43 protein-coding genes, 1 tRNA gene, 5 pseudogenes and 2 riboswitches (1 of these 51 running past the window's edge) are annotated in these 57,671 nt (G+C 68.6%); of the genes and pseudogenes, 23 read left to right on the top strand and 26 right to left on the bottom strand.

The window, feature by feature from the left end; all coding sequences use genetic code 11:
• A partial coding sequence (locus ACLQ27_RS30080) for a glycoside hydrolase family 2 TIM barrel-domain containing protein (RefSeq protein WP_425869890.1) occupies positions 1 to 2,047 on the bottom strand: 2,047 nt, incomplete at its 3' end.
• A 564-nt stretch (positions 2,048 to 2,611) separates the two neighbouring features.
• On the opposite strand from ACLQ27_RS30080, the gene ACLQ27_RS30085 reads away from it, so the two are divergent.
• Positions 2,612 to 3,742 (top strand): LacI family DNA-binding transcriptional regulator, encoded by a 1,131-nt coding sequence (locus tag ACLQ27_RS30085; RefSeq protein ID WP_357493157.1) that lies wholly within the window; start codon positions 2,612 to 2,614, stop codon positions 3,740 to 3,742.
• A gap of 433 nt (positions 3,743 to 4,175) precedes the next feature.
• On the opposite strand, the gene ACLQ27_RS30090 is transcribed toward ACLQ27_RS30085, so the two are convergent.
• Positions 4,176 to 5,321 carry a hypothetical protein gene (locus ACLQ27_RS30090; RefSeq protein ID WP_357574301.1) on the bottom strand — a complete coding sequence of 382 codons (1,146 nt, stop codon included), beginning with the start codon at positions 5,319 to 5,321 and terminating at the stop codon, positions 4,176 to 4,178.
• Positions 5,318 to 5,890 carry an RNA polymerase sigma factor gene (locus ACLQ27_RS30095; protein WP_357574302.1) on the bottom strand — a complete coding sequence of 191 codons (573 nt, stop codon included), beginning with the start codon at positions 5,888 to 5,890 and terminating at the stop codon, positions 5,318 to 5,320. Before ACLQ27_RS30095 ends, ACLQ27_RS30090 begins: the two co-directional genes overlap by 4 nt.
• 516 nt (positions 5,891 to 6,406) lie before the next feature.
• Between ACLQ27_RS30095 and ACLQ27_RS30100 the strand changes: the two genes are divergently transcribed.
• The 3 genes from ACLQ27_RS30100 to ACLQ27_RS30110 all read left to right on the top strand — a co-directional run bounded on the left by ACLQ27_RS30100 (position 6,407) and on the right by ACLQ27_RS30110 (position 11,505).
• A complete protein-coding gene (locus ACLQ27_RS30100) occupies positions 6,407 to 6,847 on the top strand; it encodes a hypothetical protein (protein ID WP_357493161.1) in 441 nt (146 codons plus the stop codon).
• Positions 6,848 to 7,405: 558 nt separating this feature from the next.
• Positions 7,406 to 8,965: a carboxypeptidase regulatory-like domain-containing protein gene (locus ACLQ27_RS30105; protein ID WP_425869893.1), complete on the top strand. Its 1,560-nt coding sequence runs from the start codon at positions 7,406 to 7,408 to the stop codon at positions 8,963 to 8,965.
• Between the two features lie 2,021 nt (positions 8,966 to 10,986).
• Complete coding sequence (locus ACLQ27_RS30110; protein WP_357493165.1) at positions 10,987 to 11,505, top strand: hypothetical protein; 519 nt, start codon at positions 10,987 to 10,989, stop codon at positions 11,503 to 11,505.
• Between the two features lie 284 nt (positions 11,506 to 11,789).
• Here the strand turns inward: ACLQ27_RS30110 and ACLQ27_RS30115 are convergent.
• Positions 11,790 to 12,010: pseudogene (locus ACLQ27_RS30115) on the bottom strand (HalD/BesD family halogenase); the annotation flags it as partial.
• 224 nt (positions 12,011 to 12,234) lie between these two features.
• Here ACLQ27_RS30115 and ACLQ27_RS30120 point away from each other — a divergent pair.
• Positions 12,235 to 12,828 carry a hypothetical protein gene (locus tag ACLQ27_RS30120; protein WP_357493169.1) on the top strand — a complete coding sequence of 198 codons (594 nt, stop codon included), beginning with the start codon at positions 12,235 to 12,237 and terminating at the stop codon, positions 12,826 to 12,828.
• A 251-nt stretch (positions 12,829 to 13,079) separates the two neighbouring features.
• Positions 13,080 to 13,194 (top strand): annotated as a pseudogene (locus ACLQ27_RS30125) (IS6 family transposase); the annotation flags it as partial.
• A gap of 420 nt (positions 13,195 to 13,614) precedes the next feature.
• Here ACLQ27_RS30125 and ACLQ27_RS30130 read toward each other — a convergent pair.
• From ACLQ27_RS30130 to ACLQ27_RS30145, 4 genes are all read right to left on the bottom strand, one after another.
• Positions 13,615 to 14,910, bottom strand: coding sequence for a hypothetical protein (locus tag ACLQ27_RS30130; RefSeq protein ID WP_357574306.1), 1,296 nt, complete (start codon positions 14,908 to 14,910; stop codon positions 13,615 to 13,617).
• Positions 14,907 to 15,566 carry a hypothetical protein gene (locus ACLQ27_RS30135; RefSeq protein ID WP_425869895.1) on the bottom strand — a complete coding sequence of 220 codons (660 nt, stop codon included), beginning with the start codon at positions 15,564 to 15,566 and terminating at the stop codon, positions 14,907 to 14,909. Before ACLQ27_RS30135 ends, ACLQ27_RS30130 begins: the two co-directional genes overlap by 4 nt.
• Positions 15,567 to 15,586: 20 nt before the next feature.
• Complete coding sequence (locus tag ACLQ27_RS30140; protein ID WP_357493174.1) at positions 15,587 to 15,862, bottom strand: hypothetical protein; 276 nt, start codon at positions 15,860 to 15,862, stop codon at positions 15,587 to 15,589.
• 354 nt (positions 15,863 to 16,216) lie between these two features.
• Positions 16,217 to 16,282 (bottom strand) — tRNA-Trp (locus ACLQ27_RS30145).
• 312 nt (positions 16,283 to 16,594) lie between these two features.
• Between ACLQ27_RS30145 and ACLQ27_RS30150 the strand changes: the two genes are divergently transcribed.
• Both ACLQ27_RS30150 and ACLQ27_RS30155 read left to right on the top strand, forming a co-directional pair.
• Positions 16,595 to 17,374, top strand: coding sequence for an FkbM family methyltransferase (locus tag ACLQ27_RS30150; protein WP_357493176.1), 780 nt, complete (start codon positions 16,595 to 16,597; stop codon positions 17,372 to 17,374).
• Between the two features lie 419 nt (positions 17,375 to 17,793).
• Positions 17,794 to 18,291 (top strand): LURP-one-related/scramblase family protein, encoded by a 498-nt coding sequence (locus ACLQ27_RS30155; RefSeq protein WP_357574308.1) that lies wholly within the window; start codon positions 17,794 to 17,796, stop codon positions 18,289 to 18,291.
• A 155-nt stretch (positions 18,292 to 18,446) separates the two neighbouring features.
• On the opposite strand, the gene ACLQ27_RS30160 is transcribed toward ACLQ27_RS30155, so the two are convergent.
• Complete coding sequence (locus ACLQ27_RS30160) at positions 18,447 to 18,602, bottom strand: response regulator transcription factor (RefSeq protein ID WP_357493434.1); 156 nt, start codon at positions 18,600 to 18,602, stop codon at positions 18,447 to 18,449.
• 500 nt (positions 18,603 to 19,102) lie between these two features.
• On the opposite strand from ACLQ27_RS30160, the gene ACLQ27_RS30165 reads away from it, so the two are divergent.
• The gene (locus tag ACLQ27_RS30165; RefSeq protein ID WP_357493180.1) at positions 19,103 to 19,537 is read left to right on the top strand and encodes a hypothetical protein; all 435 of its coding nucleotides are present in this window, start codon (positions 19,103 to 19,105) and stop codon (positions 19,535 to 19,537) included.
• Between the two features lie 152 nt (positions 19,538 to 19,689).
• Here the strand turns inward: ACLQ27_RS30165 and ACLQ27_RS30170 are convergent.
• A pseudogene (locus tag ACLQ27_RS30170) lies at positions 19,690 to 20,138 on the bottom strand (IS3 family transposase); the annotation flags it as partial.
• 315 nt (positions 20,139 to 20,453) lie between these two features.
• On the opposite strand from ACLQ27_RS30170, the gene ACLQ27_RS30175 reads away from it, so the two are divergent.
• Together ACLQ27_RS30175 and ACLQ27_RS30180 are read left to right on the top strand one after the other, a co-directional pair.
• Positions 20,454 to 20,717, top strand: coding sequence for a hypothetical protein (locus ACLQ27_RS30175; RefSeq protein WP_425869898.1), 264 nt, complete (start codon positions 20,454 to 20,456; stop codon positions 20,715 to 20,717).
• A 613-nt stretch (positions 20,718 to 21,330) separates the two neighbouring features.
• Positions 21,331 to 22,428 carry a hypothetical protein gene (locus tag ACLQ27_RS30180; protein WP_425869900.1) on the top strand — a complete coding sequence of 366 codons (1,098 nt, stop codon included), beginning with the start codon at positions 21,331 to 21,333 and terminating at the stop codon, positions 22,426 to 22,428.
• Between the two features lie 591 nt (positions 22,429 to 23,019).
• On the opposite strand, the gene ACLQ27_RS30185 is transcribed toward ACLQ27_RS30180, so the two are convergent.
• The 4 genes from ACLQ27_RS30185 to ACLQ27_RS30200 all read right to left on the bottom strand — a co-directional run bounded on the left by ACLQ27_RS30185 (position 23,020) and on the right by ACLQ27_RS30200 (position 29,437).
• Entirely contained in the window at positions 23,020 to 26,589 is a 3,570-nt protein-coding gene (locus ACLQ27_RS30185; RefSeq protein WP_425869902.1) for an AAA family ATPase, read from the bottom strand.
• Between the two features lie 201 nt (positions 26,590 to 26,790).
• Positions 26,791 to 27,792, bottom strand: a complete 1,002-nt coding sequence (locus ACLQ27_RS30190) for a hypothetical protein (protein ID WP_425869904.1) — start codon at positions 27,790 to 27,792, stop codon at positions 26,791 to 26,793.
• Positions 27,793 to 28,074: 282 nt separating this feature from the next.
• Complete coding sequence (locus ACLQ27_RS30195) at positions 28,075 to 28,929, bottom strand: tyrosine-type recombinase/integrase (RefSeq protein WP_425869906.1); 855 nt, start codon at positions 28,927 to 28,929, stop codon at positions 28,075 to 28,077.
• A gap of 205 nt (positions 28,930 to 29,134) precedes the next feature.
• On the bottom strand, positions 29,135 to 29,437 hold the full coding sequence (locus ACLQ27_RS30200; RefSeq protein ID WP_425869908.1) for a hypothetical protein: 303 nt from the start codon (positions 29,435 to 29,437) through the stop codon (positions 29,135 to 29,137).
• A 270-nt stretch (positions 29,438 to 29,707) separates the two neighbouring features.
• On the opposite strand from ACLQ27_RS30200, the gene ACLQ27_RS30205 reads away from it, so the two are divergent.
• Complete coding sequence (locus tag ACLQ27_RS30205) at positions 29,708 to 30,559, top strand: hypothetical protein (protein ID WP_425869910.1); 852 nt, start codon at positions 29,708 to 29,710, stop codon at positions 30,557 to 30,559.
• 109 nt (positions 30,560 to 30,668) lie between these two features.
• The gene (locus tag ACLQ27_RS30210; RefSeq protein ID WP_425869911.1) at positions 30,669 to 31,367 is read left to right on the top strand and encodes a hypothetical protein; all 699 of its coding nucleotides are present in this window, start codon (positions 30,669 to 30,671) and stop codon (positions 31,365 to 31,367) included.
• Between the two features lie 427 nt (positions 31,368 to 31,794).
• Here ACLQ27_RS30210 and ACLQ27_RS30215 read toward each other — a convergent pair whose 3' ends face one another.
• The 8 genes and pseudogenes from ACLQ27_RS30215 to ACLQ27_RS30250 form a co-directional block, all read right to left on the bottom strand.
• Positions 31,795 to 32,949, bottom strand: coding sequence for a PIN domain-containing protein (locus ACLQ27_RS30215; protein WP_425869913.1), 1,155 nt, complete (start codon positions 32,947 to 32,949; stop codon positions 31,795 to 31,797).
• Between the two features lie 320 nt (positions 32,950 to 33,269).
• The gene (locus ACLQ27_RS30220; protein ID WP_425869914.1) at positions 33,270 to 34,367 is read right to left on the bottom strand and encodes a hypothetical protein; all 1,098 of its coding nucleotides are present in this window, start codon (positions 34,365 to 34,367) and stop codon (positions 33,270 to 33,272) included.
• A gap of 402 nt (positions 34,368 to 34,769) precedes the next feature.
• Entirely contained in the window at positions 34,770 to 36,158 is a 1,389-nt protein-coding gene (locus ACLQ27_RS30225) for a caspase, EACC1-associated type (protein WP_425869916.1), read from the bottom strand.
• On the bottom strand, positions 36,155 to 36,466 hold the full coding sequence (locus ACLQ27_RS30230) for a hypothetical protein (RefSeq protein ID WP_425869918.1): 312 nt from the start codon (positions 36,464 to 36,466) through the stop codon (positions 36,155 to 36,157). The genes ACLQ27_RS30225 and ACLQ27_RS30230 overlap by 4 nt, the downstream gene beginning before the upstream one ends.
• A 373-nt stretch (positions 36,467 to 36,839) precedes the next feature.
• The gene (locus ACLQ27_RS30235; RefSeq protein ID WP_425869920.1) at positions 36,840 to 37,697 is read right to left on the bottom strand and encodes an ECF transporter S component; all 858 of its coding nucleotides are present in this window, start codon (positions 37,695 to 37,697) and stop codon (positions 36,840 to 36,842) included.
• Positions 37,694 to 37,960, bottom strand: a pseudogene (locus tag ACLQ27_RS30240) (cobalt ABC transporter ATP-binding protein); the annotation flags it as partial. The gene ACLQ27_RS30235 and the pseudogene ACLQ27_RS30240, both read right to left, overlap by 4 nt.
• Positions 37,961 to 38,441: 481 nt before the next feature.
• Positions 38,442 to 38,702, bottom strand: a complete 261-nt coding sequence (locus tag ACLQ27_RS30245) for a superoxide dismutase (RefSeq protein ID WP_355099069.1) — start codon at positions 38,700 to 38,702, stop codon at positions 38,442 to 38,444.
• A gap of 6 nt (positions 38,703 to 38,708) precedes the next feature.
• Positions 38,709 to 39,266 carry a superoxide dismutase gene (locus tag ACLQ27_RS30250; RefSeq protein ID WP_425869922.1) on the bottom strand — a complete coding sequence of 186 codons (558 nt, stop codon included), beginning with the start codon at positions 39,264 to 39,266 and terminating at the stop codon, positions 38,709 to 38,711.
• 219 nt (positions 39,267 to 39,485) lie between these two features.
• Positions 39,486 to 39,702: riboswitch (cobalamin riboswitch) on the top strand.
• 144 nt (positions 39,703 to 39,846) lie between these two features.
• Here ACLQ27_RS30250 and metE point away from each other — a divergent pair.
• Positions 39,847 to 42,084, top strand: a pseudogene (gene metE / locus ACLQ27_RS30255) (5-methyltetrahydropteroyltriglutamate--homocysteine S-methyltransferase).
• Between the two features lie 83 nt (positions 42,085 to 42,167).
• Here the strand turns inward: metE and ACLQ27_RS30260 are convergent.
• Together ACLQ27_RS30260 and ACLQ27_RS30265 are read right to left on the bottom strand one after the other, a co-directional pair.
• A complete protein-coding gene (locus ACLQ27_RS30260) occupies positions 42,168 to 43,067 on the bottom strand; it encodes an ABC transporter substrate-binding protein (protein ID WP_425869924.1) in 900 nt (299 codons plus the stop codon).
• 113 nt (positions 43,068 to 43,180) lie between these two features.
• A complete protein-coding gene (locus ACLQ27_RS30265; RefSeq protein ID WP_425870005.1) occupies positions 43,181 to 43,678 on the bottom strand; it encodes an acyl-CoA thioesterase in 498 nt (165 codons plus the stop codon).
• A 143-nt stretch (positions 43,679 to 43,821) separates the two neighbouring features.
• Positions 43,822 to 44,035: riboswitch (cobalamin riboswitch) on the bottom strand.
• Positions 44,036 to 44,206: 171 nt separating this feature from the next.
• Between ACLQ27_RS30265 and ACLQ27_RS30270 the strand changes: the two genes are divergently transcribed.
• The 8 genes from ACLQ27_RS30270 to ACLQ27_RS30305 all read left to right on the top strand — a co-directional run bounded on the left by ACLQ27_RS30270 (position 44,207) and on the right by ACLQ27_RS30305 (position 54,229).
• Complete coding sequence (locus ACLQ27_RS30270; RefSeq protein ID WP_425869926.1) at positions 44,207 to 46,246, top strand: copper resistance protein CopC; 2,040 nt, start codon at positions 44,207 to 44,209, stop codon at positions 46,244 to 46,246.
• Positions 46,247 to 46,426: 180 nt separating this feature from the next.
• A complete protein-coding gene (locus ACLQ27_RS30275; protein WP_425869928.1) occupies positions 46,427 to 47,044 on the top strand; it encodes a sigma-70 family RNA polymerase sigma factor in 618 nt (205 codons plus the stop codon).
• A gap of 75 nt (positions 47,045 to 47,119) precedes the next feature.
• Positions 47,120 to 47,866, top strand: a complete 747-nt coding sequence (locus ACLQ27_RS30280; protein ID WP_425869930.1) for a zf-HC2 domain-containing protein — start codon at positions 47,120 to 47,122, stop codon at positions 47,864 to 47,866.
• 124 nt (positions 47,867 to 47,990) lie between these two features.
• Positions 47,991 to 48,593, top strand: coding sequence for a copper chaperone PCu(A)C (locus ACLQ27_RS30285; RefSeq protein ID WP_425869932.1), 603 nt, complete (start codon positions 47,991 to 47,993; stop codon positions 48,591 to 48,593).
• A 23-nt stretch (positions 48,594 to 48,616) separates the two neighbouring features.
• Positions 48,617 to 49,828 (top strand): Dyp-type peroxidase, encoded by a 1,212-nt coding sequence (locus ACLQ27_RS30290; protein WP_425870007.1) that lies wholly within the window; start codon positions 48,617 to 48,619, stop codon positions 49,826 to 49,828.
• Positions 49,825 to 50,412, top strand: a complete 588-nt coding sequence (locus ACLQ27_RS30295; RefSeq protein ID WP_425869934.1) for a copper resistance CopC family protein — start codon at positions 49,825 to 49,827, stop codon at positions 50,410 to 50,412. The genes ACLQ27_RS30290 and ACLQ27_RS30295 overlap by 4 nt, the downstream gene beginning before the upstream one ends.
• 192 nt (positions 50,413 to 50,604) lie before the next feature.
• Positions 50,605 to 52,593, top strand: a complete 1,989-nt coding sequence (locus ACLQ27_RS30300) for a cytochrome c oxidase assembly protein (protein WP_425870008.1) — start codon at positions 50,605 to 50,607, stop codon at positions 52,591 to 52,593.
• 160 nt (positions 52,594 to 52,753) lie between these two features.
• Complete coding sequence (locus ACLQ27_RS30305; RefSeq protein WP_425870010.1) at positions 52,754 to 54,229, top strand: PepSY-associated TM helix domain-containing protein; 1,476 nt, start codon at positions 52,754 to 52,756, stop codon at positions 54,227 to 54,229.
• Between the two features lie 594 nt (positions 54,230 to 54,823).
• Here the strand turns inward: ACLQ27_RS30305 and ACLQ27_RS30310 are convergent.
• The gene (locus ACLQ27_RS30310; protein ID WP_357489423.1) at positions 54,824 to 55,195 is read right to left on the bottom strand and encodes a hypothetical protein; all 372 of its coding nucleotides are present in this window, start codon (positions 55,193 to 55,195) and stop codon (positions 54,824 to 54,826) included.
• 451 nt (positions 55,196 to 55,646) lie between these two features.
• Here ACLQ27_RS30310 and ACLQ27_RS30315 point away from each other — a divergent pair, with 451 nt between their 5' ends.
• A complete protein-coding gene (locus tag ACLQ27_RS30315; RefSeq protein ID WP_357489421.1) occupies positions 55,647 to 57,578 on the top strand; it encodes a potassium transporter Kup in 1,932 nt (643 codons plus the stop codon).
• A gap of 42 nt (positions 57,579 to 57,620) precedes the next feature.
• On the opposite strand, the gene ACLQ27_RS30320 is transcribed toward ACLQ27_RS30315, so the two are convergent.
• Positions 57,621 to 57,671: the 3' end of a lysylphosphatidylglycerol synthase domain-containing protein gene (locus ACLQ27_RS30320; RefSeq protein ID WP_425869937.1), read on the bottom strand. It continues 2,289 nt past the right edge of the window; 51 of the gene's 2,340 nt are visible here — the last part of the coding sequence; the start codon falls outside the window, past its right edge; the stop codon is at positions 57,621 to 57,623.

Below are 57,671 nucleotides of genomic sequence, written 5' to 3' on the forward strand. Positions count from 1 at the left end.
CGTCGTTGAACACGGTGATGGTGCGGGTCACCGTGGCGTTGCGGGCGTAGCTGGGTACCGCCTGCGGTAGTGGGAAGCTGCCGTTGGAGTCCGAATTGCCGGAGGCGGACCAGTACGGGAGGTCGACCGCGGCCACCGGGTTGAACGCCGCCTGCACACGCTGGATCTGCGGGTTGCTCCACGGGTCGGGCAGGTTGTCCGCACCGTAGATGGGGTGACCACCCTCCTCCGGGGTGAAGTCGGTGCTCCGCACGCCGGGCACGACGCTGGCCCAGGCGGACAGCAGCGTGTACGGACGCAGGTCGGTGGCGCCCTTGCCGCGCTTGGCCAGGGTCGCCGTGGCGAACCACTCGAAGCCCTGCTTGTTGTTGCACGCCGGCCAGATGTACTCGCCCTCGCCGTCGGGCCGCCCGTTCACGGTGATCAGGCCCTCCCCGTACCTGCCGAAGCCGTCGACGTAGTGCGGGACCACCGCGAAGTTGGCGTACGTCATCCCGGGATACAGGCTGACATTCCCGCCGACGCCCACCTCGGCGATGATCGGCCGGGTGCCGTCGGCGCCGTTCATCGCCGCGTACAGCTCCTTCTCGAACTGTTCGGAATCCTGGCCGCTCTGGTTCGGCTCGTTGTTCTGACTCCAGCGGATGATCGCGGGGTGGTTGCGGTCGCGCAGGACCAGCGCACGGGCGTGGTTGACCATGTTGTCGTGCCCGACGGACTCCTTCCACTCCTGCGAGGACTGGGAGCCGCGAATCGCGACCTCGTCGATGATCATCAGGCCCATCTCGTCGGCGACGTCCAACATGTACGGGCTTCCGGGCTCCTGGTGGATGCGCACCACGTTGTAGTTCAGCCGCTGGTAGTTGTCCACCGCCTGCGGCCAGCCGCCGTTGCCGGACGACGGGGGCAGGAAGCCGGGCAGGGTGTGGTACGCGTCGCCCTTGCCGCCGTTGTTGATCCGGTCATAGTCGGCACCCTGGAGGTTGTCGCCGCGGAAGTTCACCCGCACGCCGTTGAGGTAGTAGTAGTCACCGTTCTGGGTGGCCTCCCGGAACCCGAATCGGTACTCGGCGTCGCTCGTCCGGCCGTCGTCGGTGGCGGCACGCACCGTCAGCCCGTGCAGCTGCGCCCGGTACCCCGACCGGTACGGCACGTTGGGCCACCAGTACGAGGTGCTGTCGAGGTTCCACGCGACCGGCCCGACGGTCACGGTCACGGTCGAGCGGGCCGCCACGGTGACCGTACGGCTGGGCAGTTCCGGGTAGCTGAAGGCCGTTCCGTTCTTGGACGCCAGCGACCCGGTCAACGTCACCGACCGGGAACTGCCCGACGTGTTGCGCACCGTCACGTCGTAGGTCAGCGTCTTGTTCGCCACCGACGTACGCACGAATGTATCGCTGACGTACACCGCCGGGTACACCCGCAGGAACGCGGACCCGAAGATCCCCTGCGGTACCGCCTCGGACCACGTGGCGGCGTCGGGCACCAGGTACCGGCCGTTGGATGCCTTCAACGCGCCGCGGCCCTTCACGTTCACGGTGATCGTGTGGGTGGTGCCGGGCGCCGCGTAGGCGCTGATGTCGAAGTTCGACGGGGTGAACGCCGTCGTCTGGGTCGCGACCACGCGGCCGTCGACCGACAGTGTCGCCTGGTGGTTGACGGCGCCGAACTCGATCCAGGTCGACTGCGGCTGCCCCGAGTCCGGCACCGTGATGCTGCGCGAGTACACCGCCTCGGTCACGTCGGTGAAGCCCTGCTTGTACCAGCCACCACCAGGCACCGCGATCGAGGTCGTTCCCCGACCCGCGGGCGTGAAGGCCCACGTCCCGGCCAGATCGACCGAGGCGATCGCGCCGTTACCGGCCGCCACACCATCAAGTCCGGCGGCCGCGACACTCTGCGTCACGACCGGCGCGGCCAGGGCCGGCCCCGGGGTCGCCAGGGTCAGGCCACCCAGCGTCAGAGGCAGGCCGAGCGCCACAGTCGCGGCCAGCCCTCTGGCCAACGCCGACAATCGGCCACCCCAGTGGACGTTCGTGTGATGCACGGTTACCTCCTGTGACTCATCCGCCAGCTCTGCAACACCGGTTCAGGGCATGGACTCAAGGCCGATGCACGAATCGATTCGACAAGTCTGCCGGCGTCGCCGACCACCCGGGAAGGATGGTTGCGGCCCGAATACATAGATATGCATTAATGGGTGCATCGAGCGTGAAGTCAAGGTTTCAGGACGGTTACTTCCTGCTCCTGACGCCTCGCAAGCTCCGAGTGGCCGCCGACGAGTACGACCCTTCCGGAGTGCTAGGGCATCGCGCTCAGACATTCCGTGTCGCCGGCCCACCGACGCTGCGCTGATCGAGTAGCGAACCGATTCGCCCCCGTGACCCCCGGCCGCGTGACACGCTGAAGGCGTGGCCGGCACTGTGGCCCTCGGCGACGTCGGCGGGCGGCGCGGCCTGACTTGTTCGGTTCGAAACGGAAGTTAGGGTGTTGGTGAGGAACGTGCTTCGCCAGCGTCACGGGCGGGTTACGGGCTCTTGATGGCGGGTGTCTGACTGCGTAGACATGACTACGCAATCATACAGGACTATGGCCGACGATGGGAGCTGCCGTGACGCGACTGGCGAGGCCGGGTGGAAGCCCTCCGACGCCGCGCAGCGTGGACGTCGCGCGGCTGGCCGGCGTTTCCCAGAAGACGGTGTCCAGGGTCCTCAACGACGAGCCGTATGTCTCGGCCGACGTGCGCCGGCGGGTCCTGGACGCCGCCGAGGAGCTCGGCTACCGGCGCAACCAGGCGGCCCGGGCGCTGGCGTCCGGGCGGACCCGGTCGATCGGCGTGGTGACGCTCGGCAGCGCCTTGTACGGGCCGGCGTCGTGGCTCATGGGCATCGAGCGGGCGGTCCGGGAGGTGGGCTACACGCTGCGGTTGGCCGACACGATCGAGGGCGACCCGGGCGGCATCGCGAGCGCCCTGGCGTCGCTGCTGGACCAGGGCGTGGACGGCGTCGTCATCTCCGAGCCGATCGACGAGGGCGTCGGCCTCATCAGCGTCGACGTGCCGGTCCTGGTCCTCGGCGCGCCGCCCACCTTCGCCGCGCCGCAGGTGGTGACCGCCAGGGTCGGCGCGGGCCGGCTCGCGCGGGCCGCGACCGAGCACCTGCTGGAGCTGGGGCACGCGACCGTCCATCACCTGGCCGGCCCGCAGCGGTGGTATTCGGCACGGGACCGTCTCGCCGGCTGGCGCGAGGCGCTGCGAGCCCATGGCGCGGACGAGCCGCCGGTCGTCGAGGGCGACTGGTCGGCCACGTCCGGCTACGCGGCGGGCCGGGAACTGGCCGGCGATGGCACCGTGACCGCGGTGTTCGCCGCGAACGACGACATGGCGATCGGTCTCATCCGCGCGCAGCTCGAGGCCGGGCGCCGCGTGCCCGAGGACATCAGCGTCGTCGGATTCGACGACATCCCGGTCGCCGCCTACGTCACTCCCCCGCTCACCACCGTGCGGCAGCGGTTCGACGAGGTCGCGCGGCAGGGCCTCGCGCTGCTGGTACAGGTCATCGAGAAGCCGGACGTCGAGCTTCCACCGGCGGCCGACCAACCGGTCGAGCTCGTCGTCCGCGCCTCGACGGCGCCACCACCGCCCCGGCCGATCCCGGGACCTGGCCGCCGGGAGATTCCCCATGCCCACGGTGGCCCGCACGGTCAGCCCGCCGGCAGCGAAGTCCCATCCACCCGGCCCTGATCAGCGTCGAACTGTCCACCTACGGCGGCACGTCACCCGAGGCCCGCACCGGCCGTCGCTGAGGAGCGGCGCCATCCAGGGTTCGAATTCGATCGAGGGCTACCAGGTGCCTCTGGACGACGCCGCCGCGGCCGTCGCCGGCGACGAACCGGTAGAGACCAACCCGCAAACCTGGGAGGTCATCACCGGCTACCGCGACGCCCTGACCTACGTGCAACAACTCGCCCGCTCACGCGAGTTCACCTGGCAGCAAACGTGTCCGAGACACGGCCCGTTGCCCCACCGCCGATAACGCTCAGTGCGATTCTGAAGCTCGCACAAGCCTAGCCGTGGTGGTGACCTCCGAAGAGGTCACCACCACGGACCCGCTGGTCACGGTGCCTGCGGCGGGATCGCACCAGGTAGTCAGCGACGGTGGATGGGAACTCCCGGCCTACAGGTCGGCCTTCGTCACGCGGGAGGACTCGTACGTCGTAGAGGCCTGAGGGAGGCCCGGCACGGTGGAGACGTCCTTGACGAGCATGCCGGTCGTGGCGTCGATGGTCAGCACCTCGCTGCCCTCGCCGCCGAACACCTCGGGGCCGGCGGTGATCGTCAGTGTGGCCTTGCCGTGGGTGGTCGAGTTCTTGACGCTGACCGCGGAGATGGTGGACAGCAGACGCAGCACACCGGCCCGGACCTGCGTGTTGCCGTCGCCAGCGGACAGTGCTTCGGTGCTGTACGTCCACAGGGCGTTGTCGAAGTGCCGCTGAACGGCCTGGGGGCTGTACGGCTTCGGCTCGGCGTTACCGCCCTTCTGCCTGATGATCACCTGGGCATCCGCCTGCTGCTTGTCCCACACCGCCTTCTGCGCTGCGGGGTCAAGGCCCACCAGCGGATCGTTGGCTGCCTTGAGCATCTGGGTCCGGCCATCGGCCGGGCTGCTGTCCGCTGCGGCGACGGCCGCCTTGAGGAGCGGAGCGTAGCCACCGTCCGTCATCTGGTCCTGGTGACGGGCGATCGCACGCTTGATGTCCTTCACGCTGTTGCCCGTATAGATCGCGTGACCGTCGGTGTACAGCGTGTAGACGACCTGCATGGTCTTGGTGCCGTTGACCTGCGTCGCCTTCACCAGCCACGCGTCGCCCCCCGACGGGGTGACCGTCTTGATGGACCCGGCCAAGATCATCAGCGGCGCGGGCTCGGCGGACCCGTTGACGGTGGTCGAGCCCGAGGCGGCGGCCGCCGAATCGTTGCCGGCCTCCGTGTCCCCGGTCGCCGACAAGTTGAGCACCACAGCGACAGCTGCCGCGGCGGCGGTAACCGCAACTCCGGCACCGATGCCCAATCGACCCGCGATACCGATCCTGCGGCGGCGCTGAAGCGCCGGGCTGGATTCGTGGTCCCGCGTGGTTGTCGTCGTTTCCATGGTTGAAGTCGCCTCCATAGTTGTGTCTTCCGCTGATATCGCGCCCAGCAGCCGCACGGTTCCGGGGTCGGCCATAGCCGCCCGCAGCACCGCCCGCGCCCGCTGATACGCCTCCGGGCGCAGTGGTTCTGCGCTGCCCAACGCACCGACCAGATCAAGCTCGTCGGTCATCGGTGTCTCTCCTTCGCGCTGTTGCGGTCCTTCAGAAGCGCGGACACCCCCGGGGCGTCGCGCAATGCCGCCCTGGCCTGGCTCAGCAACCGCCGCGCGGTGCCGGCCGGTATGCCGAGGGCCCGCGCGGCGTCGGCTGCGGTCAGGTCCTCCCAGGCGACGAGCCTCAGGACCTCCCGCTCTTCGGGTTTGAGCCGCGTCAGGGCCGACCGGAGCACCGCCCGGGCGTCCACGCCGAGGTCCACCGCCGACCACGGATCCCATCCAGTAGCCACGTCCGGCACGTCCGCCACCAGGTCCTCGGTCGGCCGGGATCGCCAGTAGCGCCGCAAGCGATTCAATGCCACGCCGTACAGCCACGGCCGCGCATCGTCGTACGACCGGTCGTACGATCGCCGCGACTCGAACGCCGCAACCCAAACCTCGCCCAGGAGGTCCTCAGCCGCATCCCGCCCAGCCCGGCGAACGAGGTACGAACCGACGGCGGCCTCATGACGCTCGACCACCTCTACGAAGGCGTCGACATCGCCATCCAGCGACCGGCCTATCAAATCCGCATCCGAAGCCATGGCCCTCCTCGGCAAAGTTCGCGCTTCACCCTGACATTGCCGATCAGGCGGGAAAGTGTTCAGGCGCCGAGGGCCGACGGCAAGCGGTCGCCCAATAGCGACCTCTCGGCGGCATGAGCGGCTGCGACGCTGTCAGCGTGGGGCCCAAGCGTGGGGCCCAGGCCAGGGCCGGGAGTCGAAGCTGGGAGGTAGCGGCAGCGAGGCTCCCAGCCCACATCGGCAGTCTCCCCGCCGTTTCAGGGCTGGATCTGGTTCTCGATGGGGCTGCCAGGGGCGCCGAGACTTGCGGCTCGCCCGATTCTGGCGCGGCGACCGGGCCAACCGATCCGAGACCGCCCGACGAGCGGCCCTACCCGCCTGGCTCTTACGCCTGCAATCACCACCGCCATCACACCGCAAGCGGCGGCCCACTCGGGACACTCGCTGCTGCCGATGCACGGCTGAGCAAGTATGCGGACACTCACGGTCAGCGGGAGAACGCTACCCTCGCAGTCCACCGAGCGGGGAGGGGCCAGCATGGCGGCGCTGGTCGAGCACACCGAGCTGTACGTCAATGTCGACTATCGACTGTTCGCGATGATCGACGACAGCAACGACCGGCGCAACGTTCCACCCGCACCGCACGAGCTCGATCAATGGGTCAGCTCGGCGCCGGGCTTCGTGGTGGTCGAGAACATCGACGACGCCGTGGTGCTGGGTAGCGACACCCGGCTGGAGACCTGGGACGGGCCGGCCGACTTCGATCCGGGCGGCTGGGACCGCAGCCACGTGCTCGAGGTGGTCTTCGAGTCGGGCATCCTCGGGTTCGCCAGCGGCACGGCCGGCGGCATCGCCGACGCCTACCGCCTACCGCCGGGCCGCCGATGGCGCGTACGGCTGGCCTGGCGCACCGAGGCACCACCCGCTCCGGACGAGCTGCCGACCGCGTCGGTCCTCATCCAGTTCAGCCCCGCCTGAGCGGCCGGGCCGACACTTCGCGGTCGGGCGTGTCTGTCCCGTGAGTTCGGCAACACCCACGGGGACGCCGACTCTCGGCGCTACTCAACGCTCGCAGCGGGCAGGCACCCACCGGCTGCGGGCCCGGGCGACCGTGGTCACGGAGATCCGGCGGCGCACGATCAGTGCCGCGACGCGCCCCTGGCCAAGGCCAGAATGCTGGCCGTCGGCACGGGGTTCAGCGGCGGCGCCTCCCGCCTGGCGCACCCGCGGCGGGGTGCTTCCCGTACCGGGGGTCCCACGCGTTCTGATCGAGTGGCGCAGGCGGGGCCAGGGTGTCTCGGCCGTACAGGTCGGGTCGTCGATGGAAACGTCCGAACCGCAGAGGCCCGCAGACACGAGTCCGTCCGGCTGCACGAGCGGCTGGCAGTGCCCGGACCGTCGGTAGCGAGTTGCAGATGCCTCGAAAACCGACGCTGTCCGTGTTCATCACATGACTTCAAGTGATGACGGCCAAAGTTACGCTGCCCTGACGTGCGCGAGCGAACGAGCTTTGCCGATTCCGGAGGTGCCACCACGATGGACAGCCGAGTAGCACGTCCCGCGACTCTCCTGTTGGCGGCGCTGTGCGCACTGTTGCTGCTCGGCGTCGACGCGGTGCTGGGTACGGTCGCGCCGGTCCGCGCCGGTAACGCCGCCGCGACAGTCAGCGGCACTCTGACCGAACGGTCCGGCCGACCGGCCGGCCAGGTCAGGGTCACCCTCGCGCCGGACTCCGGCGCCGAGCATCCGACCTACTCGACCACCACGGACCGGGCCGGCCGGTGGCGGGTGTCCGGCGTGTCGGCCGGGCGCTACCGGATCACCAACCAACTGCCCGGCGTGTTCCGGCCCCGCTACTACCCGAGCCGGCTCGGGTTCCCTTGGGGAGCTGTGACCGTGCCGACCCGTGGCCGGCTCGTCGTCGACGACGTGCTTCCTCCGGCCGGTCGGATCCGGTTCGTCGCGGCCGACGCGGCCACCGGCGCCGAGGTGCGGAACTTCTGTGTGCAGGACCCGATGGAACTCGGCCTCATCTGCACCAGCCCCACCGGGACCTTCCCGAACGGGTACGTCGACCTGGAGGTGCCGCCCGGCCACTACCGATTCACCGGCGCCGCGAACGACGGCGTACACGAGGGCGGGATGGTCGAGGCGACCGCGGTCGCCGGGCGGGTGACCCACGCGACGCTGCCGGTCCAGCCACCCGGTAACGAACTGCGCGTGACACTGCGAGACCGGGCGACCGGCACGCCGGTGCCCAACGCGGGAATCATCGCCATCTCGGTGGACAAGCGGTTCCCCGACATCTATGACGCCAACGAGATCTCCGACGAGAACGGGGTGGTGCGGTTCCACAGCCTCCACCCGGACCGGTACAACCTCTGGGCCGGCGGCTCGGCCGAGGGGCACGGCGCGCAGTGGGTCGGCCCGAGCGGTGGCACCGGCGACCGGACCAAGGCACTGACGGTCGCGCCAGGGCCCGGGATCACCACGCTGCCCGACATCCTGTTGGACCGGGCTGGGTCGATCACCGGGTCGATCACCGACGCGGTCACCGGCCAGCCGGTGTCGGTGACCGTCGCGCTGACGACCTACGATCCGTTCTGGTACGAGACCACCCGGAAGGTTCCCGGCGACGGCTCGTACACCTTCAGCGGGCTCGGCCCGTACGAGTGGTCACTGGCGTTCATCCCACCGGGCAACGGCGGCGCCAACAGCGTCTACGCCACCCAGTGGTCCGGTGGGGCGCCGAACAGCGTCAAGGCGACCCGGATCAAGGTCGTCGCAGGCGGCACCACCGTGGCGAACGAGCGGATGAGCGCCGGCACCGCCATCTCCGGCCAAGCCAACGGCCTCCCGGTGTACGGCTACGGCTACCCGGTCCACGTCTACAACGCCGACACCGGCGACATCGTCGCGGTCGACGAGAACGTCGAGGACGGCCGGTACGACGCCCGACTCGTGCCCGGCCAGCGGGTCCGGCTCTGCCTGCACCCCGACCGCTGCTACCCGGACTACGTCCGGCAGGTCGACGCGTCCGCCATCCGGGTGGGCACCTCGCCGTTCACCGTCAACTTTCCCGGCCGGCGGAGCTGAGCCGGGACGAGCACCGGCGCCGCCCGCGCACCCCGGTCCGGGCCGGGTCAGCGTTCATTGCCGACTTCCGCCAAGCGAGTGCGCAGGTCGGCAAGCTGGGACAACGTGTAGGCGCAGGTAGGGGTGGGTGCAGTTGAGGACCTCGGCCGGCGTAGGGCCGCAGGCGACCCCGATCTGCTCGTGGCACGCATCTGGGTGGAGTCCGCGCCAGCGTTGCCACCCGGCGCAACCGGGTCGGTCCGCTTGGCCCACTGTCCCCCGCCCTCTGGCGTGACCCGCGGCCGGGCATGACGATTACCATGCACGAGGGCCGGCCCGCGGTAGGAACGGCAACCGTCATCGAGGCATCGAATGCGCGTTGACATCAGCACGACCGGCGCAGGGTTGCTGGACCGTCGAAGTGCCTGGCAAGATCCGGACACGATCGGAGGAATCGAGTCCTCCGTCCGCCGGTGAGCGTGACACCCGAGCCTGGACCCGCCTCTGCTGATGTAGTCCGTTTCGCGGAACAATAGTTGACGTTGACCGTTGCCGATCTTCCGGTCGGGATCTCCGGCCTGTCGACCAGTGGCACCGCGACGGTCACCGCCACTCGCGCCCAGCTGCTTGCCTGACCTCCCGAGGCGCTCTGCCGCCCGGCAGCGCACCGCAAGCCGTTCAGCTGATTCGGCCGACTGAGGTCGGGAGGCCGGCGAACAGCCCAGCCTCTGTCCATATCGACTTCCGCCAGCGCTACCGAGGCCCCCACCTGCTTAAACGCAGGTCGGGGCCTCGGTATATATCGGGCCGCGGCAGACGATCCGAACTACGCCTTGACCCTGACCTGGTGGTTCTCGCAGGCAGAGGTCATCCGCGGAACAGCTTGAGCCAACTGGGCACGGTAGAAGTCACCACCGGGGCCGGTGTTGCGAGCATCTTGCACCCTCTCCACCAAGCCCGCCGCAGTTACGCCAGCGGACTTCAAGTCATCGTGAGCCGAGCGTTCGAACAGGGCGCCCAGCCGCTGAACCTCGTCGGCCGGCACAACCTTCCCTTGTTCTGCCCGAACCAGCACCCCAGCCGACCGACACCCCGTCAATCCCGGATCCTCATCCCCACGGTTAGCGAACTGCCAATAAGCTGCTCCGCCGCCTAGCAGGGCCAGGAGCACGACAGACCCGGCCGCCACCCAAACCCATCGACGCGAAGACGTGGAGCCAGCGGAGGAACCGGTGTCGGTTTGGGAGTCGACCACGCCAAATCTCGTTTCTCGTCAACAAAGGGGTCGGTAAGGTACCACCCGCCGAGCGCCCAAGGCCGCGACTGCCCATACGTAGTGCAGTCCGTACGAACAGGTGATCAAAGTGGGACCTCCGCGCTGGTGCCCAGTTGGTCGCCGAAGCGCAGATCAGCTCCAGGTTCAGCGATGGTGCCGATAGGGATCGCAGGCCCGACGCATTCGGGCCGCAGCAGGCCAGCAGGACGCCCCAGCCCGAAAGGAACCACTGCACACCCGCAGGCTCGGTCAACGCGGCATCGACGGCGCCGGCCGGGACCACAGCGGTCAGCGACGCGACCGCCTGCTCGCTGCGACGCCGGCTACCGATGATGTCGGCGCTGCTAACGCCTGAGGTCACCCAGGTGCTGCCGGTGACATGCTTCGACGCTGGCGTCGGCGCGCGATCTCACGCTTGCCCCGAGCCCGAGGAGCGGCACTTCCTCCATCGGTAAACCCAGCCGAGGCCATAGCTCCGCCAACCGCGCCCAATGCCCCCTCGCCAAAGGGCCCTGGCTGCTCGACGTATCCCAGGGCGACCAAGAGTCCGGCTCCTGTCGCCATGACGCCCGCAGCCATCAACGCAAGGTAGAGAAGTAGACGGGCACGCACTTTGTCAGTAGAGCAGGCCATCACAACCTGCACCGCGAGCTGCCGCCGGCCTTCAAGCAGTGGCCTTGCTGGATCTGCTTCGCCGATCCTCGATGTCGTCAAGCCGATCTCTCGCCGTGATCGGTAAGTGACCGTCGGTGCTCACGCTGATTGGATGCGACGGACAGGGCTGCTGGGAGTGATCTGCACGTTGGTGCTGGCCGGGCTGACAGGCTGCAGCCCAGCCACCGAGGGTGCGGTCGGGGTACGGCTGGACGCCGACGGCCGGCTGGTCGGGGTTTTCGACTGGTGCCACGGCGGGACCGACAAAATTGCCCTTTTTCTCGGCCAGGACGACGGCTCGGTCGGCGACGGCGTGATCGATCTCGAGCGGGGTCCTGGCCGGGCCCGCGCCGCAGAGGAAATCACGCTACTCGACCCGGGAGCCGGCTGGCAGACGACGCCGGCTCCGTCCGGTTTAGACGACCACAGGATCTACGATTTGCGCGCGTGGAACAGAGGTGGCGGCACAGTGGATGATTTCCCGTTCCGGATCAGCGAACTGCGCGGTCGGACCGGCTCCGCCGTGATCCTCAGCAAGCGGTGGGAGGGCGAGGCGCGCGGCGGCTTCGTCGCCGCGTTCTACACGCCCGAGGACTTCGCTCGCTACGCGGACGAGGTGTGCGACGGCTGACGGTGCGGCTGCTGCCCGTTCTTCGCCCGATCGCGACTGCTGTGGGCTGACGCTGAGCATCGCCGCTAGGCTGTTCGGCTCGTCGGCTGCGGTCGCTCGCTGTCTTGCACGTCGGCTCGGGTGTGGATGTACGGCTGGTTGTGCCAACGGCACGAGAGTCACGGGTGGCTGTCGATGACGACGGCGAATTCCTTTGGGTAACGCTCCAAGTCCTCAAGGTCGATCCAGTCCTCGCCTGACCGGATTTGGCGAAATCGGAACGCGGCAGTGGTGTCGTTGGCCAGGATGGAGCGCCGCCAGGTGTCGGGAGTCACCGCCGTTTGCACCTCGGCTGCAACGCAGTACTTGAAGAGGTACCGGAGGGGACGGGTGGGATGTCGGTACACGGGTCTGCGGTGACGTAGACGATGACTTCGTAATCGCGAATGTAGTCGGTGTACCCGTGATGCACGATCGCGCCGTCGAAGACGTCATCCAACGCCTGGATTAGCCGCGCGATCTCCATGCCCCGTTTTATCACCGCCGGACTCTGCCCCCGTGAGGCGGTCGGGCACCGGTCGATGGCGACCCTGGTCTTAGGAGAGCCAACGGGTACAAGTCGAACTCAGCACGCCCGCCGCCCGAAGCCGTACCAGCCCTGGGGAGTGAGAAAACCGACCAACTGCCCGCCCTCGCTCGGAGATCGACTGGGCTAGGCTTCCGCGACATCTTCTTGATCAGAGGAGCACCATGGCGACGATCCGCCGCAACGGGAGCGCCCGGATAGCCGCCGCAGCACTGTCGCTAGCCGCAGCAGCAACACTCCTGCTGTCAACCGCATGCACTGCACTAGCACCTACCGTGCCGGCACCGGCCAGCACGCCATCGCCTCGCCAGCTGCAAACACCAGAAACCCTCCTCGGGAAGCCCAAGAATATGAGCCGAGGTCTGACTAACAGACCAATCTCGCTGATCGAGAAGCTAAAGCAGGAGGTGGGAACACCCACCAGCGCGGTCGCCTGGGCGTACGGGGGTGAGACCGAAACCGCCGACGCGGTGCTCGTCACCGGCGCGTCGGGAACCGTCGATGACCCGGCAGCAACCCTCAAACGCATACTCACCCTCTACGGACGCGTCGAGACCAAGGCGGTTGACACAGGCCAATTCGGAGGAGAAGCCCGCTGCGGGAAAGGACGCGGGGAACGCGGCGGCTACATGACCATCTGCGGCTGGGCGGACAGTCAAACGGCCGGGCTCGTTGTCTTCGTCTCCGACCTCCCACAGGGCGACCCCACCGTCAACTTCCTCACCGCGCGAAGTGAGCTCGAACGCCGGACCACCTAACCTCAAGAGCCCACCCCGCGTTAACCCACAAACGGGTCTGCTGCACGAACAAATGAAAGTGTCAGTCACGCGGCCTAACTGGCTGGTCTGGTCCTGATGGTCTCGCAGCTCGATAGGGTCAACCGGAACCGGTCTGTTGCGTTGCTCGTGCCCAGGGATCGACGCAGGCTTGACGGGTGCAGCGGTCGAGTCTTCGTCGTCCCTGGTCGCCGCCGAAGTCGGCGTTCACCGGGTTCCGGTTCCCCGCGGGGGTGACCGTCGTGGCGGTCCGCTGGTACCTGCGCTACAACCTCTCCTACCGGGACGTGGAGGAACTCCTGGCTGAGCGCGGTGTCGAGGTCGACCACGTCACCATGTTCCGGTGGGCGCAACGGTTCACCCCGCTGCTGGCCGACGCTGCCCGGTTCGCCCGCCACTCCCCGGAAGGTGTCGTCCGCCCGGAAGGGCTGGTCAGGGCATTGCGCGTGGGATCGGCGTCTCAGATGACGGAACCGTGGCGGAGTCCGTCAAGCTTATTCGCGACGCTCCACATCGACCTGCTGCACGCCTGCAGACGTGGCCTCAGGCGAACCGAGACGCCTGCCGGCGCCAGCCATCCCCGGAGGCGGAAACGCCTGACCACTTCGACCTCTACTGGGAGTCACAGCGGTGAAGAAGCGGGGGGCTGGCCGGGAACGTCCCGAGCGCCGGTATCGGATCTCGCAGCTTGCAGACGGGTTCTGTCGCAACCTGCTGGTCGGCGCGCGTCGGCGCACATGTGCCGACGATCCGGTCCGGCAGCTCGGCTCAGAAACCGAAAGATCCTGGCCCGGGGATGCTTCGATGGGGAGGCTCTGGGGTCCTTGTGGACAGTTCGTCGGCTGGATTCGGCGGGTGAACCTGCGGCGGCGCTGGGCTCGGCGGTATGTACGGCTTCGGCGCCTCGCTGCGATTGACGAAGATGGGGGTGACGGCGCTCTTCGGGCCGATGGACACTCCGTCGATGTCCCGGACGATCAGGGTCTGGCCCGGCTCGGGAATCGGCAGGCGGACGCTGTGGGGATTGGTGAGGGTGATCGGCAGGTTGCGCATCGTGCGCTGCAGGTCTTCGCGGAAGGTGCTGAAATCACCGACGGTGCCGGAACGTGGGCAGAGATAGTCGGCCAGGCTCCTGGCCAGTGCGCGGTCGTTGTTCAGGAGATTTTGGGCCGCCGGGACGTCGGTCACGCAGCATTTGAAAGTGTTCCGCTGGGTGTTGCCGTTGCCGACCTGCAATCCTTCGACGGAGAAGACCCGCTCGAGGAAGCTGGGCGGTCGGCTCGTGGCCGAAAGCACCAGCGGCTTCGCCTTGACCGCCCAGCCCGAGATCCGTTGGAGCGACTCGACGAAATCGGTGCGTCGCGCCGCGTTGGTCGGGTCGGCCAGCAGCGCGGTCCGGGCGGCCTTGACTTCGAGACGAGACAGCACCCGCTCAAGGTCGAGGCTCGGCGTCGGGCCGCGGACTTCGAAGCGGTTGATCTGAACGTTGTGGTGGCCGACCTGGGCGCCCCGGGTCCGTTCAAACTTGATCGCAGGCGGAAGGCACTCCCGCAGCGCTGGCGCCGGCTCCTCGGCGGGTCTGGCCGGCGGTGGCACGTCGGTCTTCGCCAGGTTGACGCTCTGCAGCGCCGCCCGCAGCACTGGCAGCAGCGGCTGGGCGACCAGGTGGCGCCCCGGCGCGTTCAGGTGGCCACCGGCCGCCTGAAGCACGCCGTCGGTCTCCTCGAACTGCGTGGTCACGCGGGCGAACAAAGTCGCGGGAGCGGCGGTACCGGCGAGGCTCTCGAGCGCATCGGCGTCCAGGAGGCGCAGGACGAGCTGAGCTTTGGCCGTCACCACGGTGAGTTTCAGGACTGCCATGCCGGCGAGCAACCGCTGCCATTCAACCGTGGACTGTGCCGCATGATCGACGGTCGCGATCTGGATCCCGTCGACTGAACCGGACGCCCATATCTCGTCGACCGGTTCGTCGCCGCCGGACCAGGTCATCCGCCGCCGCGCCACCAGACGGCCGGTGGTGCCGGTGCGGAGCCAATAGAGGGTAACGTCGATGCGGTTGGTCATCGGTCTCCCCCTGGTCCGTACCACTCCTCCACGTCATCCGTGGTCGCCCGGCCGGCCTCGATCAACCGCACCACGTCGGCCCGAAGATCGTCGTCGCGGCTCTTCGCCGCATCGAGCGATGCGGCCACCCGGTCGAGCGCCAGGCGGGTCGCCCGTATCCACATCGCCAGGCCAAGTGCGGCGATGATCACGACGAGGGTGAGGACAAGGGCAAGCCATGCCAGCCCGCGCCCAGCGTCCCGGCCCGGCGGGCCTTTGACCAGGATGGGAACGACCGACGGGGCAAGCGCCGGAGTCGCCGAGACACTCGTGAGGCCCTGCAACTCGGCGGCCGCCTCGGTGTCGCTGTGGTCGATGGCCAGGGCGGCCCGGAACGACGCGGTGGCGGCCGGGAGCTGTCCCGCCCGCCGCGCGGCGCGGCCTTTGGCGACGTAGGCGCTGGCCTTCGCTCGCAGCTCGCCGACGTGCTTGAGGCCGTCGTCGGCGCAATCGCCCTCGTCCGAGCGCTCCGCGGTGGCGTAGGCGTCCGCCGCCTGAGTTAGCTGCGCTGACTTGACCAGGCCGTCCGCGTAGTCGCAGAGGGGGGTGGCTCGCGAGCATGAAGCAATAGCCGCCGACAACAGGAGCAGCGGAACTAGAGCACTCAGACGCCGCAACCAGCCTCCCTACACGGTAGTCATGCGTACACACAAGGTAGTGATCGATGGCCATAGCTGGCAATGCCAGCCGTAGGTCGCAGCCCGCCGGGGCCCGTGAGTACGGCGTGCCGCTCGGCGACCGGCAGCGCGGTCAGCTCGGCGCGGGCGCGCAGCATGCTCAGCTTGGCCGGAATCTCCGTCTGCCGCCCGCGCGCTTCGGCGTGGGCGTAGTCGAACAGCGCCCGCTGCCGCTCGGGGGCGCTGGCGAGCCAGCTGTCCGGCGAGCCGTCGAAGTCGGCCGGCGGTTCGAGCACGTCGGCGTACGTCTTCCGGTCCGGGTGGGGCAGGTCGAGGATGTGCGGTCCTCGGAGACTTCATTCCCGTGCGCCACAATTACGCCAGGAAGGCATCGGTACGTGGAGAAGAGGGGGCTCGAACCCCTAAACTGCGGCCTGCCGGACCGCTGCTCTGCCAGTTGAGCTACAACCCCGTGGTCCGGAACCGGGGTGTCAAACCCCGTTCTCTCGCTTCCAAAGCGAGCGGGTCAGGCGTCTCCCTCGTCGCGGAGGTGCTGCCCCCGCCGGGGCGTGCAGGCGCCGGCTGGAGTCTTGCTATGCCATCCACGTGGAGTTGAGAATCATCAGCGGTGGCCGTAGCCGGGACGAGAGCAGGGGCGACAGGATCCGAACCTGCAACCTTCAGTTTTGGAGACCGGTGCTCCGAGCTACGCCCCTGTGAGGTGTTTCGGTAACGAAACGCCGCCCTTCCCTGGTGGGGTGGGCAGCTTCGCGTATCCGTCTGCGCTATCCAAGCCGCCACCGCACCGGAATGCCGACGGCGGACCGACCGCAAGCAGCCTGCCCGTGCTTTGGCTCGCACCAGCACTGGCTCTCACAGCCGCATCGATCCAGGACGCGCTCATGATTGCGCGCGTGGCCAGCGGCAGGAGCGGACTTCTGGTAGCTGGAGGCCGGAGGTCCGGCAGTGCCCAGGAGATGCGCGCGAATCGCCCTCGCGTTGCTCCGGACGCGACTACGGTTGGACCAGTGGTCGACGACTCCAGAGCGGTGGAGGCACTCAAGGCGGATCCGACCCTGTCCGGGTTGCGCCGCTCCCTGGAGGCGTACTACGGCGACCCGGCCCGCGAGGCGGCGATGGACGCGTTCTACGCGCCCCTGGTTCGCCCAGGGGACCTGGTCTTCGACGTCGGCGCGCACGTGGGTGACCGGCTCGGCAGCTTCCGGCGGCTGGGCGCACGCGTGGTGGCCGTCGAGCCGCAACCGCTCTGCACCCAGGCCCTGCGCGCCCTCTACGCGGACGACGACCGGGTCACCGTGGTGGAGGCGGCGTGCGGGGCGCGTACCGGGCCGGTGCGTCTGCACGTCAACTCGGCGAACCCGACGATCTCCACGGCGTCGGCGGATTTCCTGCAGGCCGCCGAGGGAGCCGGCGGCTGGGAGGACGAGATCTGGGACGTCGAGATCGAGGTGGCCGGAACTACACTCGACACCCTGGTCGCGGCGCACGGCGTGCCGGGCTTCGTCAAGATCGACGTGGAGGGATTCGAGGACGCCGTGCTGGCCGGGTTGAGCCGCCCCCTGCCGGCGCTGTCCTTCGAGTTCACCACCATCGAACGGGACCTGGCCGCGCACTGCTTGGACCGGCTCACCCGCCTGGGCTTCACCAGGTTCACCGTGGCGCTCGGCGACGAGATGGCGTTCGCACTCAATGGCTGGCGGCCGGCGGACGAGGTGGCGGCGTACCTGCGGGCGCTGCCCCACGAGGCCAACTCGGGCGACGTCTACGCCCGCGCCCGGCCCGCCTGACCCTGACCCTGGCAGAAACCTCGTCCGCCCAGGTCACGCAGAATATTCATACTCGTGAAGGATGCCACCCGACGGGTTTGTGGCTACGCATGTTGAGGCAGGTGGTCTGGCCTGGATCGGTGATCGCCCGAGGCAAGGGGGGCGGTCGGGCGTTCACGATGCCCTGACGCGGCCGATCGGAGATATAGAACCGTCACCACAAAGGACTCGCCGGTATCCGCACTGCCGGTGGGATCGGCGTCTCAGCTGACGGGAGCGGCCATTAGTCCGAGCTTCGCGGCTTCGACATGCCTCACCCATGGTCCGGCCCCCTGCCTCGGTGGCGCCATCGCCAACAAACACCACAACTACCCGCCCGCCACTTCGGAAGACCGGTCCGCCGGCCAGCCCTTTCGCCCACCGTGAGGGAGAATCGAAGAATGCTTGTCATCAGGGAGCGGTTTTTTTCGATCGGCGACGACTTCGACGTCCTCGACGAGCACGGCACCAAGGTCTTCCACGTCGACGGCAAGGTGCTCAGCGTCCGCAACAAAGTCGTCATCGAGGACGCCTCCGGCCATGAGGTCGCCACGCTGCACCGGCACCTGGTGGCGCTGCGTCCCACCTACGAGATCCGGATCGGCGGCGAGAAGGCCGCAGAAGTCCGCAAGAAGCTCCTCACGCCGTTTCGCGACAAGTTCACCATCGACGTGCCCGGGCCCAACGACCTGGAGATGAAGGGCGACCTGCTCGACCACGAGTACGTGATCGAACGCGACGGCACCGAGGTTGCCGTGGTCTCCAAACGGTGGCTGACGATCCGCGACACCTACGCCGTGCAGGTCACTCCCGATGTCGACCCACTACTCATCATCGGCAGCGTCCTCGCGCTCGACCTGGCCCTGGACCGCGACAAGAAAAAGGGCGACGAGGACTGACCCGTTGGACGCCAGCAGCGCTGCTCCGGGCCTGCTCGTCGCCGCCACGGTCACCGAGATCGTCGGCGGCGGATCGCCGATCAACGAGGTGCGCATTTCCGGTGACCGTCCGCAACGGACACGAGCCAGGGCTGGGAGACGTCTCTTTGACGGCTTCAGGGTGGCGTGCTGGGGCCAGCTTCGTGGGCCAGCAGGGCGGCTTCAGTACGGGTGCTGCAGCCCAGCTTGACCAACAGCCGCGAGACATGGCCCTTGACGGTGGCCTCGGACACGTGCCGACGAGGCCCAATCTGGCCCGAATTCCGGCGCATTGACTGCAGGGCAGTGCCGGGGGCCAGCCCTGACGAACCGAGCCCCGCGTAGATCAGCACACGATGTGCACTTCGCTGTCGCCGAAGAGGTCACCAGCCTGAAGGGCCTGGTCACGGCGTTGCCCGTGGAATCGGCGTCTCAAACGACGGAACCGCGGGGACTCCCAGCAAGCTCACCGCGACGCTTCACCTCCAGCGTGGATCCGCTGACCGAGGTCCGCCGGGTGCACACCCACGCGTGGTGGAAGCGGCTCTTGCTGATCGCTCGTCGGCCGGTGCGCCGATGGCTACCCGGCGGGCGAGCCATCAGCTCCACGCCACTCCTGGTACTCACCGGCTACCTGAAGTTCACTCGCTGTGCTCCCTCGTGGACGGATCGCCGGGAGCCCGAGCGGCTAGGTTGATCAGTGTCATCCGCCCGATCCGTCACCCGGAGAGGCCTTCGTATGCTTAAAACGTGGTTTGCCAGGACCGCCGTTGCCGTCCTCGTCGCTGGGTCAGTGATCCTGACCCAGAACGCCCCGGCGCTCGCCCAGTCTCGCGAGGACCAGTACCTGGCCGGCGGCACAATAAACGGGCCGACCATGATCAGCCTCGCCACGAGAGTCTCTCTCTACGACGACCACGCCTCCCTCAGCACGAACGTCATGTTCGGCGCCAACGCGACGTCCGCCACCGGCTGCAAGATCACAGGCTGGTTGATCCTGCAGTACTGGAACTCGACCTCGACGTGGGAGGGTCCTCGCAACACCTTCACCTGCGAAGGCGCTCTGACCAAGGCCGGGACAGGAATCGGATTGTGGTGGGACAACTGGGCGGGATACACCAGCGCCGACGGCGCCCAGGGGCGGGTCTGCGTAGACCTGTACTACAACGGATCGGCCTCGTCCGGCTGGCAGCGCTGCTACACCGCCCCCGTCACCTGGGAGGGCTGACCCCGCGCACCGGTCCTGAAGCGGAACGGGCCGCCGGCAGTCCGGCGGCCCGTTGTGGCTAGCTGATTACCGCGGGCAAATCGCAGCCTGCTATCCGCTGCTGCGCCGCCACAAGGCAACGGATCATTGGTTGCCAGACGCTCCCGCTACAGCCCGAGTTCGCCGTGCAGCCGGCGGTCGTTGTACCAGTCGATGTACTCGACGGTGGCCATCTCCAGGGTCGAGGCCGCGCCAGGGACCTTGGTTGCGGACGAGTTCGGTCTTGTAGAGCGAGTTGAACGCCTCGGCCACCGCGTTGTCATAGGAGTCGCCCTTGGACCCGACCGAGGCGGACGGTGCCGACCTCGGCGAGCCGTTGGGTGTAGCGGATCGCTCGATACTGGACTCCTCGGTCCGAGTGGTGGACGAGTTTACGCAGGACAGCTCCCTGACTCTCGCGGCGCCAGATAGCCATCTTCAACGCGTCGAAAGCCAGATCCGTGTAGTGCGACGTGGAGACCTGCCAGCCGACGATCATGCGGGAGAACACGTCGAGGACGAACGCGGCGTACACCCAGCCCACACTGGTGCGCCCGTAGGTCAGGTCGGCGACCCAACGAAGTTGAGCATCCCCGCAACGTCTACCTCCGTGAGGACGCCCTCACCAACCCCCTCGCTACCGCGTTTGATCCCGACCGCCTTGAGAAGACGATCACCGCGATGGTCGACGCCCAGTCGGGGAACCAGCCCTCCCCGGCCATTGCCGCCGCTCGCGCAACCATCGCCGAGTGCGACGCGAAACTTGAGCGCTACCGGGCAGCCCTCGACCCCGGAGCGGGATCCCTCGGTCGTCGCCAGCTGGATCGCTCAGACGCAGGCTGAACGTGCACGGGCCGAAACCGATCTGCACCCACCGGAGTCGGCCGCACCACGCCGGATGACCCAGGCAGAGATCACCGAGTTGGTTCACGCCCTAGGGGACATCGTCACCGTGCTCCGCGACGCGGACCCCGCCGACAAAGCCGAGGTCTACCGCCAGCTCGGCCTGCGGCTGACATACCACCCCGAAGCGCAGACGGTGCACGCCGAAGTCGATCTCAACGCGCACCGTGGGGCAATTGTTTGTGTCCGAGGATCGACACGAACCATTGCCAAACCACCGATGACGCTCGGTACCACCCTGAAGCTCGCGCAAATCTAGACACGTGGTGACCTCTTCGGATCCCAGGCCCACCAACAGCTCCTTACCGCCTTGACCTTCGCACACTCCCCTGCCAGCCGACATAGAGCACTTCGACCGCTGTGCAGAACCGCAGAGCACTCCGCGGGAAACAGGACGCCACACCCACTCTGACCTGGGAGAACGTGGAGCCGCAGTCAGGGGTGGGTGCAGTTGAACGCCGTTCGATGCCATTGGGCGCACTTCAAAGCTGTTCAGGGCACCCCGCTGCTCCCAGCCTGCTCCCCCTAGACCGGGCTCGCGCCGGGCCGCCGACCACTCCTGAGCTGCCGGCCCAGTGCTGCGGTTGGCACTAGCGCTGGCTCCCGCAGCCGCATCGGTCGATCGGGGAAGCATGCCCACGATCACCGCGCCTTGTCAGCGGCAGATCAGTGAACGTGATCTTGGTGCTTCGTAAGGCAAAGGATTCGGTGGACAACCGAAACCGAATCCTGGTTAGCCACGCCAGGTGAACGGCGTCGTCTATCAGATACTGGTTGCATGCCCCCTCTGTCTTGCCTTGGCCGGAGTACGGGTGAAATGGTGAATCGGCCCCGGACCCTCGGTCATTCCTGCGGTGTGGTTGGGAGAGCCCATGTTCCGTCTGATCGGACGGCTCGTTTGCGCGCTGCTCATTGCGTTTCCGCTGCTGACGGCGGCGCCGGCGTGGGCGTCCGGGCCGAGGAGGCCGACAGCGGTCGACATCCACCCGGCGGGATGGATGTCGAGTTCTGCGTCGGACATCAACAGCCACGGCGAAGTGATCGTCACCGCGACGAACACGGTCAACGGAGAGATCCAACCGCCGCTCGGATTCCTCTGGCAGGCCGGGAAACACACGGTGCTGCGTCCGCTGCCCGGCGGCAACGGCAGCCTCCCGCGGGACGTCAACGAGCGCGGCGAGGTCGTCGGATTCTGTCAGTCCGCGGTTCACGCGGCACGCCCGTGCCTGTGGCGGCAGGGCCGGCCGCGGGACTTGGGCACGCTCGACGAACGAGGTACGGGCACCGCGTTGGCGGTGAACGACAAGGGCGAAGTCGTCGGTGACAATCAGACGTTCATCGGTGGTGGCCTGACCCGCGCCTTCCTTTGGCGGCGCGGCGTCCTGACCGATCTCGGAGGCGTCGGCGACCGCAGCGCCACCGGCATCAACAACCACAGCCAGGTGATCGGCGTGCACTACTCGTCCAACGGACAACGGGCCTTCCTGTGGGAGCGGGGCACTCTGACCGACCTGGGAACCCTCGGCGGCAACGAGACGGTGCCAGCCGACATCAACGAACGCGGGCAGATCGTTGGGACGAGCACCACGGCGGACGGCGTCCAGCACGCATTCCTCTGGCAGCGTGGCCGGATGATCGACCTTGGCACGCCGTCCGGCATCAGCGGGGCACTCGCGATCAACGACCATGGTCAGGTCGTCGGGTGGAGCAACTCGGCGGACGGGGCGGCCCAGGTCTTCCATTGGTACCAGGGTGTCCGCACCGAGTTTCCCGGGTATGACGCCCGCATCAACGAACGAGGCTGGATCGCTGGCACCACCGCAGGCGACCCACGACGAGCCTTCCTGTTGCGCAACCGCCGGATGGTCACCGGCGATCCGGCGGCCGCCGTGATGGCACTCAACAATCGGGGAATGCTGGCCGGGTGGACGAACACACCGGGCGGCAACCACGCGACCGTGTGGAAGTGATGACGGGGGCGACCGACAGGCGCCAGCACGCGCTGGTCTGCTGCAAGGGGCCAACTTCAGCGCTACCGGGCGGCCCTCGACGCCGGAGCCGACCCCTCGGTCGTCAGTAAGTGGATAGCCCAGACACAGGCCGAACGGACCCGAGCCGAAACGCAGCTGCACGCAGGGAACTCCGCCGCACCACGCCGGATGACCCAGGCAGAGATCACCGCGCTGGTTCACGCCCTAGGGGACATCGTCACCGTGCTCCGCGACGCGGACCCCGCCGACAAAGCCGAGGTCTACCGCCAGCTGGGCCTGCGGCTGACATACCACCCGGAAGCGCAAACGGTGCACGCTGAAACCGATCTCAGCGCGCACCGTGGGGCAATTGTTTGTGTCCGAGGGGGATTCGAACTCTTGTACGCATCATATGTGCACCATTCTGGGGTGCACATGCTCATAGGTTACGGTACGGCCAGGACTAGCTCAATACTGGCCGCCATAACCATCTGTAAGTGTACAGCCGACAATTTGGACTCAGTCCGCCACGGCCTCTCTGTCTGACATCGGCAGGCCACCACGATTGCCGTTTTGGAAGCTGGTGAACTCTCAGTCGACTGGCTTTCGTGGCAAGCCATATCGTTCGCGTTCTTCAGTGTTGAGCGCACGGGGCTCACTGCCTGTAGCCGTAACCTGCGCAGGGTTATTGCATACGTCCCAGCTCATGATCGTGCCGTCGTCGTAGGCGATGATGAGGGCGTCTTGCCACGACAGGCTGCGCACTACCCCACGAGGTATGTCGAGTACGCCGAGAGGTCGTCCCTCTTGAGCGCGCCAGATGTAGAGCATGTTGTCATTGCCGATGGTCGCGAGACGGTGCCCGTCGGTTGCCCAGGTGAGGTGTTCGACGTTGCCCGTATGGCCGAGACAGCGTGAGCCGACTTGCTTCTGCGCTACGTTCCAGATTTCGACGTGGTTGCCGACGGCGGCGGCGAGTCTGGTGGAGTCATCCGACCAGGCCAGGGCTGCTACCTCGTCGGGCCCTTCGGTTCGCCATTGGTGGACGAGGGTGTAGTCGTCTCCTCGCCACAAGCTCACGTTGTGTTCGCGGGTGACTGCAGCTATTAAGCTTGAGTCCGGGGACCAGGCAATCGTCCCGGTGCTGTCTTCGCCTCCGTCGAGAACTGCTAGACGCTGCGGTTTGGCCACGTCCCAGACCGAGAGGGCGGGTGCGGTTCTATCGAAGAAGCAGTGTGTATGGACAGCCAGCCGTGAGCCGTCGCCGGACCAGGCGAGTCCGTAAACCCATGGTAGCGGCGTCAGTGTCGGTTTGCGTTTCGGGATTCGTCGCGGGTGAGCGCCCCACTGCACCCGGAGCCCACCGGATCGCGCGTCCCACAGGGTGACCTGTTCCTGTCTGGCGGTTGCGACCAGGTCGCCTAGTGGTGAGAACGCGATTGACAGGCAATCGTCGTCTCCGAGTCGCAGCGGCGGTGCCATCTTGTCCGCTTCGATGATCTCCGGCGTCCTCCCGATCCTTTTTACAGCGGCTCGTCTAAGGTCCGGAGACCAGGAGATTCTTTGCAGGCTTCCGGTAGGCAGGCGACGGAAGCTTCGGCCGGTAACGTCCCAAATCTCGACGTCGTGAAGTGAGGTTCCTAAGCCTATTCGTTTGCTATCGGAGGACCACGCGATCACGCTGATTTGGTGGGGGCGTGCCCGCCGCTCAACTGTGCGGCCGGTGGCGACGTCGATCAGCGCCACGCGGTCACGGTGGCGTGTTCGACGCACGGAGCAAGCAATGACGTCCTCGGCGGGTGACCATGCCATGGTTTCGGTCATGCCGGGTGGTGCGCTTTCGGCGGCTTGGCCGGTGTCGGTGTCGTAGATCCACAGCGTGCGGGCCTTCGGCGCGAGGAAGTCGGTGCGCCGCGTTGTGAATGCCGGATCGGCTGAGACGGCGAGCCGGATTCCGTCGGGTGCCCAGCACAGCACCGGGCGCGACCACGCTACCTGTTGTCGCAGGACCTCCGGCGTGTGCTCGTCGATGCTGACGACGAGCAGCAGGTCGTTGGAGGCGATGGCCAGCCGGTCACCCTGGGGAGACCATGCTGTGGCGCGAACGTGTGTGGCCGCGATGCTGGTGACAAACTGTGGGACGTCATCGTTCAAGCGGTAGACGTCGACGGTTCGGTAGTCGAACTGTCCTGCAAAGCAGACATCGCCGTGCCACGAGAATGAGTCAAACGATGCTGGAGGACTCCCCCTCCGGGTGCCCAGGTTACGGCCGTCTGCGACGCGCCACAGCATGGCGCCTCGATCGTGCTCGGTGAGGGCGAGGGCCCCGCTGGCACTCAAAATGGTTTGCCCCCTCGCTCCCGCATCAGCGGCAAAGGCAACCTCGGCAAGGCGACCGGCGTCGTCCCAGGTGCAGACGCGCCCCGTCTTGTCGGCGGTGCGCAGGGCCTCCCTGTCGGGCAGCCAGACTGCGGAGGTGATGCCGGTGGTGTGCCCGATGGTCAGGCGCTGTGTTCGTGAGGTGGCGGTTAAGGCCCAGCGCGTCGTTGTCGCTGCGGGGGTGGGTGGCAATTCGTGTAGCGCGGTGTGGGCAAGTGCCACGGCCAGTTCGGGGTCCTGCCGGCGCACCTGTTGTGCCAACTCGGCGAGCCGCTCGGACTGTCGGGCGCGGTCCTGGTGATCGAACTCTTGGGAGGCGTCGAGCAGGTGTCGGGCTGCGGTGGAGAGGGGTACCTCGGCTGCGAGCGCGAGGGCATCGGCGAGGGTTCGCCCGCGCAAGAGGTCGTCTGTGTGAGGGTCCGCTTGCCATGCTGCCGCGCGGTGCTCGAGCCTGGTGGTGCGGTGCAGTCGCTCCTCGTTGGCGCTGATCAAAGAGGCGAGTCGTCGCCACTGGCGGAACAGGGCGTCGTGGGTCAATTCAAGGCAGGTGCCATCCTCGACATCGGTGATCAGTCGGGCCGCCCTGAACTCCTCAAGGATGCGGGCGGCGGCGGTGTCGAGGTCAGATCGTCGGATCGTCCTTCGTGCGGTTTCCTTACCTTCCACAGCGATGCCGCGCAGCAGAGCAGAGTCGACGGCGCGCTGGGGGTACCGCTGGGTGAGGTTTTCGTAGATCTGCTCGGCGTGAGCTGCGATGGCACCACCCACCTCCCCCGCTTGCTCGTACTGGGCCACCGTGATGTGTTGACGATCGGACTGCAGGTGCAGACGTTGCAGGAGGTGGCTGAGCAGGGGAAGCGCGTCACCGACCGTGGCGTCGGCGGTCATGCGGTCGATGAGGTCGTCCTCGAACGTGAGTCCGGCAGCTCGGGCAGGTCCCGCGATGGCCTGTCGGATGCGGGCCGGATCCAGAAGACCGATGGCTACCGGTCGGGTGATGAAGCCGGCCTTCTGATCGGTGAGCCGGCGGCGGAATTCGGGCCGGATCGCCACCAGCAGGCGCAGTTCCGGCAGCACGGTCAGTGTTCGGGTCAGCAGGGTCCACCACTGGGCCCGGTCGTGTTCGCCGGTCATCGTGTACAGGTCTTCGGCCTGGTCGACAACGAGCAGTGCAGGGCCGCGGGCGGCGGCGAGGAAGCTTGGCACAACCTGGAGTGGAGCTTCCGGAGAGGCGGCCTCCTCGCGCAGCAGTCGCGCTGTCTCCAGCACAACCTTTGGGCCATCCGCTAGAGCCGCGGCGAGGCTCATGAAGGGGTCGGCGGCAGGACGTAATGGACCCACTACGGTCCAACGCCGTGGTGGTCGAGCGAGGACACCCGCGCGGATCAGCGAAGATTTACCCACTCCAGACGGGCCGACGACCGTAACTATCCGGGTCGCCGGCGCCGGCCCCGAGCGCTCCAGTCGGTTCAGTACGTCCCTTGCTTCGCGGTCGCGCCCAAAGAAGACACCGGCGCGCTCTGCCGTGAACGGGGCTAGGCCGGGGTAAGGGCTTTCCGCGCCGCGCCACGTGACCGCGGTGCGGCGATGGACGAAGAAACGCCAGCTGAGCCACAGGACGACGCAGAGTGGGAGCCAGAGGTAGGCGTAGTCAAGGACAAACCGCCACGGCCCGCGCCAGCTGTCCGTGCGCGCCGTCACGACGTTGATGGCCAGGCCGACGGCGATCGTGCCCAGCAGGGCACCGGACTCGCGACGGTACTCCCCTAGTGCCCGCCCCACATGGTCATCGCACTACGAGTAGGTGCTGCTCGCCAGCGCGTGGCGGATAGCCGACAGAGACACCAACCACGGTCGGGACTGGATTCACACCCTTGACGTGGCTATGCCTGGATCTCGATCAGCGGCACCGCGAAACCGATGGATTGCACTGCGACGCACTTCCCCCTGTCGCTGACCGAGACACCCACCGTCGCCGCCTCCTCATGTCGTGATGAGGCGCCATGGCTTGCCGAAGGCGACGCGACGGAAGGCGTCGATCTCGCGCAGGTGGGCGTCGTGCACGTATGGAACGAGAGCGGCCTCGGCGGCGTGCAGGCAGGCGCGGTAGCCGATTTCGCGCAGCGGGTGTCCGTCGGGCGGTGCCGGGCTCTCGGGATCCCAGCCGACGATGGCGCAGATGCTCTGCGCGGTGCGCCGGGCGTGGGGACGGGCGATGGCCCAGGCCGGCTCGGGGTACATACCGCGCAGGCTCCACAGGTCGCTGCGGTCAGGGATGGTGGGGATCTGTTCGTGGTCGGTGGTGGTGCCGGCCAGCTTGTCGAGCCGGTTGCGTAGGCTCTCGCGGCGCCCGGCGATCGCGATGTTGTCCGTCAGGGCCGACTCGGTGAGCCACGAGACGGCGTCATTGTGCTCGGACGGGCCGAGCCCGGCAGCGGCGACGGCCTGCGACGCCGCGGCGTCGAAGTCCTGCCAGAACTCGTGCGAGCCGACGCCACACGGCCACCAGTCGAGGTAGCTGTCCTGGTCGGTGATCGGCTGCCGCCCGCTCACGAGCGCGGCCACCTCGGGGAAGCCGGTCGAGGTGTACCAGTCGGCCAGCTCGACGCGCCCGAGCCAGTCAGTCAGTCGCCACCACGCGTCCCGCTTCGGGCGGGCGCACGCCGCCGCGAGGGCCAGCTGCAGCACCACGGGACGCAGGTCGTCGGCGACCGTGTCGTACAGGTCCACACCCCAGGCCTCGAGGACCGGCGAGTGGTGCAGGTCGCCGGAGTGCACGCCGACGGGCAGGCTTAGCGCCTCGGCGTAGGCGGCCACGAACGGATGGGCATCGCCGGGTGTCTCGTCGTCGTCGAGCACGACTAGGCGGCCGGTGAGGGTGCGATGGATCGGCACGTTGAGCTTGCCGTTCTTCGCCCAGTTGTAGGCGGTACGGCGCGGAACGCCGTTCTGGTCGGCCCATTGGGACAGCGGGATCGGAGTCATGAACCGACAATGGCACAGATGGCACAGTGCCATCCAGGAAAGCTGTGCCATTTGTGCCATCCGCAGCAATGGGCATATCCGACAGCCGACGCTGCAGGCGGGGTGTTCGGCGGTGAGGGCTACGCCCCCCGCGCTGGCCTGGGAAACACTCGAATAGCTCCGAGCGTGGACGGCTCACCCGGCAGGTGCCGCGACCGAGGTAGGGCTTGACTCGCCGGGCCTCGCCGCGTGCGGTGACCCCGGAGCCGTCTGGCCGGAGCACCGCACGCGGCTACCCACCCCTTACTCGGTCGTCGGCGAGACGGCGCCGCTCGCCTGCGACCACCGGTCGGCGTGATCTGTCAGACGGGCCAGCGGATGGGGTTGGCCGGTCATGGCTGAGTGCGCGTTGGCCACGTCGTGCAGATCAGCTTTGATGTAGGTGGTGGTGGAGGATCCGGGGCTGTCGGTGTGACCGGCGTAGGCGCGGGTGATGCCGTAGCCGAAGTGCCGCTCCACCCAGGTGAGCGTGGTGTGGCGTAGCCAGTGTGTGGACACGCCCTGCACGGCGACCCACGGCAGGCGCTCACCGAGGCGTTTCCACAGGTGGTCGTAGCGGCGGCTCGTGATCGGTTGACTGGTACGGGTGCGCAGGAGCGCATCAGTGAGCAGGACCGCGCCGCGAGCGCGGGCGTGCTCGTACAGGTGTTCGGCGAGGTCGAGGGTGATCGGTTGCCACCGTACGGTGGCTCCTTTCTCGGTCAGGCGGACGAGTCCGTTGATGGTGTCCAGGTCGACCAGGCGCAGGGCCAGTGCGCCGCCGCGGCGGCAGGCGGTTTCGGTGTGAAGACGCAGGAGCAGCGCGTCGAGGATCACGTCGTTGCCGCTGGTACGAGCCTCGGCGTTGATCTCTTCCAGCTCGTTCGTGGTCAACGCTCGGCGGGTGCTGGGCAGACGTCGGGGTTTCGCGACCCGGTGGGCAGGGCTGGCCGAGGCGTCGATCAGACCATCGGCGATCGCCCGGGTATAGAAGGCGCGGGCGGCGGCCACGACATGCTCACCGGCATGCCGGCCGCTGCGGCTGTTACGCCGCGACACCGCGCTGGCAATCATCACCTGCTTCAAAGCCTCGATGTCGCTGGCGGCGACGCCGTCCAACGGTCGGTCGGGCCAGGTAGCGGCCATTCGTTCCCCGTAGGTGCCGTACGTGCGGCGTGCTCCAGGCCCGGCTGCGGCGAGAACGCGCGGCAGGTACTCCGCGACCGTGGGTAGGGCGGCCCGAGCGCAAGGGTGGGCTTGGAGGTCGGCCACAGTGACGCCCAGGTGGGCCAGGACCTGGTGTGCGGCGGCAACAGCAGACGGGTCAGCGGTCACTGTCACCTCCTGACAGCTGGTGGTGCAGGTCGGTGAGGAGGCGGGCGACGGTGCTGACGGGATGAACGACGAGCAGGTCATGCGTGATGAACGCGGCCAGGAGTACAGGCTGGCCGGGCTCGATCTGGCACATCTGCCGGGCGCTCGCCGGCAGGGGCAGTTCGCCTCGGCTGCCCACCTGATATCGGTCGTCCTGCGCGGAGGTGATGACGAGCATGTCGTGGCACAACTGGATGTCGAGGCTATGCCCCGGCGCCCAGCCCATCGCGTGCAGGAGGTGCTGGGCACTCACCCGGCCGCAGCGAGCGGGGAGAGCCATCCACAGCAACAGCCCGGAGGCGTCGGTGATTGCCGGCGGGCAAACGCGGGCGGGTAGCGCTGGCATCGGCATCGGGCATGGGCTCGGCCGCGCGGGCGAGGTAGCAGGGACGAGCGGACGAACGAGTTGCTCAAGGACTCGGGTAGGTCGTCTCATGACGACAGAACGTCGCGACTCCTGACACGCCTACGGCCTGCACGTTAGTGGCTTGGATTGGCGGCGGGCGCTTGAGACGATGAGTTGGTGTTGCTCTACGTCGATACCACCGCCGCGTACCGCGACGACGAAACGTGGGGCTTCCACCTAGCTAACGAGATGACCCGACGGCTCCGGGTCTCCTTCGGCGCTGACGAGGTGACGCGGATGCTGGAGCAAGCCGCGCTGTTCGCTCCTCCTGAGGGCCCGCACTTCGTCTACGAGGAAAATGTGCGGCTCTTCGCGGGACGACGAGGGCGAGGCCCCCTGCATGTCGCCTTAGACACGAATCTGTTGATCGATTACTTCACCTACGGGCATCGGATCTGGACGGGCGACAGCGTCGTTGATCTTGTTTCCAGCGAGGATTACTCGACAGACCTGGAATCACTACAACTTGTTCTCGCCCTGTGGGCGGTTCGGGACATCCGCTTCATCATGCTCGCGGCGTCCGTCGACGATGCAAAGAAGACCCTGTCCCAGGAGCGCCGTGGGCAGCGGCTGCTTGCCTTCGAGGAGTTCACCGCCGCGCTACACCTCTTTGGATGGGGGGACCTGGAGGAGCGCCCCTCCCGCGAAGGGCTGCTGATCCTGCCCGAGCGGGAGATGAGGCGTGCCTTGACGGCTGTTCCAGCCGGGAACGACCGCCGACTGGTGCACGACGCGCTCCAGGTCGGCGCGAACGTCTTCTTGACGCGCGACGTCGGGATCCTCAAAGCCACGGACGCGTTGCGGCCGTTTGGTCTGCTCATCGCGACGCCCGCTGACCTGTTCGAGGAGCTGTTCGCCTGCCGGGCTTTCCATTGCTTCCTCGGTCCGCGCTACCTGTACTGGCCGGCACCCGACCAGCAAAGGATCGGGCATCTCATCCACGCGCTCGATCCCGACAAACGGCCGTAGCGCGACCGCAGCAGCGTCGACAGCCCCCACCCGGGTGCTGCTGTTTGGCAGGATCCCTCCGTTACTGGTACGTCGGTCCGATACACCTTCTGACGTGAGGGGTGCTGGCATGCCTGAAGGGCTACACGGACCGAACGTCATCACGGCCGGGACGTCGCAGCTTCTCCTCGCCGTGGTCAGTGGAGGCAAGGCCGTTCACCTGGTACGCCGTAACAACCCGCCTGAAGCAGGCCGCGGCGCCCTGTCCGAGGCACACTTCTACCAGGCGGACAGCGACCGGGAACTGGTCAAGCGACGATACGACCTCGCCGCGCTTGAGGAACCGGTCTGGGCGCAGACGACGATGTGCGGTCGGGCCTGGTTGGTGATGGCCGGCGGTGATGGCGGACAAGTCAGCCGGTACCGGGAGCCGGCGTTTGCGCCAACGTGTCGGCGGTGTCTGGCGTTGATGGACCATCTGTTCCCGGAGCCTGCGGTCGATGAACGAGTGCCGGTCGTGGCGCAACTGGTCGTCGACCTGGTGCGGCAGCACGGGTACGCAGAGGTGCGGCGGGTGCCCGGCGACCAACTTTCTGCACTGCGCAAAGCCATTCGATTGCTGGTCAAGCAGCAGACGGGCCAGCCGTGTCGGACCTTCGTACACGACGACCTACTGATGGTGGCGTGCGAGTCGCTCGGCGACCACGTGGCTGAACAGCAGGCAGCCGTCGAAGCAGTCGAAGCAGTGCTCCTGGGGCGGGAACAACTGCCCGTTGTCCGGCCGGTTCCGGAATGGGTTGTCTCGTGGAGTGCCTGGAAGCGAGGGTGACGTACTCGCTGCGCACTTCCCCTCCCCCTTGTGCCTATGCCCGACTCGCCCGTGCTCCTCGTCGCGAGCATCGAGACGCGAAGGAGGGTGACCGATAATGACGTTCAGGTCCTCAGCTCTTGAGAGAAGCAGGATGTCAGGGCGAAGGTTCACCTGCCGGGCGCGCTGGTCACCGAGCGCCGGAAGCGAAGGACGACACGGAAGGCTCTGAGGTCGCTAAGGGCCGCCAACGGGCTGGAAGCCGACTGCCAAAGTAGATACCTCGTCCGGGTGCGCCGCGGGCAGGACCTGCTTCGCATACGGGTCTGGTCGAGCCGCTGCCCGCCGCCGTAGACGAACCGTCGGCCTCGAACTTTACGTTGCTCAATTTCTCCCGGAGCGGAGGACGAGGGATCGATCGCCTATCCCCCGTCCGACGCTGCCATGATCATTCCGAAGCGGCCAAGTCCTCGGCCGGCAGTGTCGCGTCCGCCGACGGCTCGGCGAGGAACTGCCCCACTTGCTGCCGGGTGAGCCCAGTCCTGTCGGCGATTTGGCTGCGGTTCAACCCATTAGCAACTAGGTCCTCTAGCGCCTCCCGGCGGATCCGGGAAAGGTAGCCGATCGAGTCCTGCCGGACGTTGATGAGTTCACCGGCCCGGACCGCGCGTACTGCGGGGTCACGGATCCTTTTCACCTCGGCGTCTCGATCTCCGCCTTTGGCGTCTCGGCCACGGCGCTGCTGCGGCTGCTTTTCCTCTCTCTCTGGCTGTTCCAGCCGGTGCACCCGCAAACCGACGTGTCGGGCGCGCATGGCCATCTTCGTGTCGTAGGTGACCAGCCGGACGGGCCGGCCGGCGAGGGCCTGCACGGCGACAGCCCGGTCGACGATCTCGTCGTCGTTGCTTGCCAGCCGGACATGGCCCGGGGGATCGAGGAGCACCTCGACGGACACGGTGCCGCGCGCCTCCTCCTGGACGGCGAAGTCCTTCGGCCGAATCACCCCATCCTGCTCCCGGGTGATGCGGTCGATGTAGGCGACGGAGTAACCGGCGCGATATCCCCGCTCGGCGCCCTGCCGCTTGCCCTTGTCGAGTTCGTCGACCACGGCCATGGGGACGATGATGTGGACGTCCTCGAATCCGAGGTGCAGGTCTCCGGCGAGGTCCCATGCCTCAATCTTCTCGGGGTGCTCCAAGTAGACGTTGGTGTCGAGAACGAGAAGTTCCCCGTTGCGCTCGAACCGCTTCATCTGCTCGGCCAGGTCGTCGAGCGCTGCTTGGAGGACGCGGACCCGTTCGTCCAGTTGTGTCGAGACCAGCCCATGGATTAGCCGGTTCGCCCTACTCTGATCTCCGAAGGAGCCAGCCGCGGACAGCACCACCTCGTAGCTCTTGGACGGCACCAGGTACTCAAGTTCGGCTGGCCGAACCTGGTTGTGAAGTCGCCGCTGCGCCTCGTGGCACCAGTCGAGGTAGGCGAGGGCGCGCGAGAGCGCGTCGGGCGAGCCGCCCCCACGGAGGTTTGCGACCGTCTCGTGAACGTTGATCAGGGCGGAGCGGAGGGCTTCGCGGCTGCTGCCGGGCAGTGGCGTGATGAGCACGCGCAGATCCTTCCCCTGACAGCAGACCCGCGCCACCCCGAAACGCTGTGCCTCGTCGCAACCAAATTTTGGACGGTCTTCAACCCCGTCCAGGCCAGCCCTACTGCTCGGTGGGTTGGGGCGAGACGCAAGGATGATGGGCGGCAAGAGCAGTGGGCCTAGGCGTCCGCCCTGACGTACGGCGAAACGCCACCCGGAGGACTCTGTCAACTTCCTCGGATAAGCCGCAGCCGCTTTTGACGGGGATTTCCATGAGGCGGAGCGCGCACGACCGGCACATGAACGAAGTCAGTACGACTGGTGCTCGGCGGGCGGGCGGGTTAGCCCGTGTAAAGGTAATTGATATGGTCCCAGGCAATTTCAGGAGCGAAGTCGAGGTACACGAGGGTGGTCACGAGCAACAGAAACGTGACGGCCTCGACGCCGACCTGCCGGACCTGCGCGTAGGAGTCGTGGACTCCCAAGTCGCGCAGCGCGCTGCGCCAAAGGCCACCGGTCCCGCTGAGGTCACAACCGTTGAAGATGACGGCAAAGCTGGTGTCAGGTTCGCCATGCTGCTCGGCCAACTCGGCAATCATGGCCCGTTCGGCGTCGGCAAGCCTCTTTCGTCCGATGGCGCGATCGACGATGAGGAACACTTTGCCATGCAAGGTCTCGTATGACGGCTCACTGCGAAAGTCGTCGTCGGGTCCGTAACCATACTCGGCGAACGCGGGCGACTGCCAGCTCAGCGTCTCGTACAGGCGTCCTCGGAAGACCCCTATGTCCTGTGCAACATCGATCCTCTCTGAGACGCGGAAGTCATGTGCGGCGAGCAGACTTTCGATGAGGCGCTCGAACGCCGGGGATGCCGGGCACGCGATTTGAGATCGGATTGGGTCATAATGATGCCCAAGAGGCCGCCCCCGGAAGGCGGGTCCGTCGATGCGCATACTTCGATGTTGCAGCATCTCTACAGCACGCACCTCGTCCAGCTTCTTCGAAGTGGCGACACGAAGCGAAACCTCACACTGACCGAGGGGGATGGCGGAGTAGAAGTTGCCGCGCGGCCACTGCCGCTCAACGATGTCCCGCACGTCTTCTGCGATGAACTCGCCAGCGGACTCCACGTAGACGACAAGATAAACAGGCTCTGGTGCCGCCGCCCAAAACCGTATGTGGTCCACCTTCACTCTGACCTCAACGCTGTCGGCGGCCTGGTAGATCTCCAGCGGAAGCGTCTTAGCCCTCTTACTCTTGGCCTGGAACCACACTCGAAACTGACTCGTCCGCCTGACACCCTCTCCTTCCAGGAAGAGGTGCAGGCCCGTGTCGATCGCCGCTCGGTCGTGCTCATAGCTGAGGACCAACCCGTGCCGAGTTAGCAGGGCCTTCAAGTCGGCCATATAGACCGCCTCCAGGACGTCACTCTCACCCATATCTGGCAAAACCACACCATCCCACGTCGCAGACGGAAACCTCGTGCCCTACGACAGTGACTGCCGACCCGCTCCTCAGGCACTCTCAGCAAGCCGTAGGCGGTAAAGACTCATGACTACCTGCGTCCGAGAAGAAAACTCAACTCAGGTGGTCTTGCCGACGCGTGGTGACAACTGCGCCTGGGCGAACCGCTGTGTCGGCTCCGCCTGAAACGCGGTGCCTGTCCACGCCGGCTGAATTTACACGCAGCGTCGACAGCGGCGGCTCGCCAGCCCGTGGCGGATAGCCGACAAAGATGCCAACCATGCGGGGACTGGGCTCACACCTTGACGTGGCTATGCCTGGATGTCGATCAGCGGCATGGCGCAACCGATGGGTCGGAGCTTAGATAGCTTTGGCGTTCATGGCTCAAATTTTTGCTTGCGGCGGTTGATGTAGAGCACTCGGCCGCTGGCCAGGACCGCGGCACCAGAAAGCAGATTCGCCGTGACGGCGGTTCCGACACTGTGGTCGTCCCAGCTGTCGGTTACTGTCACGGCTATCACGATGGCTTCGAGAAGTCCGGCGAGGATCCCGAGGGACCACAGTAGGCCGCGTCCGATTGTCGCCCAGGCGCTGCTCTTGGCTGTTGGTGCGCGGAGGGCGCTTGGCGGGATACCGATGGCTGCTTCGATGGCATCTCGCATCTGCTGCATCTCGGCGTTGACGGATCTGGGGAAGGAGACTGAGGAACCGTCTTCCATGGGAGGTCGTCCCGCGCCAGGTCCGAATCGGCTGATCGGTGCTGGCTGGACGCCTTTCTGGATCACCTGGAGGTAGCCATAGTGCAGGGAGGTTGCCGGCCTGAACGAGACCCCGGCGACATCGCTGATGTGTAGGCGGCGCTCGCCCTTCATGACGGGCCCGAAGCCATCCTTGCCGATGACGACGGACTGGCCATCAAATGCCGCATGGCCGAGGACACCTCGCGCTCGAAGGACAGGCGCGGCGGCTCTGCGCGCCGGGGGTGCTGCCTGGAGTGTGGGCACCGCATGTCCCAGTGGCTCAGCAACCACCATCATCCCCTCACCCATTCCGAGTTTGCGTGGGCGTTGGGGCGACGGCCCGTTTACGACGTGATGATAGACGTACTCGTAGAGTTCATCGACAGTGATCCGACCGTCGCGGTTCGAGTCCGCGGCGCCGGTGGCGACGCCAGCTACAATCGCTTCGGTGAAGTAGGAGGTTCGCGCCATTGGTGATTCGACGTCTTCGAAACTAGCCTCATGCTCACCCGACGCGGTAAGTACCGCGACCCCGCTGCCCTGAGGTAAGCCTCGGACGAGTACGTCAACGTCGGCTTCGCCGCTGGACCGGGCCTGCATGCCCGTGATGAAACTCCCGCTGAAGCAGCAGTCGACGAGGATGAGCGTGGACTTTGAGCGGCTGTCGTAGATGCGGTCGCGTACCCACTCGGCGCCTACCCCAGTCGCGCTCGGGTATTGCTTCTCGGTGTCAGTAAATGCGAAGTACAACTTGCCCTGCCGGTCCTGAAGCCCGTGCGTCGAGAAGTAGATCAAGTTCAGGGCATCATCAACCCGGGCTTCAAGCATGAATGCTTCGATGGCACGTTGCGCCGCACGGGTTGTGCAGTCGACGTCAGCGAACACCTGCGCGTACCCCGCCTCGTACAGCATGCGGGTCATGTCCTCGACGTCGCGACGAGGCGATCTGAGTTGTGCCAGCGACGAGTCGGCGAACGTCCCGCAGCCGATCAGCAACGCCCTACGCTGGCGGGTCGCCTCTGTCATGACCCGCTGTTCATCCGGTTCAGGTAAGCGGCGACGAGTTCGTCGCGTTGCGCCTTCGACACACGCCCCTTGAAACGACGGCCGTCGATCTCAATCTCGACGTCGGCCGGCTGCCGGCTCAGCCACGACGCGATGATGCCCATCAGGCTCTCGACCACTATCGGCGCCAGCGTCACAGCCAACGCGCCAGCCGCGACCACCATCCCAGACTTAGCCCCGGCCGGTGCGTCCGCAGCCGTATCCCACTCGGCGCTGGCTACGTCCGTGGTGAGAACCTCTCGTCGAAGCCCAGCGGTCAGGTCCTTCACACCATCTGCGTCCAACTCCGAGCAGCCCACTCGCACAGATATCTGAAACTGATTCATCGAATCCCAATCCCGCCCGCGCGCGTCGGGCCTGGACGATCGCGGTCCGTGGCCTGCGGCGCATACGCCTTCGGCCAAGGGTCTGGCCCCACACGCAGCTCGGGCTACGTGTTGCTGGAGCACGGTGTCGTAGCCAATGCTCGATGCAGGATACGCGGCATCCCACCGCCGACGCGCTTCCTCTCGTCGGCCCGCCGTGATACTCGGTGGCCGTCCGCTATTCGCAGCGCTGCGACGTGCTTGCGTGTCCGATCTGGCTCCAGATCGAGCAAGGTCAGGGGCCGCCATTTCCCGCTTATCGTCGGAAGCTGCTCAATCAGTTCTGAGGTTCATGACCAGCAGAGGCTGTTCCAGAGTGGGCCGAGGCTGGCGCAGCGGTGGCAGCGGCGAACGTTGGGGCTGCTTGGAAGTGCGCCCGGCGGGCCGCGCGCCGGAACGCGCCGAGTACCGCCGGCCCGGCCAGGGTGACGAGGACAGCTGTGGTGATCGCCCGCCCGGTGTCCCAGCCCAGCGAGGTGACGGTGAAGAAGGTCAGATACCGGTGCAGTTGTTCGAGCACCGGCAGGCCGGGCTGGTAGGCGATCGAACTGGTCGGGTCGAGCGAGAACGGCCAGAACGACAGGTTGAGCATGAAGCCGAAGAAGTATCCAGCGACCGCTGCGTAGGCGGCGAGCAGGACGATCTCGGCCCGTCCCCGGACCCGGGGTAGCAGGCCGGCGAACATGCCGACCCAGGCGCAGCCGAACATCTGGTACGGCATCCACGGTCCCACTCCCCCGGTGAGCAGGGCGGAGGCGAACAGCGAGGTGCAGCCGAGCGCGAAGCCGAAGCCCGGCCCGAAGACCCGACCGGCGAGCACGAGGATGAAGAAGACCGTCTCGATGCCCGCCGTGCCGGCGCCGAGTGGCCGCAGGGCCGCGTTGATCGCGGACAGCACACCCAGCATGGCGAGCGCCTTGGCGTCGATCCTGCCGTCGGCGATCTCGGCGAAGATGACGGCGAGGACCAGGAGCAGCAGCACGCCGAACATCAGCGGTGGGGTCTGGGTGGAGCCGAACGTCCCCGGCGCGACGACGAACGGCCACAGGAACGCGACGAAGCCCAGGAACGACGCCATGGTGATCGCGAGCACGGCGCGCAGGGGCACGCGGACCGCGACGTTCAGTGTCGTCATGCGGGCACCGCCGGGTCGTCGAGGGCCGCGGCGACCTGCCCGACCGTCAGGTACGGCAGCGGCGCGAGGATCTTCGCGACCTGCGGGGCGAATGTCGGCGACGCGGTGAGCACGGTCGGGACGGGTCCGTCGGCGACGATCTCGCCGTCGGCCATCACCACGACCCGGTCGGCGGTGGTGGTGGCGAACTCGACGTCGTGGGTGGCCACCACGACGGCGCGTCCCTGCGCGGCGAGGTTGTCGAGGGTACCGGTGGGGCGGTCAGCGGCGGCTCGGCCGCCGCTGACCACTCGCCGGCCGATCTGCCCGCCGCCGTTCCGGCACGGGTGACGAGGTCGAGCGCGGCGACCGTGACGAGGCCGGCACCGCGACAGCGGCCAGAGCCGCCAGTTGCGTCAGCTCACCGGGGCGTCACTCTGGTGAGGACAACCGTGGCATGCGCCTGACCCCGGTCCCCCGGTACGTGCGGGCGCGGCGAGCAGACCCTCCAGGCGAGCCACTCGACGTTGCGTGTCCTTCAACTGCTGGCGAAGCTGCTGCGCCTGAGCCTCACTGGCACCGAGTTGCCGACGGGCGGCGTCGAGCCGCTCGAAGTCGCCCGCTGTCAACACGACCATCGACTGCCCGTTCATCGTCACGACACGGTGCTCGATCTTCCGACGCATCGGGCCCCTTCGGATGGGCGGGCGGTGGGCGTTGCGGCTGCCCGCCGGGATCCGCCCGTGGGCGGATCCCGGCGGACCATCATGCCGGCGGGGACTGGGCGGTGTCGGCCAGGAGTAGGGACAGTTCCCGGACCAGGTCGTCCATCGACTGGCCGCTCTGCGCCTTCACCAGACCCAGAGCGAGATCGGCCAGCAGGTAGAAGCCGAGCGTGCGGGCCTGCTCAGAGCCGAACGCCGACATCAGTTCCTCCGCGCCGGCGAGGTCACCGCGATGCTTGGCGGCGATGACCCCGGCGGCGCGTTGGACGATCTCGGCCGCCTCGGGGGTGTACCCGCTCACGCCGGGTCAGATCTTCGGGGTGGCGGCGCGGGCGGCGTCGAAACGAGCGGTGACGTCGGTCCAGTTGACCAGGTTCCACAGCCGGTCCACATAGTCCGGGCGCACATTGCGGTACTGCAGGTAGTAGGCGTGCTCCCAGGCGTCGAACACCAGGATCGGGGTGGAGCCCTGCCCGACGTTGCCGTGGTGGTCGTAGACCTGCTCCACGATCAACCGTTGGCTCAGCGGCTCCCAGGCCAGGACACCCCAGCCCGAGCCCTGCACGCCCTTGGTCGCCGCCGACAACTGACCGGCGAACCCGTCGAACGAGCCGAAGTGCTCGTCGATCGCCGCCGCCAGCTCACCGTCGGGACGGTCACCCCCATCTGGGGACAGGTTGTTCCAGAAGATCGAGTGCAGCACGTGCCCGGACAGGTTGAACGCGAACGTCTTCTCCAACCCGACAAGCGTCGCGTAGTCGCCCTTGTCGCGGGCCTCGGCGAGCCGGTCGAGCCCGTCGTTGGCGCCCTTGACGTACGCGGCGTGGTGCTTGTCGTGGTGCAACTCCAGGATCTCGCCGGACATGGCGGGCTCGAGTGCGCCGTAGTCGTAGGGCAGGTCGGGCCAGGTTGTACACGGCCATGAATACGTCCTCTCAGTGCTGCCTCAGCTTTGCTGTTGCCATTATCTTGCAACAAGGACGGAAGTCCGGGAACAACCGGACTCCCGGCTCATCCCGCGCCGGGGCGCGCGACCGGGAGATCGGCCCGCCACAGCGGCACCGAGGATCAGCTCACGGCCCGTACGATGGTCGGCAGTGCTGGTTCGTCGCACCGTCTCGGTGCGGCGTCGTAAGAGGGAACCCGGTGCAAGACCGGGACTGCCCCGCAGCGGTGAGTGGGAACGACCGCCGTCATACGCACTGGACGCGTGAGCGTCTGGGAAGCGACGGCCAGTAGGAGACCGGTTCACGCCGATCAGGCCCGCGAGTCCGAAGACCTGCCCGCACCGCGTACGCGCCGCGTGCGCCGCCGTCGGCCTCTCGGGAGGGTCAGGGCGAGGCCCGGTCGTCGTCCCGTGCCCTGCCGTGTCCTTCGAGGTGGTCGGTGGTCGACCTCGAGGGAAGGACACCTGTCCCGTGACCACACCGTTCGGGCTGAGCACCGTGCTCGGCTATCCCCGCATCGGACCGCACCGCGAACTCAAGCACGCCGTCGAGTCCTACTGGGCGGGCCGGATCGATGCCGACACCCTTCAGGACACCGCGGCCGGCCTGCGCGCCGACGTGTGGCGCGCGTTGCGCGACGCCGGACTGGACGCCGTCCCGTCGAACACGTTCTCGTTCTACGACCAGGTGCTGGACACGACCGTCCTGGTCGACGCGATCCCCGACCGCTTCCGCCGCCTCGGTCTCGGCGACCTGGACACCTACTTCGCCATGGCGCGCGGCGCGGGCCGGGAGCCGGCGCTGGAGTTGACGAAGTGGTTCGACACCAACTACCACTACCTGGTGCCGGAGGTCGGCCCAGACACGCCGTTCGCCGCTCGACCCGACAAGGCGGTGCGGGAGTACGCCGAAGCCAAGGCGCTCGGCGTCACCACCCGGTCGGTGCTGGTCGGGCCGGCGACCTACCTGCTGCTGTCCAAGGCCACCGAGGACGCGCCGGAAGGGTTCCGACCCTTCGACCGGCTCGATGATCTCGTCGCCGTTTACGAGGACATCCTCGCTGCCCTGGCCGATGCCGGCGTCGCATGGGTTCAGCTCGACGAGCCCGCGTACGCCGCCGACCGCACCCCGCAGGAGATCGCCGCGCTGCGCGCCGCGTACCGTCGGCTCGGCCTTCTGCAGCATCGCCCACGGTTGTTCGTCGCGTCGTACTTCGGTGATCTCGGCGACGCGTTGCCGGCACTGCTGGGCACGCCGGTCGAGGCGGTCGGCATCGATCTCGTCGCCGGGCCGGGCAACCTGAACCGGCTCGCCGCGGCCGGCCCGCTGCACGGCAAGACGATCGTCGCGGGGCTGATCGACGGACGCAACGTCTGGCGCACCGACCTGCGCTCCGCCGCCGCCACCGGCGCCGCGCTGACCGGCCTGGCCGACCATGTCGCGGTGTCGACGTCCTGCTCCTTGCTGCACGTGCCGGTGGACCTCGCCGCCGAACCTGACCTGGACCAGGACCTGCGTGGGCGGCTCGCGTTCGCCAGGCAGAAGGTCGACGAGGTCGTCGCTCTGGGCCGCGCGCTGCGCGACGGCGTCGGTGCCCTGCCGTCTGCCCCGCCCGCCGTCCCGGCGGCCTGGCGTAACGACGGAGTGCGGGCCCGGCTCGACGCGATGCGCCCCGAGCACCGACGGCGCGGCCCGTACGCGCAGCGGGCCGCCACCCAGCAGGCCCGGCTGAATCTTCCCCCGCTGCCCACCACCACCATCGGATCCTTCCCGCAGACCCCGGAGCTGCGGCAGGCCCGCGCGGCGCACCGGGCCGGCCGGCTCGACGACACCGGCTACGCCGAGCGGATACGCGCCGAGGTCGCCCACGTCATCGCCGTGCAGGAATGACTCGGGCTGGACGTGCTGGTGCACGGCGAGCCGGAACGCAACGACATGGTGCAGTACTTCGGCGAGCAGCTCGACGGGTTCGCCGCCACTGTCAACGGCTGGGTGCAGTCGTACGGCTCCCGGTGCGTACGCCCACCGATCATCTACGGCGACGTCACCCGGACCGGCCCGATGACCGTCGCCTGGTCCACCTACGCGCAATCACTGACGAACCGACCGGTCAAGGGCATGCTCACCGGACCGGTGACGATCCTGGCCTGGTCGTTCGTCCGCACCGACCAACCCCTCGCCGACACCGCCAACCAGGTCGCCCTCGCACTGCGCGACGAGGCCCGCGACCTGGAGGCCGCCGGCATCCGCATCATCCAGGTCGACGAACCCGCCCTACGGGAGACACTGCCACTGCGCCGGGACGAGCAGCGGGCCTACCTGCACTGGGCCGTCGGGGCGTTCCGGCTCGCCACCAGCGGGGTCGCCGACGCCACCCAGATCCATACCCACCTGTGCTACTCCGAGTTCGGCGACGTGCTGCCCGCGATCGATGCCCTCGACGCCGACGTCACCAGCATCGAGGCGTCCCGGTCCAAGATGGAGATCCTCGACGATCTACGCACCACCGGCTACCACCGCGGTGTCGGCCCCGGTGTGTACGACATCCACTCCCCCCGCGTACCGGAACAGGCGGAGGTCACCGACGCGCTCCGCCGCGCCGTCGCCGCCGTGCCCGCCGACCGCCTCTGGGTCAACCCCGACTGCGGCCTGAAGACCCGCGGGTACCCGGAGGTCGAACAAGCCCTGACCCGCCTCGTCGCCGGCGCCGCCGAGATCCGCAGCACGCTCACCTGAACGCATGGTGGGGCGGCGGTGTGCCGCCGCCCCACCATGGCGTGCGGCCACGCGCATCCGATGCCCACGTCGGCCGGGCGGCGTCACCCTGCGCCGACGGAAACCCGCCGGGCGCGGGAGTCCGGACGGCCGGCGAGAATGGCGGTAAGGATCTCCGCGCCGTCGACGACCCTCGGGCCGGGGCGGTTGAAGTAGGCGGGTCCGTCGACCACCCACACCTGCCCCTGACGCACCGCCGGCAGGTCGGCCCACCCGGGTCGCGCGGCCACCACGGACAGCTCGCCGATGGTGCGTTCGGGCGTGAACCCACACGGCCCGAACACCACCACGTCAGGGGCGAGGTCCGCGACCACCGACCAGTGCTGTGGGACGCTGTGCACTCCCGGCCCGAGCAGCAGCGACCGCCCGCCCGCAGCGGTGATCTGCTCCGGCACCCAGTGCCCGCCCGGCATCAACGGGTCGAGCCACTCGACGAACAGCACCGTCGGCGCGCCGGTCAGCGGGCCGGGCAACGCGGCGAGTCGACGCTCGGCGTCCGCCCGGATCTCCGCCGCCCTGCCGGTCGTGCCGGTCAACGCGGCCACGGCGTCGACCGTGTCCAGTATCCCGCCGATGGTCCTCGCCTCCAGCGACACCACCCTGGTATCGAGGTCGATCAGCCGGACCGCGTCGTTGACCCGCGCATAGGAGACCGCGCACACATCGCAGAGGTCCTGGGTCAGAATCAGGTCCGGTCTCAAGCCCTCCAGCAGCGTGACGTCAAGCTGGTACAACGACGAGCCTCGGTGCGCGTCGCCAGCGATCGCCGCCGAGATCTCCCGGCTCGTCAACGCCTCGGGCAGAGACGTTCCCGTCACCACCGGAACACCGGCAAGGCCGCCCGGCGGCCAGTCACACTCGTGCGTGCGGCCGACCAGATGCCCGGTCAGGCCGAGCAAGGCCACGATGTCCGTGGCCGCCGGCAGCAGTGAGAGGATCCGCACACCCGTCTGCCTACCAGGAGTGACCGAGCCACGTCCACTGCGCCGGCCGGCCTCAGGACGACGATCGCGGCGAAGGAGCCGGCCAGCGTCGCGGCGGACAGTCCGAGCACGGCTCAGCCCTCCCCGGCGCCGTCGAGCAACGCCCGCCGTAGCGCCAACCGGTGCTCCCGGCGGATCTCCGCCTCCCGGTACCGCCGCCGGTCCCCGTCGGTCTCCGGTAGCAGCGGCGGCACCGCGCGCGGTTGACCGTCGTCGTCGACAGCGACCATGACCAGATGCGCGGTGGCCACGTCGGTGGGCGGCACCGCACGGTCCCACCGGTCCGCCGTCACCTTCACGGCCACCTCCATCGAGCTGCGTCCCGCCCAGGTGATGCGCGCGTCGACGTGCACGACGTCGCCGACCCGCACCGCGCGCAGGAACGCGGTCTCGTCGATCGCGGCGGTCACCGCCGGGCCGTCGGAGTGCCGGGCGGCGACCACACCGGCCACCGAGTCGATGAGGTTCAGGATCCGGCCGCCGTGCACCGTACCCATCAGGTTCGTGTGGTGCTGATCCATGATCTGCGACAGGGTCAGGTGCGACGCCGACGGCGCTCGGCCGGCGATCATGCTGGTGTCGTGCACAGCGGTAGTCCGTCCCTCGGGAAACCACACCGCCGGATCACGGGCACACGCTGACGAGGACGCGACCGCGCTGAGACGCCGCACGTCACCCGGCAAGTCCACCCGCGAGACCGACGGCAGCGCACACGGTCGTGTGCGCAGCGCCGGCAGGTCTTCGGACTCGCGGGCGCGACCGGCTGCGCCGGTCCCCTACTGGCCGTCGCTTCCCAGGCCGCTGGCCCAGTGCTGATGACGGCGGTCGTTCCCACTCACCGCTGCGGGGCAGCCCCGGATTCCCACCGGGTTCCCTCTTACGCCGCCCAGCCGGATACGGCCAGGCGAACCAGCGCCACCAGCCAGCCTAGTTGATCGAAGGCGGGGAGCACGGCGCAGGTTTCGCCCGCCCTACGGGAGGCGACACAGCCTTTCACATCTGCGACACAGGACCGGAACCACAGCGAATCCAACTTTTGCTATGTGAGGAAAAAGATCGCGACCCCTTGCGCAAAGTCTCGGCACGGCGAGGATATTCAGATGCGTCGTCTCCCTCGGACTCCTGCTCAGGTGGCCTCGGGCCTGCTCGCACTCGCTCTCGCCTCGGCGGTCACCCTGCTCGCGTCCGTTCAACCGGCCGCCGCTCATGGGACTCTCGCCATGTCCACCCCGGCGGCCGGTGCCACCGTGAAAGCGCCGTTGACCTCGGTGCAGCTGTACTTCACCGAGAAGGTCGCCGCCAACGCGCACTTCACCATCACCGCGCCGGGTGGCAGCCGGGTCGACAACGGTTGGACCTACGGGGAGCCGAAGACGCTGAACCAGCCGGTGCGCGAGTACTCCCTGGTCAACGGGCAGTTCGAGCCGCGCGAGTACACGACGGGGTTCCCCGCGGTGATCGCCCTCGCGCATCTGCCCGCAGCGGGTCAGTACTCGGTGAGCTATCTGTCGGTCGCCTCGGACGGTGACCCGGTCCGCGGCACGATGACCTTCCGCTACAGCGGGCGGGCGACGGCCGCGCCCCAGGGGTGGCAACCGCCGACGAACCAGCCCGACCCGGCGCTGCTGGCCGCCATCGAGCAGCACCGGGCGCCCGGGCAAGCATCTGCGGTACCGACCACAGCGGCCGAGTCTGCGACCGCCCCGGCGGCGGCTCCACCGGTGGCGTCGAGCGACGACGGCCCCACGGCGATGGTCTGGGTCGGCTGGGCGGCGGCGGCCGTGGCAGCGCTGGGTGCATTGGTCGTTTGGCGTCGTCGCTCGACCAGCAGGGCGAGGCCCACCGGCCGAAGCCGTACCTCGCCGGCGACCTCCGCCCGACGCCGCCCCGGTGGCCGATCCGGAGCCAAGCCCGCCGCCGGGAAGACCGGCGCGGCCAGAGGCGCCAGTGCGCCCACTGCCGGCGGCAAGCGGCGGCGCCCCAACGCCGTACCGGCGGCCCGCAAGGGCAACGCGCCCGCCGTGGCCCGCACGGGCGGCGCGGCGGACATGGCCCTGACGCGCACCGCCGTCGATGTGGTTTCGCCGGATCGGGAGGCAACGGTCCCGGCCAGTGCCGACGACGACTCCCCGGCCGCCCTTGCCCCCTCGGCGGCAGCCTCCGACGTGGACGCTATCGCGCCCGCACCGGGATCCCGGCTGGGCAACACCCACCTGGCGCTTCTCGTCGGTGGGCTGGTGCTGGCGCTGCTGGCCGGATTCGGGCTGGCCCGTATCGGCGCGACCGATCAGCGCCCGGCCACCAGCGACGCCCGGCAGCCCGCCGGCGGGTCGCCGGCCTCGGGGCCGGCGGTGTCCGCCGGTGATGGGCACCAACACGCGCCGGGGATCGGACCCCACACCCATCCGGGTGACGGCTCGACCGGCGAGACCCTGGCCACCGGGACGACGGTCAGCGCCAACGGGTACACCCTGCAACCGCTGGAGCGGTCCCAGCCGGCCGGTGTACGCGCCGACTACCGGTTCCGCATCGTCGGCACCGACCGCCAACCGGCGACCCGCTTCGCCGTCGTCCACGACAAGCCATTGCACATGATCGTGGTTGGCCGCGACCTGACCGGCTATCAGCACCTGCATCCGACGATGTCGCCCGACGGCACCTGGAGTGTTCCCCTGACGCTGGCCCGACCCGGCGGCTACCGCGTCTACGCCGACTTCTCCGTCACCGCGACCGATGGCAGGCAGATACCCCTCGTGCTGGGCGTCGACCACACCGTGCCCGGCGCGCACACCCCCGTTGCGCTGCCGGCGGCGCAGACTCAGGCGACCGCCGGACCGTACGCGGTGTCGATGAACGGCACCCCGGTGACGGGCGTGACGGTGCCGATGCAGTTCCAGGTCAAGAACGCCGGCACGACAACGCCGGCGCAGCTCGAACGGTACCTGGGCGCGTACGGGCATCTGGTCGTCGTCCGCGAGGGCGACCTGGGCTACGTGCACGTCCACCCCGAACAGGAACTTGTCGACGGGGCGGTCCAGTTCTGGCTGACCGCACCGAGTCCCGGCCGGTACCGGGCCTTCTTCGACTTCCAGGTAGGCGGGAAGGTGCACACCGCCGACTACACGATCAACCTGCCCTGAGCGGACGATTGGAAATCCGACCCGCGAGCCGGGAACTGGTTGCGCCCGTCGGCCGACTCAATCTCGACGAGCATGGCGCGCGGGCAGACGCGCCCAGCGCTCGTTGATCCGCTGACGGATCTTGTCCGTACCGGTTGCCGTAGGCTCATCCGGGACCTACGACAACCCGTCGTCAACCTGATGGGTCGTGGTCGGGACGCCCGGCAGAACCGGACACGGAGGTACCAGGTGACCGATGACGACGCGGAGATCACCGCCTGGGCTCTCGCAGCGGGCCGGGGCGACCAGGACTCGGCCACCCGCTTCATCCGCGCGACCCAGCAGTACGTGTGGCGCTTCGTGGCCAACCTGATCAGCCCGTTGGAGGCCGACGACCTGACCCAGGAGACGTATCTGCGGGCGATGCGCTCATTGCCGTCGTTCGCCGCGCGCTCGTCGGCAAAGACCTGGCTTCTCGGGATCGCCCGCCGCGTCACGGTGGATCACGTACGCGCGGCGACGAGACGTCCACGCACCACCCAACTGGCGGACTGGCACGACGCCGCGGACACGCGGGGCGGTGCCTTCGACAGCGCGATCGTGCTCAACGATCTGCTGTTCTCGTTGGCGCCGGACCGACGCGAAGCGTTCGTGGCGACCCAGATCCTCGGCCTGTCGTACGCCGAGACCGCCGAGGTGTGCGGGTGCCCGGTCGGCACCATCCGCTCGCGGGTGGCTCGGGCTCGCGAGGATCTGGTTGCCGCGCTCAACGCGAGCCCGCAGCCGGCGCGGCGACAGCACGGCACGTCCGCCGGCTGACGACGGCCAGCGCGACAACGCCACACCGCCGATTGTCCCGGGAACCAGCGCCCCCTCTCGACCGACTACCGGTACATGGGGTGTGAGCAGTGGCGGGAGATCCTGTCGGCACAGTTTGACGGCGAGGAGACTCCCGCCGAGCAGGCCGGAGCCGACGCACACCTTGCCGAGTGCGCGACCTGCCGGCGGTGGTACGACCGGGCAGCCGCGGTGACCCGACGAGCCCGCCTGACGCTCGCCGCGCCCGGACCCGATCTCACCCACGTCATCCTGGCCACGCTCCCCGCGCCTCGACGCCTGCGAGACCGCCTCGTGCTCACCCTGCGCGCAGGGCTTGCCCTCATCGGTGCTCTTCAACTGGTGCTGGGGCTGGTGCAGATCGGTCGTGGCCCGTCCGACGCTCACGTCCACGATGCCGCCGGCACCCTGGCCTCCGGGCACCTGTGGCACGAGGCCGCGGCCTGGAACATCGCCGTCGGTGCGGGTTTCCTCTTCGTGGCGGTCCGGCGGACACCTCCCACCGGGCTGTTGCCGACCCTGAGTGCCTTCGTTGGCACGCTGTTGCTGCTCTCGGTCAATGACCTGATGACCGGCCGGGTCGAGCCTCCCCGCCTGGTCAGCCACGGCTTCCTGCTCGCCGGGTACCTGATCGTCGTCGCGTTGTCGCGGACCAGGCGGCGACTCGACGGGCCGCCGACGCAGGGCCGCGCCGACCGCCCCGCCTGGCGCCTGGCAGCCGGCGACGAGCTCCAGGCCACGCGGCCCAGACTGCGCCCGGCACCACCCCACCCGGGCACGGCACGCACCCGCTCGGCGGCCTGACCCGCGGAACACCGCGCTGCGGTCGCCACCCCGGCCGCGTGACCGCAATGACCCGCCAGCTCAGAACTTTCGCGCTGCGGCGACCGACCAACGAAGCAGCAAGCAACCATCGGAGGAAGACTTCATGCCCACCATCCGCACTGTCGGAGCGCGTCGGCGCTCGGCCGTTGTCCTCGCCACCGCCGCCGCGTTCGTCGCGGTCGGTGCCGCCGGCTGCGGCTCGTCCGACGCGTCGTCGACCGCGCCGCCGAATCCGTCCGCGTCGGCCAGTGCCGCCGCTGGTGTGGTCACGATTCGCGACCCGTGGGTGAAGGCGGCCGACAAGGGGATGACCGCGGCCTTCGGGACCCTGGTCAACGACAGCGACACGGATGTCACCGTCACCGGTGCCACGACGTCGGTGTCCCCCATGGAGTTGCACGAGATGGCCATGAAGGACGGCAAGATGGTCATGCAGGCCAAGCAGGGTGGCATCGTGATCAAGGCCAAGAGCACGCACCCGCTGGAGCCCGGCGGCGACCACCTGATGCTGATGGACGTCAAGCAGCCCGTACGGGCAGGTGACGAGCTGACCTTCACCCTCACCTTCGCCGACGGCAAGACCCAGCAGTTCACCGCCGTGGCCAAGCCGTTCACCGGCGCCCAGGAGACCTACGCCCCCGGCAATGGCGAGCCCATGCCCGGCATGAGCGCCACGCCGGAGATGAGCACGAGCCCGGCATCGTGACCGACACGCCAACCGCCCGGCCGGTGAGCAGGCGCGGCCTGCTCACCGGCGGGGCCCTGGCCGCCGGAGGCGCGCTGGCCGGTGGCGCGGCGGTCGCCGCGACCCGCACCGACGGGACCGGACGACCGCAGGCCGCCGCCGATACGACGCCGGTGGCGAGCGTCGGCGGCCTGGTCGAACCCTTTTACGGTGTACGGCAGGCCGGGGTGGCCACCGAACCGCAGGCCCACGCCTCTTTCGTGGCGCTCACGCTGCGACCCGGCACGGACCGGGCCGCGCTGGGTCGGTGGCTGCGGCTACTCACCGACGACGCGGCCCGGCTCACCCAGGGCCGACCGGCCCTGGCCGACACCGAGGCAGAACTCGGGCTGCTGCCCGCGCGGCTGACCGTGACCTTCGGCTTCGGGCCCGGTCTCTACCGTGCCGCCGGCGTCGACGACCGCCGGCCGCCGTCGGTCGCCGACCTGCCGTCGTTCCGCATCGACCGACTCCAGCCGGCCTGGTCCGGCGGTGACCTGCTGTTGCAGATCTGCGCGGACGACGCGATCACCGTGGCCCACGCCCAACGGGTTCTGATCAAGGACAGCCGGCCGTTCGCCACCGTGCGGTGGGTGCAGCAGGGCTTCCGGCGCAGCCCCGGCGTCGAGCCGGGTGGCCACACCCAGCGGAATCTGTTCGGCCAGCTCGACGGCACGGCCAACCCACGGCCTGGGGTGCCGATGGACTCCGCCGTCTTCGTGGCCGACGGACCGGCCTGGCTGCGCGACAGCACCACAGTGGTACTGCGACGGATCAGCATGAACCTGGAGACCTGGGATCTGCTCGGCCGCACCGATCGCGAACTCGCCGTGGGCCGGCGGCTCGACACCGGCGCTCCCCTGACGGGCACGGCGGAACACGACGAGCCCGACTTCGCCGCCACCGGCCCGGACGGCCTCACCGTCATCCCCGACTTCTCCCACATGACCCGCGCCCACGTCACGGACGACCGGTTCAAGATCCTGCGCCGGCCCTACAACTACGACGGGGTGCCGACCGTGGAGGGTCACGCCGACAGTGGGCTGATCTTCACGTCCTTCCAGGCCGACATCGCCCGGCAGTACCTGCCCATCCAGCGCCGCCTGGCCGAGCGGGACCTGCTCAACGAGTGGACCACTCCGATCGGGTCCGCCGTCTTCGCCATCCCGCCCGGTTGCCAACCGGGCGGGTGGGTCGGTGAGCAGGTACTCGGATGAACCTTGCCAACCGGAGTTCCGTCGTGACCGTACCGTCGTCCCGGCCCACCGCCGTCCGGCTCGGCGCGGCGGTGCTCGCCGTTGTCGTGGCGCTGCTCGTCCCGGCCAGCCCGGCTTGGGCGCACAACACGCTGCGGTCGGCGGCACCGGTCCAGGAGTCGACCCTGACCAGCTCCCCGACCGAGATCGTGCTCGAATTCGTCGAACGGCTCGATCCGACGTTCACCACCATCGTGCTCACCGACGCCGCCAAGCGGAAGGTCCCCACCGGCGACCCGGTGGTCGGTGGGGCGAAGGGGTCGGTCCAGGTGAGCGAGGCGCTGCCCAACGGCACCTACACCGTCGCCTACCGGGTCGTCTCCACCGACGGCCACCCGGTCCAGGGGTCGTACCCGTTCACGGTGGCCGACCCCAACTCCAGCGCCGCGCCGATCGTCAGCACGACGACCGGCACGCCGTCCGCCGCCGCGTCGGCGCGGGACGACGGTGGCCCTGGTGCCGGCGTGCTCGTCGCCGGCGGCGCGCTGGCCATCGTCGTCGTGGTGGTTGGTGGGCTGCTCTGGCGGCGCAAGGCCCGTCGCTGACCAGACCGCCCTCCCGCGGTCGCGTCACCTCACCACTTCACAGGTCAAGGTCAACACGTGTCCGACACAGATTCCCGGCAGCTCGCCGCCGACGATCCTGGTAACACCCAGACCACCGTCCCGGCGCCAGCGGGGCCCCCGGCGACGTCCACCGCCCGGCCCCGGTTCACCGCATCTACCGAGTTCGGCTGGTTGACCATTGTCGCTGCCGTCGCCGCGGGAGTCGCCCTGCTGCTGCTCGGCCTGCGGGTCGGAGGTGCCCTCGCCGCGGCGATCCCGGGCCTGCCCGACGCGGGACCGGCCACGACCCAGGCGCTACCGGTGGTCCGGCTCCTCTGCGACGGCCTCGCCACCGTCACCGTCGGCATGCTGGTGACCGCCGCTTTCCTGCTGCCCGGCGACGGCCGGACCGTTTCGCCGCACGGCTACCTGCTGCTGCGGCGAGCGAGCGTTTCTGCGCTCGGCTGGGCGGTGGTGGCGCTGGCGCTGATGGTGCTGACCGTCTCGGACCTGCTCGGCCAGCCGCTGGAGACGCTCAAGCCCGCGACGGTCGTCAGCTTCGCCACCACCATCTCGCAGGGGCAGTCGCTCCTGCTGCAGGCGGGGCTGGCGTTGACCGTGGCGCTGCTGGCCCGCGTCGGGGTGTCCCGAGGGCTTGCCGCCGCCGCCACGATCCTGGCCCTGGTCGCGGTGCTGCCACCGGCCTTCACCGGCCACTCCGCCGGGGCCGGTAACCACCAGATCGCGGTCACCAGCCTGGCCCTGCACGTTCTCGCCGCCGCGACCTGGGTCGGTGGGCTCGTCGCCCTGCTGATGGTGCGGCGCAGCCGCCTGCTGGCCGACGCCGCCGCTCGGTACAGCCGCCTCGCCCTGGGCTGCTTCGTCGCCGTGGCGGTCAGTGGGCTGGCCAACGCCGCCGTCCGCCTCGGCGCTGTCGACCAGCTCTGGCAGTCCCGCTATGGCTGGCTGGTCCTCGGCAAGCTCGTCGCCCTGCTGATCCTCGGCGCGCTCGGTGCGGCCCACCGCTTGCGTACCCTGCCGGCACTGCGTGCCGGGCGGCCCGGTGCGTTCGGCCGGCTGGCCGCCGGGGAGTTGGTCGTCTTCGCCGCCACCGTGGGGTTGGCCGTGGCGCTGTCGCGCAGCCCCACCCCCATTCCCGACTCCGGCATCGACGCCGACCCGATCACCGAACTGCTCGGCTTCCCGATGCCCGCCGCACCCACTGCGGGCAACCTGCTCGGGCAACCGCTGCCGGACATGTTCTTCCTGACCCTCTGCGCCCTCGGCATCGGCGGGTACCTGGCCGGCGTGCGTCGGATGCGCGTCGCAGGGCACCGCTGGCCTGTCGCCCGAACGGCGAGCTGGGTGGGCGGGATGCTGGTGCTCGCCGCGACCACCAACCTGGGCGTCGCCCGCTACGCGTACGTGTTGTTCAGCGCCCACATGGCCCAGCACATGGTGCTGTCGATGCTGGTGCCGATCCTGCTGGTCGGCGGCGCACCTGTCACCCTGGCCCTGCGCGCCCTGCGCCGACCAACCGACCCGCAGGTACGCGGCGCCCGGGAGTGGCTGCTGATCGCGGTGCACAGCCGCGTCACGAAACTGCTCACGCACCCGCTCGTCGCGCTCGGCATCTACACGGCCAGCCTGTTCGGTCTGTACCTCAGTGACCTGCTCGGGGTGCTGATGCGCTCCCACCTCGGCCACCTGGCGATGCTCACCCACTTCGTGGTCGCCGGCTACCTGCTGTTCTGGGTGCTCGTCGGTGTCGACCCAGGCCGCCGACGCCTTCCCCACCCGCTACTGGTGATCATCCACCTGGCGTCCATGATGGCGCACGGCTTCTTCGGCCTGGTCCTCATGCAGACCACCACCGTCATCGCCCCCGACTGGTACACCGCCGTGCACCCCACCTGGGCGTCGTCGCTGCTGGCGGACCAGAAGCTCGGCGCCGGCATCGCCTGGGCGTTCGGCGAGCTTCCCGCCGTCGTTGTCATGATCGTTCTGATTCGGCAGTGGATTCGCGCTGACCAGCGTGAACAGGCCCGCCTGGACCGGGCAGCCGACCGGGCGGAAGCCACCGGCGAGGAGGACGACCTCGCCCGCTACAACGCGTTCCTCGCCGCGGCGGGGCGTGCGGAGTCCGACCCACGCAGCACGTCCGGGCCCGACCGGCACTGACCCCCGGCAGCCATCCTCGTACGCCACATTCCCGGGAACCGCCGGGGCCATCTGGCCGACTACCTCACTGGGCCGGAGCTGACGCGACGAACCACCGGGCGACCATGCCAGCAGGAGGAACACCCCCTGGGTGCTTCTCGCTAATTCCGATCGGATGACTATGTCTCTCACCGAGTTGTCCGGCGCACCGACGCCGGAACCCACCACAGCGGCCGACACACCGGCCCGACCGGCCCGGCGCACGTCCCCGTTCGGCGCGTTGCTACTCCGGCTGCACTTCTACGCCGGCATCCTCGTCGCACCGTTCCTGGTGGTCGCCGCACTCACGGGGCTGGCCTACACCACCACCCCACAACTGGACGCCATCCTCTACGGCGACCAACTGACCGTCGCCCAGGTGGGTGATCGTCCGCTGCCGCTGGCCGACCAGATCGGCGCCGCGCGCAACGCGCACCCCGACGGCGGCATCGCCACCGTGCAGCCCGGCGACGGCGACCAGAGCACCCGGGTCACGTTCTCCCTGCCGGAACTCGGCGAGAAGCAGCACACCGTCTACGTCGATCCGTACACCGCGCAGGTCAAGGGCCAACTGACCACCTGGTTCGGCTCCACACCGGCCACCACCTGGCTGGACGACCTGCACCGCAACCTGCACCTGGGCGTGGTGGGCCGGCACTACTCCGAACTCGCCGCGAGTTGGCTCTGGGTCATCGTGCTCGGCGGGGTCATCCTGTGGTGGCGCCGGCGCAGCGCCAACCGGGCCACCGCCCGACACCTGCTCGTGCCGGACCTGTCCGCCGGCAAGGGCGTCCGTCGCACCCGGGGTTGGCACGCCACCACCGGCATCTGGCTCACCGTCGGCCTGCTCTTCCTCTCCGCCACCGGGCTGACCTGGTCCCGCCACGCCGGAGCGAACTTCGGAGCCGGCCTCGACGCGCTCAGTGCACGCGCCCCGGAGATGTCCACCAGCCTCACCGCCGATCCCGCCGCCCCCGCCGAGACCGGCGGCGGCCACGAGCACGGCGCAAGCGGAGCAGGCGGTCTCGTCGTGTCGGCAACCTTCGACCAGGTCTCGACAGCCGCCCGCGCCGCCGGTCTCTCCGGCCCGGTCGAGATCGCCCCGGCGGCGGAGCCGGGCTCGGCCTGGACCGTCACGCAGGTCGACAACACCTGGTCCGTCGCCAAGGACCGCGTCGCCGTCGACCCCGCCACCGGTACGATCACCGCCCGCAGCGACTTCGCCGACTGGCCTCTGCTGGCGCAACTGAGCGCCCTCGGCATCCAGGCCCACATGGGTATCCTGTTCGGCCCGATCAACCAGATCCTGCTCGCCGCCCTCGCCCTCGGGCTGCTCTGCGTCATCGTCTGGGGCTACCGGATGTGGTGGCAGCGCCGACCCACCCGCGCCGACCGCCGCGCCTTCGCCGGCACCCCACCGGCCCGCGGTGGCGTACGCGGTCTGCCGTTGTGGGTCCTGCTGGTCGGCGTGCCGGTGATCGCGGCGATCGGTTGGGCGCTGCCGCTGTTCGGACTCACCCTGCTGGCGTTCCTCGTCATCGACGCCGTGGTGGGCGTCGTGTCGCGACGGCGGCGTCCCGCCGCCGTCCCCACCTCCCCCGCGCCAGCCGGCAGCTGACGCACTGACAGGTTCGACCGATCGCTTTCGTCGCAGGTGCGCCGACCGGCTGACCAACACCCGGACCCGCACTGTCTGACCAGACTCAGGCAGGGTTGCCGAAGCCGACATCGCGACGGTACGGCCGGCTCGCAGCCATGGCGGGCCGGCCGCACCTGTCTTGTCGGCCGTGCCGAACCAACGCGAAAGCAGCAGTGCGGGGCCTGCTCCGCCATAACTCGCCGGGCAGATAGCCGATCTGACGGTGCAGTGCGGCCTTGTCCTTGCGCGGGTCGAGCCCCCACCACAGTCGCATGTCCAAGCCTGCGACGCAGGAAGTCCAGCAGCAGCCGGATCGTGGTGGTCTTCCCAGCGCCGTTCGGTCCCAGGGGCGAGCAGGTTCTCGCAAGGTGCGGCGGCGGTAGATGATGAGGAGCGGGCCGCAGCGCGGTGTCGAACGCGTCCTGGTTGTCGACAAGGAGGGCGACGTCTCCGGTCACCGCGTACGGCACCGGCCAGAGCCCTGCAAGGCCGACTGCGCCCGGTCGCGGATCGACACGACGGCGTCACCGAGCACAGCACCGGCCTCACCGCCGCGCGGTGGTGTTCGCAAGGTCAGCCGAATGGCGGATCGTATCCGACCGGGACGGCAGGGTGCGGCGGCCGTGGGCTGGGCGTAACGGTGCCGTCCGCACGGGCGGTAGTCAGCGGCACCGACCGCATGAAGCGGTAGCCGACACCGAGCACGCTGGCAAAGACAATCACCGCGGTGTACGACCAGCCGTCGGCGGCGCCGGTCAGGTCACCGAACCGGTTGGCCAGGAACCCGACGAAGGTCGCCATCCCGAGCCCGGTCACCACGGCCACCGCCCGCAGGTCGGCCGTTACCACCGCGAAGCCGCCGGCGGCGATGGCCATGATGAACGCCCGTCCCGGCAGTTCGGCCGCTGGGAACGCCGCCGCGGCCAGCAGAGCTGCGGCGATCATCAACGCCCATCCCCCGGCGACACTGACGCCGGTCGGTGTCCGTGCACAGGTTGCCGGGGTCGATGGTCCCGGATCGGCAGTCACCACGCGCCTCCTGCGACGTCGAGGGCTCGCCTCTCGAACCCTCGACGCCCATACCAACCCCGATCCGCTGCCCACCATCGACGAATTCACGCAGCCGCGACGGCCACGGCCCGCTTTTTGACGCGGCCATAACGGCGACCGCGCTGACGGGAGGCCAGGTGCGGGCCGAGGAGGCCGCTGCCGGGTGATTCCTGCGGGATCGGCTCGGTGGCCTCCACGGCGTAGTTAGGGTCCATTCGGTCGGGACCTGATTCCTGTCACCAGGTCGGCGGGTGTCGTTCGTCCGGGTGCCCGAGTCGTCGATCACGTGCAGTGCGGATACCAGGTCGCCGCAGGTGTACGTGCAGTACGGGTGGAGGGGACTCGGGTGCCTGATGTTTCGGCGGCCGGGACGGGCGCGGGTGGTCGTGAGGTTGTCCGCGCCACGCTCGTCGTCGCGGCTCTCGGCATCGTGTTCGGCGACATCGGCACCAGCCCGATCTACACGATGCAGACCGTCTTCAACCCGGCCGACCCGCACCCGGTTCCGGTCAGCCGGGACAACGTGTTCGGTGTCGTCTCGCTGATCTTCTGGTCGGTCATGCTGATCGTCACGCTGACCTATGTCACTCTCGCGATGCGGTTGAGCAACGAGGGTGAGGGCGGCATCATGGCGCTGATCACCCTGTTGCGTCGCCGCAGTACGGGCAGCGCGGGGCGCGTCGGGGCGGCACTCGCGACGGCCGGAGTCTTCGGCGCGGCGCTGTTCTTCGGCGACAGCGTGATCACACCCGCGATTTCCGTACTGTCCGCGGTGGAAGGGCTCAAAGTCCTTCAGCCGTCGACGGCGAGTCTGGTCGTACCCATCACGGTGGTGATCATCGTGCTGCTGTTCACGCTGCAGCGCCGAGGCACCGCCGCCGTGGGGCGTCTGTTCGGACCGGTCATGATCGCGTGGTTCGTGGCCATCGGTCTGTGCGGAGCGACCGGCATCGCCCGGCAGCCGGAGATCCTCGCCGCCCTGTCGCCCACCTACGCGGTCGGCTTCCTCGCCGGGCACTTCCGCATCGCCTTCTTCGCCCTGGCCGCTGTCGTGCTCGCCGTCACCGGCGCCGAGGCCCTCTACGCGGACATGGGGCACTTCGGCCGGCGGGTCATCACCCGTGGCTGGCTGTCCCTGGTACTCCCCGCCTGCACAGTCAGCTACTTCGGGCAGGGCGCTCTGATCCTCGCCAACCCGGCGAGTGTGGGAAGTCCCTTCTTCCTGCTCGCACCAGGCTGGGCGCGGCTACCGCTGGTCGTGCTGGCGACCGCGGCCACGGTCATCGCCTCCCAGGCAGTGATCACCGGCGCGTTCTCCGTCGCCGCGCAGGCCGCCCGGCTCGGCTACCTGCCACGCCTGCGCATCGCCCACACCTCCGCATCGACCATCGGCCAGATCTACGTGCCGGCGATCAACTGGCTGCTGCTGATCGCTGTCCTCACCCTGGTGGTCGCCTTCGGCAGCTCGACAGCTCTGGCGTACGCCTTCGGGATGGCCGTCATCACCACCATCACGATCACGACCGTGCTGTTCTTCTACCTCGCCCGCGCCCGCTGGCACACGCCGCTGTGGTTGATCGCGCCGGGCGCCGTCGTCCTCCTGACCGTCGACGTGCTGTTCCTGTCGGCGAATCTCACCAAGCTCGTGCACGGGGCGTGGTTGCCGCTGCTCATCGGAGTGGCAGCCTTCACCGTGATGAGCACCTGGCAGCGGGGCCGCGAGATCGTGGCCCGCAAGCGCCGGCACCTCGAAGGGCCCCTGCGTGCCTTCATCGACGACCTGCACAGCGGCCGGCTCCCGCACACCCGGGTGTCCGGCACGTCGATCTTCCTCAGCCGCGGCAAGGACACGACGCCGCTGGCGATGCGGGCGAACGTGCGGCACAACCACGTGCTGCACCGCCACGTCGTCATCATGTCGGTGCAGACCGTGCCCGTGCCGCAGGTGTCCACGGCGCACCGCGTCGAGGTCGACGACCTGGGCTACGCCGAGGACGGCATCATCCACGTCACCGCCCGCTTCGGTTACCTGCAGACCCCGGACGTGCCGGAGGCCCTGCGACTGCTCGGGACAGGCCAGACGGAAGGCCCCGCCCAGGTGGACGAGGCCTCCTATTTCCTCTCGCCGGTCGACGTGGTGGCCGGGCCCACGCCGACGATGGCGCGCTGGCGTAAGCGGCTGTTCGTCGCCACCTCTCACGCCGCCAGCGATGCGACCGGCCACTTCGCGCTGCCCCCGGACCGCACCGTCACGATCGGCTCCCAGATCGAGGTCTGAAGACCCAGGGCCGCGCAGTGGCAAAGGGCCCGACCAAGAAGTTCACAGCAGCCGGCCGCGGGTCAGGACCCGGAAGGCCAGGTAACCCGGGGG

The organism is Micromonospora sp. DT63 (genome assembly GCF_049841615.1).
Taxonomy (GTDB): domain Bacteria; phylum Actinomycetota; class Actinomycetes; order Mycobacteriales; family Micromonosporaceae; genus Micromonospora.

Bases quoted from the DNA above. Each gene is read 5' to 3' on its own strand.
- ACLQ27_RS30090 (WP_357574301.1), bottom strand. From the start codon at position 5,321: ATGACCGACGAGCTTGATCTGGTCGGTGCGTTGGGCAGCGCAGAACCA.
- ACLQ27_RS30095 (WP_357574302.1), bottom strand. From the start codon at position 5,890: ATGGCTTCGGATGCGGATTTGATAGGCCGGTCGCTGGATGGCGATGTC.
- ACLQ27_RS30100 (WP_357493161.1), top strand. From the start codon at position 6,407: ATGGCGGCGCTGGTCGAGCACACCGAGCTGTACGTCAATGTCGACTAT.
- ACLQ27_RS30105 (WP_425869893.1), top strand. From the start codon at position 7,406: ATGGACAGCCGAGTAGCACGTCCCGCGACTCTCCTGTTGGCGGCGCTG.
- ACLQ27_RS30110 (WP_357493165.1), top strand. From the start codon at position 10,987: ATGCGACGGACAGGGCTGCTGGGAGTGATCTGCACGTTGGTGCTGGCC.
- ACLQ27_RS30120 (WP_357493169.1), top strand. From the start codon at position 12,235: ATGGCGACGATCCGCCGCAACGGGAGCGCCCGGATAGCCGCCGCAGCA.
- ACLQ27_RS30130 (WP_357574306.1), bottom strand. From the start codon at position 14,910: ATGACCAACCGCATCGACGTTACCCTCTATTGGCTCCGCACCGGCACC.
- ACLQ27_RS30155 (WP_357574308.1), top strand. From the start codon at position 17,794: ATGCTTGTCATCAGGGAGCGGTTTTTTTCGATCGGCGACGACTTCGAC.
- ACLQ27_RS30160 (WP_357493434.1), bottom strand. From the start codon at position 18,602: ATGCGCCGGAATTCGGGCCAGATTGGGCCTCGTCGGCACGTGTCCGAG.
- ACLQ27_RS30175 (WP_425869898.1), top strand. From the start codon at position 20,454: ATGACCCAGGCAGAGATCACCGAGTTGGTTCACGCCCTAGGGGACATC.
- ACLQ27_RS30180 (WP_425869900.1), top strand. From the start codon at position 21,331: ATGTTCCGTCTGATCGGACGGCTCGTTTGCGCGCTGCTCATTGCGTTT.
- ACLQ27_RS30190 (WP_425869904.1), bottom strand. From the start codon at position 27,792: ATGACTCCGATCCCGCTGTCCCAATGGGCCGACCAGAACGGCGTTCCG.
- ACLQ27_RS30210 (WP_425869911.1), top strand. From the start codon at position 30,669: ATGCCTGAAGGGCTACACGGACCGAACGTCATCACGGCCGGGACGTCG.
- ACLQ27_RS30220 (WP_425869914.1), bottom strand. From the start codon at position 34,367: ATGGGTGAGAGTGACGTCCTGGAGGCGGTCTATATGGCCGACTTGAAG.
- ACLQ27_RS30225 (WP_425869916.1), bottom strand. From the start codon at position 36,158: ATGACAGAGGCGACCCGCCAGCGTAGGGCGTTGCTGATCGGCTGCGGG.
- ACLQ27_RS30235 (WP_425869920.1), bottom strand. From the start codon at position 37,697: ATGACGACACTGAACGTCGCGGTCCGCGTGCCCCTGCGCGCCGTGCTC.
- ACLQ27_RS30250 (WP_425869922.1), bottom strand. From the start codon at position 39,266: ATGTCCGGCGAGATCCTGGAGTTGCACCACGACAAGCACCACGCCGCG.
- ACLQ27_RS30265 (WP_425870005.1), bottom strand. From the start codon at position 43,678: ATGATCGCCGGCCGAGCGCCGTCGGCGTCGCACCTGACCCTGTCGCAG.
- ACLQ27_RS30270 (WP_425869926.1), top strand. From the start codon at position 44,207: ATGCGTCGTCTCCCTCGGACTCCTGCTCAGGTGGCCTCGGGCCTGCTC.
- ACLQ27_RS30275 (WP_425869928.1), top strand. From the start codon at position 46,427: ATGGGTCGTGGTCGGGACGCCCGGCAGAACCGGACACGGAGGTACCAG.
- ACLQ27_RS30280 (WP_425869930.1), top strand. From the start codon at position 47,120: ATGGGGTGTGAGCAGTGGCGGGAGATCCTGTCGGCACAGTTTGACGGC.
- ACLQ27_RS30285 (WP_425869932.1), top strand. From the start codon at position 47,991: ATGCCCACCATCCGCACTGTCGGAGCGCGTCGGCGCTCGGCCGTTGTC.
- ACLQ27_RS30295 (WP_425869934.1), top strand. From the start codon at position 49,825: ATGAACCTTGCCAACCGGAGTTCCGTCGTGACCGTACCGTCGTCCCGG.
- ACLQ27_RS30305 (WP_425870010.1), top strand. From the start codon at position 52,754: ATGTCTCTCACCGAGTTGTCCGGCGCACCGACGCCGGAACCCACCACA.
- ACLQ27_RS30310 (WP_357489423.1), bottom strand. From the start codon at position 55,195: ATGATCGCCGCAGCTCTGCTGGCCGCGGCGGCGTTCCCAGCGGCCGAA.